This window comes from Mycetohabitans sp. B3 (assembly GCF_021498065.1).
In the GTDB taxonomy this organism is placed as follows: Bacteria; Pseudomonadota; Gammaproteobacteria; order Burkholderiales; family Burkholderiaceae; genus Mycetohabitans.
The window spans coordinates 1-57,671 of the sequence record NZ_JAHLKN010000026.1 but is presented as its reverse complement, the minus strand read 5'-3'; the positions used below and the strand labels follow the sequence as shown (position 1 = coordinate 57,671).

36 protein-coding genes, 1 tRNA gene and 2 pseudogenes (1 of these 39 running past the window's edge) are annotated in these 57,671 nt (G+C 59.6%); 22 read left to right on the top strand and 17 right to left on the bottom strand.

Translation table 11 applies throughout. The annotated features are described in order from the left end of the window. From KQH55_RS07130 to KQH55_RS07075, 12 genes are all read left to right on the top strand, one after another. A protein-coding gene (locus KQH55_RS07130) for an SDR family NAD(P)-dependent oxidoreductase (RefSeq protein WP_235090490.1) crosses the window boundary here: on the top strand, positions 1–663 show its 3' portion. The gene continues 11,763 nt to the left of window position 1, outside the view; 663 of the gene's 12,426 nt are visible here — the last part of the coding sequence; its start codon lies beyond the left edge, outside the window; its stop codon occupies positions 661–663. Positions 664–802: 139 nt separating this feature from the next. Then, entirely contained in the window at positions 803–2,143 is a 1,341-nt protein-coding gene (locus KQH55_RS07125; protein WP_235090489.1) for a cytochrome P450, read from the top strand. A 67-nt stretch (positions 2,144–2,210) separates the two neighbouring features. After that, positions 2,211–14,858 carry an SDR family NAD(P)-dependent oxidoreductase gene (locus KQH55_RS07120; protein ID WP_235090488.1) on the top strand — a complete coding sequence of 4,216 codons (12,648 nt, stop codon included), beginning with the start codon at positions 2,211–2,213 and terminating at the stop codon, positions 14,856–14,858. A gap of 79 nt (positions 14,859–14,937) precedes the next feature. Further along, a complete protein-coding gene (locus KQH55_RS07115; RefSeq protein ID WP_235090487.1) occupies positions 14,938–22,755 on the top strand; it encodes a type I polyketide synthase in 7,818 nt (2,605 codons plus the stop codon). A 267-nt stretch (positions 22,756–23,022) separates the two neighbouring features. Further along, the gene (locus KQH55_RS07110; RefSeq protein WP_235090486.1) at positions 23,023–24,699 is read left to right on the top strand and encodes an OFA family MFS transporter; all 1,677 of its coding nucleotides are present in this window, start codon (positions 23,023–23,025) and stop codon (positions 24,697–24,699) included. A 142-nt stretch (positions 24,700–24,841) separates the two neighbouring features. After that, positions 24,842–25,189, top strand: a complete 348-nt coding sequence (locus KQH55_RS07105) for a hypothetical protein (RefSeq protein WP_235090485.1) — start codon at positions 24,842–24,844, stop codon at positions 25,187–25,189. 311 nt (positions 25,190–25,500) lie between these two features. Then, entirely contained in the window at positions 25,501–26,367 is an 867-nt protein-coding gene (locus KQH55_RS07100) for an STAS domain-containing protein (protein ID WP_076786980.1), read from the top strand. A 9-nt stretch (positions 26,368–26,376) separates the two neighbouring features. Continuing rightward, entirely contained in the window at positions 26,377–26,733 is a 357-nt protein-coding gene (locus tag KQH55_RS07095) for an STAS domain-containing protein (RefSeq protein WP_076786982.1), read from the top strand. 1 nt (position 26,734) lies between these two features. After that, the gene (locus KQH55_RS07090; RefSeq protein ID WP_235090484.1) at positions 26,735–27,178 is read left to right on the top strand and encodes an ATP-binding protein; all 444 of its coding nucleotides are present in this window, start codon (positions 26,735–26,737) and stop codon (positions 27,176–27,178) included. Next, positions 27,163–28,287: an ATP-binding SpoIIE family protein phosphatase gene (locus tag KQH55_RS07085; protein WP_235090483.1), complete on the top strand. Its 1,125-nt coding sequence runs from the start codon at positions 27,163–27,165 to the stop codon at positions 28,285–28,287. Before KQH55_RS07090 ends, KQH55_RS07085 begins: the two co-directional genes overlap by 16 nt. Beyond that, positions 28,250–29,668, top strand: coding sequence for a sensor histidine kinase (locus KQH55_RS07080; RefSeq protein WP_076795364.1), 1,419 nt, complete (start codon positions 28,250–28,252; stop codon positions 29,666–29,668). Before KQH55_RS07085 ends, KQH55_RS07080 begins: the two co-directional genes overlap by 38 nt. Next, the gene (locus tag KQH55_RS07075) at positions 29,665–31,188 is read left to right on the top strand and encodes a response regulator (RefSeq protein ID WP_235090482.1); all 1,524 of its coding nucleotides are present in this window, start codon (positions 29,665–29,667) and stop codon (positions 31,186–31,188) included. The genes KQH55_RS07080 and KQH55_RS07075 overlap by 4 nt, the downstream gene beginning before the upstream one ends. A gap of 2 nt (positions 31,189–31,190) precedes the next feature. On the opposite strand, the gene KQH55_RS07070 is transcribed toward KQH55_RS07075, so the two are convergent. The 9 genes from KQH55_RS07070 to mfd form a co-directional block, all read right to left on the bottom strand. Further along, positions 31,191–31,556, bottom strand: a complete 366-nt coding sequence (locus KQH55_RS07070) for a type II toxin-antitoxin system VapC family toxin (RefSeq protein ID WP_076795359.1) — start codon at positions 31,554–31,556, stop codon at positions 31,191–31,193. Then, positions 31,550–31,768, bottom strand: coding sequence for a ribbon-helix-helix protein, CopG family (locus KQH55_RS07065; RefSeq protein WP_076797202.1), 219 nt, complete (start codon positions 31,766–31,768; stop codon positions 31,550–31,552). The genes KQH55_RS07070 and KQH55_RS07065 overlap by 7 nt, the downstream gene beginning before the upstream one ends. A gap of 197 nt (positions 31,769–31,965) precedes the next feature. Continuing rightward, complete coding sequence (locus KQH55_RS07060; protein ID WP_235090481.1) at positions 31,966–33,468, bottom strand: UdgX family uracil-DNA binding protein; 1,503 nt, start codon at positions 33,466–33,468, stop codon at positions 31,966–31,968. Beyond that, positions 33,465–34,676 (bottom strand): putative DNA modification/repair radical SAM protein, encoded by a 1,212-nt coding sequence (locus KQH55_RS07055; RefSeq protein ID WP_076795354.1) that lies wholly within the window; start codon positions 34,674–34,676, stop codon positions 33,465–33,467. The genes KQH55_RS07060 and KQH55_RS07055 overlap by 4 nt, the downstream gene beginning before the upstream one ends. A 108-nt stretch (positions 34,677–34,784) precedes the next feature. Next, on the bottom strand, positions 34,785–34,994 hold the full coding sequence (locus tag KQH55_RS07050) for a DUF2945 domain-containing protein (protein ID WP_076787001.1): 210 nt from the start codon (positions 34,992–34,994) through the stop codon (positions 34,785–34,787). A 268-nt stretch (positions 34,995–35,262) separates the two neighbouring features. After that, positions 35,263–35,466, bottom strand: a complete 204-nt coding sequence (locus KQH55_RS07045) for a DUF1289 domain-containing protein (protein ID WP_076795352.1) — start codon at positions 35,464–35,466, stop codon at positions 35,263–35,265. A gap of 52 nt (positions 35,467–35,518) precedes the next feature. After that, positions 35,519–36,592: a pyridoxal-phosphate dependent enzyme gene (locus KQH55_RS07040; RefSeq protein WP_235090480.1), complete on the bottom strand. Its 1,074-nt coding sequence runs from the start codon at positions 36,590–36,592 to the stop codon at positions 35,519–35,521. Then, positions 36,579–37,832, bottom strand: coding sequence for an acetylornithine deacetylase (gene argE / locus KQH55_RS07035; protein ID WP_170872407.1), 1,254 nt, complete (start codon positions 37,830–37,832; stop codon positions 36,579–36,581). The genes KQH55_RS07040 and argE overlap by 14 nt, the downstream gene beginning before the upstream one ends. Before the next feature lie 146 nt (positions 37,833–37,978). Then, positions 37,979–41,476 (bottom strand): transcription-repair coupling factor, encoded by a 3,498-nt coding sequence (gene mfd / locus KQH55_RS07030; protein ID WP_076795349.1) that lies wholly within the window; start codon positions 41,474–41,476, stop codon positions 37,979–37,981. A 91-nt stretch (positions 41,477–41,567) separates the two neighbouring features. On the opposite strand from mfd, the gene ispD reads away from it, so the two are divergent. Continuing rightward, on the top strand, positions 41,568–42,305 hold the full coding sequence (gene ispD / locus KQH55_RS07025; protein ID WP_076795347.1) for a 2-C-methyl-D-erythritol 4-phosphate cytidylyltransferase: 738 nt from the start codon (positions 41,568–41,570) through the stop codon (positions 42,303–42,305). A 75-nt stretch (positions 42,306–42,380) separates the two neighbouring features. After that, positions 42,381–42,860 carry a 2-C-methyl-D-erythritol 2,4-cyclodiphosphate synthase gene (gene ispF / locus KQH55_RS07020; protein WP_076787010.1) on the top strand — a complete coding sequence of 160 codons (480 nt, stop codon included), beginning with the start codon at positions 42,381–42,383 and terminating at the stop codon, positions 42,858–42,860. 127 nt (positions 42,861–42,987) lie between these two features. Here the strand turns inward: ispF and KQH55_RS07015 are convergent, their stop codons facing one another. Then, a complete protein-coding gene (locus KQH55_RS07015) occupies positions 42,988–44,352 on the bottom strand; it encodes an ATP-binding protein (RefSeq protein ID WP_235090479.1) in 1,365 nt (454 codons plus the stop codon). A gap of 60 nt (positions 44,353–44,412) precedes the next feature. Then, positions 44,413–45,138: a two-component system response regulator OmpR gene (gene ompR, locus KQH55_RS07010; RefSeq protein WP_076787014.1), complete on the bottom strand. Its 726-nt coding sequence runs from the start codon at positions 45,136–45,138 to the stop codon at positions 44,413–44,415. Between the two features lie 184 nt (positions 45,139–45,322). Here ompR and KQH55_RS07005 point away from each other — a divergent pair, with 184 nt between their 5' ends. Then, a complete protein-coding gene (locus KQH55_RS07005) occupies positions 45,323–45,637 on the top strand; it encodes a hypothetical protein (protein WP_235090478.1) in 315 nt (104 codons plus the stop codon). A gap of 83 nt (positions 45,638–45,720) precedes the next feature. Beyond that, positions 45,721–46,854, top strand: coding sequence for a DUF1501 domain-containing protein (locus KQH55_RS07000; protein WP_076787018.1), 1,134 nt, complete (start codon positions 45,721–45,723; stop codon positions 46,852–46,854). A gap of 58 nt (positions 46,855–46,912) precedes the next feature. Here KQH55_RS07000 and KQH55_RS06995 read toward each other — a convergent pair whose 3' ends face one another. After that, a complete protein-coding gene (locus KQH55_RS06995) occupies positions 46,913–47,734 on the bottom strand; it encodes a squalene/phytoene synthase family protein (protein WP_076787864.1) in 822 nt (273 codons plus the stop codon). Between the two features lie 197 nt (positions 47,735–47,931). Here KQH55_RS06995 and KQH55_RS06990 point away from each other — a divergent pair. Beyond that, a tRNA-Leu gene (locus KQH55_RS06990) sits at positions 47,932–48,018 on the top strand. 151 nt (positions 48,019–48,169) lie between these two features. After that, positions 48,170–48,421 carry a hypothetical protein gene (locus KQH55_RS06985; RefSeq protein ID WP_076787020.1) on the top strand — a complete coding sequence of 84 codons (252 nt, stop codon included), beginning with the start codon at positions 48,170–48,172 and terminating at the stop codon, positions 48,419–48,421. On the opposite strand, the gene KQH55_RS06980 is transcribed toward KQH55_RS06985, so the two are convergent. Together KQH55_RS06980 and KQH55_RS06975 are read right to left on the bottom strand one after the other, a co-directional pair. After that, positions 48,418–48,927 (bottom strand): MarR family winged helix-turn-helix transcriptional regulator, encoded by a 510-nt coding sequence (locus KQH55_RS06980; RefSeq protein ID WP_235090477.1) that lies wholly within the window; start codon positions 48,925–48,927, stop codon positions 48,418–48,420. The two genes, KQH55_RS06985 and KQH55_RS06980, sit on opposite strands and share 4 nt — an antisense overlap. Before the next feature lie 19 nt (positions 48,928–48,946). Continuing rightward, positions 48,947–49,165 carry a hypothetical protein gene (locus tag KQH55_RS06975; RefSeq protein ID WP_235090476.1) on the bottom strand — a complete coding sequence of 73 codons (219 nt, stop codon included), beginning with the start codon at positions 49,163–49,165 and terminating at the stop codon, positions 48,947–48,949. 402 nt (positions 49,166–49,567) lie between these two features. On the opposite strand from KQH55_RS06975, the gene tig reads away from it, so the two are divergent. The 4 genes from tig to lon all read left to right on the top strand — a co-directional run bounded on the left by tig (position 49,568) and on the right by lon (position 55,760). Next, a complete protein-coding gene (gene tig / locus KQH55_RS06970; RefSeq protein WP_076795331.1) occupies positions 49,568–50,923 on the top strand; it encodes a trigger factor in 1,356 nt (451 codons plus the stop codon). Positions 50,924–51,062: 139 nt separating this feature from the next. Continuing rightward, the gene (gene clpP, locus KQH55_RS06965) at positions 51,063–51,716 is read left to right on the top strand and encodes an ATP-dependent Clp endopeptidase proteolytic subunit ClpP (RefSeq protein ID WP_076795328.1); all 654 of its coding nucleotides are present in this window, start codon (positions 51,063–51,065) and stop codon (positions 51,714–51,716) included. A gap of 160 nt (positions 51,717–51,876) precedes the next feature. Continuing rightward, entirely contained in the window at positions 51,877–53,148 is a 1,272-nt protein-coding gene (gene clpX, locus KQH55_RS06960; protein ID WP_076787030.1) for an ATP-dependent Clp protease ATP-binding subunit ClpX, read from the top strand. A gap of 197 nt (positions 53,149–53,345) precedes the next feature. Then, entirely contained in the window at positions 53,346–55,760 is a 2,415-nt protein-coding gene (gene lon / locus KQH55_RS06955; RefSeq protein ID WP_235090475.1) for an endopeptidase La, read from the top strand. A 341-nt stretch (positions 55,761–56,101) separates the two neighbouring features. Here the strand turns inward: lon and KQH55_RS06950 are convergent. The 3 genes and pseudogenes from KQH55_RS06950 to KQH55_RS06940 all read right to left on the bottom strand — a co-directional run. Further along, positions 56,102–56,374: pseudogene (locus KQH55_RS06950) on the bottom strand (integrase core domain-containing protein); the annotation flags it as partial. Positions 56,375–56,414: 40 nt separating this feature from the next. Beyond that, the gene (locus KQH55_RS06945; protein WP_235090474.1) at positions 56,415–57,449 is read right to left on the bottom strand and encodes an IS481 family transposase; all 1,035 of its coding nucleotides are present in this window, start codon (positions 57,447–57,449) and stop codon (positions 56,415–56,417) included. A 2-nt stretch (positions 57,450–57,451) separates the two neighbouring features. Further along, positions 57,452–57,671, bottom strand: a pseudogene (locus KQH55_RS06940) (IS481 family transposase); the annotation flags it as partial.

Sequence of the window (57,671 nt, the reverse complement as noted above, 5' to 3'; positions counted from 1 at the left end):
CCGGTGAGCGCAGACGGAGTGCGTGAGCCGCGCCGTTGCTTGATCAATTCCTTTGGCGCTGGCGGTAGTTATGCCAGCCTGGTGGTCGAAGAGCACCTGGAGCATCGAGTGCCGCGCAAACATCGCCAGGGGCAGACGCAGTTGTTGGTTTTCGCGGCGGCGAGCCGCCACAGCTTGTTAGCCTACTTGAAAACGTTCAAAGCATTTACCATCGCTCATCCCAGTCTCGAACTGCAGGATTTGGCCTACAGCTTAGCGCAGCGTGAGCACCAATTGACGCACCGCGCGGCGGTAGTGGCCGATACCATCGAACAGGTGGTGGCGCGACTGCAGTCATTGCTGACTGACGAGTTGTCAGTGCAAGGCTGCTGCTGGATTTCGCCGCTCGAGGGTATTGAAGAAGGAGAGATAGGGACCGCGTCAGGCACACTCGCGCAGATGGCGGCAGCCTATTGTCGCGGCGCGCAGTTGGACACATGCGCGCTTTACCCGGAAGGCGGCAATCGCGTCGCGTTGCCGGGATACGAGTTCGAACACGCGATGGCGCAGCCGTCGCAGGCCGTCGCAACGCCGCAACCGTTGTTCAATAGCATGCTTTATCGCCGCATTAGCAGCGGCGAGCTGGACGCCGAGCAATTTGAGCAACTGATCACAGCAGTCTAACGAATGCATAACGGGGAATAAAATGAACCATAAACCAGATACGCTCGCCTTGGCGCAGGCAGAGGCGGGCACAGAAGCGCAACATAGCCCGGTGGTGGCAAACGAACTCAACATGGAGCGCAATGATCAGCCGGTCAACGTGGCGCGCCCGGTCGCCGAGAACTTGAAGATGAAAGACGGGTTTCCGGTCATGCCAGGCAAGATTCCATTGCTGGGCCATGTCCATAAGATCGGTCAGGATGCGCTCAGTGAGTTGCGCCAGGCCGAGGCGGTTTGCGGGCCGATGTTCTGGACTTATTTCGGCGCTAAGCTACCCGTGCTGCAGATTATGAGTGAGGACGGCCTGGCGATCCTTCAAAATAAGTACACCGACAACTCCTATCTGCGCGAGCAGATGCCGGTCATCACGGGTGAAGCGATGAACGCCTTTGACGGCCAACGTCATCGCAATGCGCGCCGCGCTAGCATGGATGCTTTTACCCCGAAAGGGCTGACCCGAGCGCGCGTTGGCCAATTCGTGGTGGAAACCGTCGAGCAACGGCTTAAACATTGGACCAGCGAGCGCAAACTGGCGATTTTCCCGCAGACCAAGGATATTGCGCTGGAGGTGGTGTTCCGGATTATGGGTATTGAAACCCACGAGCTTGAGCAGTGGCGTCACCAGTACGAGGAATTTTTTCTCGGCATGATACCGCTGAAAATCAACTTGCCGGGCTTCCCTGCCTGGCGCTGCCGCAAGGCGCGCGGCTGGCTGGAACAGCGGGTGTCACAGATCGTTGCCACGGTACGCGCGAACAACGACCGCGATAGCCTGGTCGGGGCGATGATCTTCGGCCGCGACGATAATGGCAACGGCATGTCTGAGGTCGAGCTGGTGCACAACATCCTGGGCCTGGGTTTTGCCGGCTCAGAAACAACTGCCGCGGTGATGGCGTGGTCGGCGTTAATGCTGTCGCAGCATCCACACGTCTGGCAGCAGTTGTGTCAACAGGTCGCCGGCCTAGACAGCGTGCCTTATACCCATGAGGAGCTGGTCAAGCAAGTGCCGCTGGCTGAAGCGATATTCCGAGAAACTTTGCGGCTCTATCCACCGGCGCCGTTTGAAATGCGCAAGGTGCATACCGAGTTTGAAATGATGGGTCATACGGTCCCTGTCGGCACGATGGTGGGCGTCAGTCTGCTGCATGTTTCTCGTAACCCCGAACGTTACCCGGATCCGGATAGCTGGAAGCCGGAGCGCTGGCTGGGCATGGATCGGGCACCGAACCAGGTGGAAACCTGCCAGTTTGGTGGCGGTCCTCACACCTGCCTGGGCCGCCATGTCGCCGCGTTGGAGATCACGCTGTTTATCGCGATGTTGGCTCGAGAGATGGGGCCAAAGGGGATCTCGCCCCGCCTGGTGGGCAAGTTGCCGCCGCCAACCTACCTGCCGTTTTTGCGGCCTTCAAACAAGGCATTTCTCGACCTGACCGGTCGCTAACCGGACACGGGCGGCAAAGTCGCTTAGACGCCGCCTACCCTATCCGCATTTGAGAGCGAAGAGAACAGTGGACAGTCAAATTAGGGTTCTACACCGGAAAATACAGCGGGAAGAAATCAGTGTCGAAGAAGCAGCCAGAGAGTTTGAAAAGATTCGGGCCAGCTATCGCCGTGACCAGGCGGAGCGGGTGATTCAGGCGCCACCGGCGATCGAGAACCCAATTGCAGCCGCTGTTTACCACTACGATGAGCGCTATCTGAAGGATCACCAGTTCAATCAGCAGCGGATCCTGTTGGGGCTGACCTATGCCAGTCTGGCGCTGGAGTACGGCTTGGGCCAGCTGGCCGACGGTGAGGCGCTGCGGTTGAAAAAGCTGACGTTTGCTGCGCCAGTCGCGCTGGCCGAAGGCGAGCGGCTTGAAGTGGCGATCCGCGCAACCCAGCGTGACGGACGGGTCTTCGAGGCAGTATGCCGACATTCGCCGTCGGCGCCTTGGCAGCCTAGGGCTAGCGGTGAATTGTCGGCCGTGGCTGCCCAGCAGCGGCAGGTGGATCCAGCCGAGCTGATGGCTGGTATGACAGCGGTGGAGCCGCTGGCATCAATTTACCAAATTAGTGAGCAGATCCACATCGGCGATAGCTATCGGACCCTCAAGGCGCTTTACCAGCGGCAGGATGACGGCGAAGCGCTGTCCCAAATTACGCTGACCGTCGCTGAGAACGCGGATTCTCGCCACTACAGCTTGCATCCGTTGTTGATCAACAGTGCCTTTTTGACTGTTATCCCGCTGCTGGCCAGCGAACAACTGGACAGCAATTTTATTCCGTTTGGCGTTAAATCGCTGGTTCTCCATCGCAGCCAAGCACCGACAACGGGCTGGATTCACACCAAGTTAATTAAAAATTCCGGCGAGCTGGTGTTGTTCGACGCACAGTTGTACGACGACGAGGGTGTGCTGGTGGCCGAATTCAGCGGTTGCTCGCTGAAGCGGCTGCGAGGCAGCCACTTGGTCGACGATACAGCGCGGCGCGACAGTGACAGTGGCTGCAGCCGCGAAGCGATCGAAGACTACCTGTTGACCCAGCTGCAAGCCCTCGGGGCAAAGCAAATCGGTAAAAAGCAGCGTCACCGCAACTTGATGGAATTGGGACTGGAGTCGCTGCAGCTAGTCAACTTGGCGAGTCGCCTTGAAAGTGCTGCGGCGATCGAACTGGAGCCCACAATATTTTTTGAATATCCCAGTGTTGCTGAACTGGCGACGTTTTTATGGCAGGAGTACGAAGCAGCTTTTACGCCCTTGTTGACCGAGCGTGGCGAGACGACTGACGTTGCGCCGGTAAAGGCAAATCATGTTGCGCCGATTGTCGAAACTTGTACCGCGCACGAGTGTGTCGCCAATGATTTGCCTAGGGCTGTCGTTGGTAGTGACCGCCAGCAGGATATCGCCATCATTGGTATGCAAGGACAGTTCGGTGAAGCCCGCGACCTGGACCAATTTTGGCAAAATATCTGGCAGGACCGTGAACTGATCAAGGAAGTGCCGGCAGACCACTGGGACGTTGCGCCTTGGTTTGACGCGGATCCTGAAGCGCATGACAAGACCTATTCCAAGTGGGGCAGTTTTATCGACGACGTTGATAAGTTCGACGCCGACTTCTTTCACATGTCCCGCCGCGAAGCCCAATGGATGGACCCTCAGGTGCGGCTGCTACTGCAGAGCACGTACGCTGCCGCCGAGAACGCTGGCGTCATCACGCAGTTACGTAGCAGTCGTACCGGCGTATTCATCGGTTCCTGTTTCAACGAATACGTTGACAAGATCACCGAGTTGGGACTGCCGATGGACCCCTATATCGCCACGGGCAGTGGGGTAATCGCCGCTAACCGAATTTCATTCTGGTTCGACTTCAAAGGGCCGAGCCTGATGTTCAATACGGCGTGCTCGTCGTCGCTGGTGGCGTTGCATGCCGCCTGTGTTTCATTGCGCAACGGCGAATGCGAAATGGCCTTTGTGGGCGGTAGCAACTTACTGCTGTCATCCTGGCACTACCGGTATTTTTCGGCGATCCGCGCGCTGTCGCCGACGGGGCGCTGTCACACCTTTGATGCACAAGCGGATGGTTACGTGCCAGGCGAATGCGTGGCGATGCTGCTGCTTAAACCGCTGTCGAAAGCGTTGGCTGATGGCGATCCGATTCATGGCATCATCAAAGGTTCGGCGGCATTGCACGGCGGCTACACGCCTTCACTGACTGCACCGAGCGTGGCCGGAGAGGAAAACGTGATAGTGCATGCGTGGCAAGATGCCGGCATTGATCCTCGTAGCCTCAGTTATATCGAGGCCCATGGCACCGGCACCAAGCTGGGCGATCCGATCGAGATCAATGCGCTCAAGCGAGCCTTTGCACGTTATACCAACGACCGGGGTTTTTGCCATATTGGCTCGGTGAAGGCCAATATTGGTCATACCGAGGGGGCGGCAGGCATCGCGGGCGTCATTAAGGTGCTGCAGCAGATGAAGCACCATAAGTTGCCGGCGTTGGGCCACTTCAAACAACAGAATCCCCACATCAAGCTCGATGACTCGCCACTGGTCATTGATAGAGAAGGATGCGACTGGCCGGAGCAAAGTGCACCGCGGCGCGCTGGCGTCAGCTCCTTTGGTTTCTCTGGCACAAACGCTCATGTTGTGCTGCAGGAGTATTGTGAGCAGCGTGAGTTCGCCGTGCACCGGGGCGAAATGGTGCTGGTTCCGCTGTCGGCGCGCAATGCACCACGCTTGAAAGAGCAGGCTGTGCGGTTATTGGCACACGTTGCGCAACACACGCCCGATCTTGCCGCGTTGGCTTACACGCTACAAACCGGCCGGGAGGCGATGGCAACACGGGCCATTTTCATCGTCGATAGCTTGGAACAATTACGGCGACAACTGCAAGCGTGGATTGCCGGCGAGCCGGGCGTTGACTTTGGCGTAGCCAGCATGACGGCCGAAGAGGCCGTGGCCGCTGGCGACCTGCGACAGTTGGCGGCGCGATGGCTCGCTGGCGCTGAAGAGGCAGAAGCATTTGACTGGACGTGTCTTTATGGCGACGGGCCGCGTCCCGCCCGAATCGCTCTGCCGGGCTATGCATTCGCCAAGGAACGGTACTGGCTGGATGCGCCGGCGGTAACTGCAGAACAAAGAGAAAGCGCGGCTACCGAAACAATCGTGGCAACCTACACGGAGCAATGGCAGGAGGCCGATGAACCAGGACAGGGTGCGCCGATCAAACGATTGATTTGCTTGCTGGGTGAGCCTGGGCTACGGCAGCAGCTAGCCCGACAGATCAGTGCGCTCAGTGCGCAGACCGAGTTGATATTTATTGCGGCCGATAATAAAAATGGACGCGATGAGGATGGCCATTATCGTGTAGCAGTCGACGATCCGCAGCAGTTACAAGAAGGTCTGCAACACGTGTTGTCGGCTCACGGCGCTAGCCGAGTGCTCTATTTATGGAGTATGGACGATCGTCGCTGGATGATCGACAACAGCGCGATTGTCGCACTGCTCAAGGCGATGGCGGCCACGGCGGCGCCAATCGACCGATTAGTGCTGGCTGGGCGGGCTGGCGACGCGCTCGAGCGCTGTTATCTTGAATCTTGGATCGGCATCGAGCGTTCGCTCGGTGCGGTGATGGTCCATTGTCCAGTCGAGGTGGCGATTGATTTGCCGGACAATACCGGCGACGACGGTCGCTGGTTGCGTCGCCTGTGGCTGCAGCTTAGCGGCGACGCGGCGGGCAGCAGGCTATACCAAAGCGGGCGCACTTTCCAGCTGAGGCTAGCGCCGACCTGCGCAACCGCAGCCGTCGAGCCGCTGGCACTGGAGCAAATCCACACCCTGTTGATCACCGGAGGGTTGGGTGGATTGGGGTCGCTATTAGCTGGCGAGCTTTCGAGCCGAGCGAGGCGTCGCAGCGACGGTCAACTCAATCTAATCCTGAACGGACGTTCATCGCTGTCGGTGGCCCAGCAGGCGCGGCTGGATAGCCTGCGTCATGACAAGTGCAACATTTTCTATTTGCAGGCGGATTGTGCTGATCGTCAGGCGATGGCCGCTGCGCTGGCCGAGGTGCTGCCGCACAGCGGACCGATCGACGGGTTGATTCACGCTGCTGGCCTGAAGGCGCCGGGCAGCCTGTTTGACATCGCCCAAGCAGATTTCGACGCGGTATTACATGCCAAGGTCAAGGCCACACTTGTGTTGGATGAGGTGCTAGCGGCGCAACCGCTGGCGTTGATCTGTTATTTCTCGTCCAGCTCGGCGGTGCTCGGCGATATGGGCGCGTGCAGCTACGCGATGGCTAATCGATTCCAGCAGGCCTATGCGCGTTATGCGCAAGCCGGACGCGCTCGGCGTGTCGTGGCAATTAATTGGCCGCTGTGGCGCAATGGCGGTATGGCAGTGGGCGATCAGGCATCGACCGAGTTTTATTTGAAGTCCAGTGGTCAGCGAATGCTGGAAAGCGCTGAAGGCCTGACGTTGTTGCAGCAGATTATCGCCAGCGATGCCGATCACATGCTGGTGTTGGCGGGTGAGCCGGCGAGGTTGCAGCAATTAGTAGACGGGATCAATTCCCCGGCACGCCAAACAACGGCTCGCCCAATTGTTCAAGCAACGGCGGCCAAACCCATGATTGAGCGGACGCGAAGCCGTCCCGAACTCAAAGGGTTGAGCGTGGAGCAGTCTCTGTTATGGGATTTGCGGGATTTGGCGAGCCGGCCTCTCAATGCCGAACGACATAAGCTTGGCGAAGACACCAACTTGGCGGACTTCGGCTTTGATTCCATTAGCTTGGCGGAGTACGCCGGCCTGTTGAGTCGCCACCTGAGCCTCAAGTTGACACCAGAGCTGTTTTTTAGCCATTCCACCCTGGCGAAAATCGCCGCCTATTTACTAACACACCACCGGCAGGCGGTCGAAGCTTGTTATCGCGGTGAGGTGATCAGCGCAGCGGAGCCGTTGCCGATACCGGCTCCTGTCGTCGCGTCAACGTCGAACGCCGACACGATCGCCATTATCGGGATCAGTGGCCGCTTCCCTGGCGCTCGCAATGCCGATGAACTGTGGCGCGTGCTGGCCGAAGGACGCGACATGGTGGGCGAGATCCCGACTGATCGTTACGACTGGCGTGATTATTACGGCGATCATCGCGAGGATCCCAGCAAGACGCGCTGTATTTGGATGGGCAGCGTGCCAGGAGTCAGTGAATTTGACCCCCTGTTTTTCGAGATTTCGCCCCGCGAGGCGAAAACATTGGACCCCAGGCAGCGGCTGTTGTTGCAGGAGTCCTGGAATGCGCTGGAAGACGCCGGCGTCGGCCCGCGTCACCTTGAAGCGCAACGGGTTGGCATGTTCGTTGGCGTTGAGGAGGGTGACTTCCAGCGATTAGCGAGCGAAGAAAGCCTAACCTCGGGCCATAATGGTATCTTGGCGTCGCGGCTCGCCTATTTTCTCAACTTGACCGGGCCGACGATGGCGATTAACACCGCCTGCTCGTCAGCGTTGGTGGCGCTGCACCAAGCAGCGCTGAGCCTGCGTAACAACGAATGCGAGATCGCGGTTGTCGCCGGAGTTAACCTCATTTTCTCGCCGGACGCTTTTATTGGCATGACTCAGGCAGGGATGCTGTCACCGGACGGTAAATGTTTTGCCTTTGACCGCCGGGCCAATGGCATGGTGCCGGGCGAGGCGGTGTGCTGCGTCGTGCTCAAGCCTTTGAGCCGAGCCGAAGCCGACGGCGACCCGATCTACGGCGTATTGCGAGGCAGTGGCATCAACTACGACGGCAAGACTAACGGTATTACTGCGCCAAGCGGCGCTTCTCAGCAGCGCTTATTGGAAGAGGTTTACCGGCGCGCGGGGATGAATACCGAAGCGGTGGAATATATTGTGACCCACGGTACCGGCACGCAACTGGGGGATCCGGTAGAGATTAACGCGCTCAACGATGCGTTCCGAGGCAACAAGCCAGGCCACTGCGCACTGACCTCCACCAAAACCAATCTCGGCCATACTTTTGCCGCGTCGGGCTTGGTTAGCGTGATTAGTCTGTTGCAGGCGTTCCGCCACGAAACCATTCCGGCCAGCCTACACTGCGAGCAGGAAAACGACTATATCCACTGGCAGCAAAGCCCGTTTTACGTGAACAAAACGAACAAGGCCTGGCCGGCGGCAGGCCGCGACAGTGAGCGGTTGGGCGCGGTCAGCGCATTCGGCATGAGCGGCACGAATGCCCACGTGGTATTGGAAAGCTACAGCCGCGAGCGTGACGCCTCACCGCTGCGCCGGCCCTGTTACTTGCTTGTACTATCAGCCAAAACTACTGAGGCACTAAAAGAAAAAATCGAACAACTGAGCGCGGCCTTGCAGCATGGTGGATACCGAGATCATCAGTTGCCGTCGATCAGCTATACCTTGCTGGAAGGGCGGCACCATTTTCGCCATCGCCTGGCGCTAGTGGCGGCGGATTTGGAAGAAGTGCTTTACACCCTTGAGCAATATCGGGCGGGTGAAAAGCGTCCCAACCTATTTGTCGGTGAAGTAGAGCGCGAATTTTCTGCGCAGAAGACGATTGCGCGCTATATCAATCAGCTGCTGGACGACAGTCGCAATGCCAGCGAAGACGAAACCAGGGAGCTATTGTTTGGCCTCGCGGACTTCTATCGCCAGGGTTACGATATCGATGGCCGGCGACTGTTTGGCGCGGCACAAAGCGGTGCTTATAGCATGCCGCCGCGTTTGCCGCTGCCGGGCTATCCGTTCGCACGCGAGCACTATTGGCCCGAAGTCCGTCGGCGCCAACAACAGCCCACGCTCGTGGTGAACCAGCCTATGGACCGGCTGCACCCGCTGGTGCATCACAACATTTCGACGCTGGCGACGCAGCGGTTTGTCAGCCGCTTTAGCGGTCGTGAGACGTTCCTGGCCGATCACCGTATCGGCGACCAGCTGATCTTCCCTGGTGCCGCGTACCTCGAGCTGGCGCGTGAGGCGATCGTCAGGGCTAGCGAACTGCCGCCGCAGCAAGTCACGCTACAGAACGTGGTATGGCTGCGGCCGCTGGCTTTTGCGGTCGGTGGCAGCGACCGTGAGGTCGAACTGTACTGCGAGCTGGCCGTAAACGGCAACGACAGCGTGTCATTCAAAATTTACAGCGTGGACGGCGGGACGCAGCAACTGCACGCCCAGGGTGACGCACAGTTAGCGGCCGTCGCCGCACCGTTGCCGCAACCGGTCGACCTGGCGCAATGGGCTGCTCAATGCAATGCCAGTGAGCGAAGCCATGACTTGCTGTACCATGATTTCGACACGATGGGAGTCCATTACGGCGTGACATTCCGCGCTGCCGGCCAAATCCGCATCGGCCGTGACCGGGTGATCGGCCAGTTGACCCATGACGCGCTGGATCCCCAATTAGACGGTGTTCTGTTGCCGCCGGGCGTACTCGACAGTGCACTTCATATCGCAGCCTCATTGGAGCGCCGCCAGCAAGGCGCTGCTGAGCCGATGCTGCCCTTTGCGCTGGAGAGCCTGCGACTGTACGGTTCAGTGGAACAGGCGCTGAGAGCCGGGCCACTGACGGTTACCGCTGCTTACAGTGAAGCTCAGGGTGGCGGCGCGGTCGAGAAAATTGATCTGCAAATCTGCAATAACGCAGGCCAATGTCTGGTTCAGCTAGATGGTTTTAGCTCACGCAAGACGGGTGTTGAACCACAACCGGCCCAGGCGCAAGCCATCGTAGACAGCGACGAGGCTCTTGGTCGCTTGATTCGGACGCCGTTTTGGAAGCCCGTCGAAAGCCTCGGTGAATGGCTGCCGGCTGATGCCAAGTCGCAATGGCTGCTGCTTGGACTGCCGGAGGCGACGGTTAGCGAGATACGCCGGCAGTTTGGCAATCAGGTGAGCGTACTGCCGGGTATGCCAGGCGAAAATGACGCCGCGGCCTACCAAGCGGCAGCGCTGGCGCTGCTCGAGTGGTTACAGCGGTTGCTCGACGGTCATGCCGGCGGCTATTTGCAGCTCTTTGTGGGGCAGGGCCAAGACGATCTGCGCTTGACCGCACTGGATGCGATGTTGAAAACGGCGATGATCGAAAACAGCGCGTTGAAAGCTCGCTTGGTCGCGCTCGATCTTGAAATGGGCAACGACGCGATGGTCAAAGTGATCGTCGAGCAGAGCCGTTATCACAGCAACGAACTGGTGCGAGTCTTCGCTAACGGCAGCCTGTATAGCAGGCAGTGGCGTGAGCTAGCACCAGCGCAGCACAATGAGCAGACGCCGTTGCGCGACGGCGGTATTTATGCGATCACCGGTGGCGCGGGTGGGCTGGGCTTAATTTTCGCTGAACATATCGTTAGCAGCTGTCGCAACCCGGTGTTTTACTTGGCAGGACGCTCAATTGTTAGCCAGCCGTTGCAACAAAAAGCCGATCGGTTGCGAGCACTGGGCGCCCAAGTTCACTACCAGGCACTAGACGTCGGCAACGCAGCGGCGGTTAAGCAGTGGATTGACGACATCTATGCCAAAGAAGGTTCGTTACATGGGGTGATACACAGCGCGGGAGTCATCCGCGATAGCATGATCATCAATAAGTCTGCTAGCGAGTTTGAGCAGGTGCTCACGGCAAAGGTGGCCGGTATTGAGGCGCTTGATCAGGCGATCAATGAACGTGCGCTGGACTTCTTTGTAGTCTGTTCGTCTCAGGCGGCGATGGGCAATCTTGGGCAGGTGGACTATGCCGCCGCCAACGCCTATATGGACGCCTTTATGCAGTACCGCCAAAATTTGGCTGGCGACGGCAAGCGCAAGGGGCGTTCACTGAGCATTAACTGGCCGTTGTGGCGCGACGGCGGCATGAAGCTGGCTCCGGTGATCGAGCAGCAGATGCGGCAACGGTTTGGCATTGTGCCGATGCCGGTGGAGGAGGGCGTCAACAGCCTGTGGCAACTGTTGAATAACCCGGTCAGTGCTCAAGGCTGGGTAATTTATGGCGAGTTATCGCGGCTAGCGGGCATTGGTCAGCCGGCGGACGCCAAACCGCAGGCCCTGGCCAAGCCGGCACCGGGACGGGCTGCTGGAACGACGAGTCTCAGCGATCACGAACTGAGAAAAAGAATCGAAGCCTTTGTCACCCGGATTATCGCCGACGTAGTTCAGATCGATACGGCGAAAATCCATCCGTCGGAAAAATTCGAGGTCTATGGCTTCGATTCCATCATGGCAGTGGGCGTAACCAATGAGCTGGAAAAACATCTCGGCTCGCTACCCAAAACTCTGTTGTTCGAGCATGTCAATATTGCCGGCATGGTTGACCATTTCGCGGTGAAGTACCGTGACCATTTTGTCGCGATGTTCAGCGGTAGCGAAGATCAGCTGGAGACGCCGCATGGCGCTCAACTGCCAACCATTGAACCAAGTGCCGCCGAGCCTGCGTCAGCGCAGTCGTTACCAATGAATCGTTTCGCTGCTGCCCATTCCAACGCCAACAGTCCAACAACGCCAAGCGTCACGCCCGTTGCGACCGTCACGCCCGTTGCGCCGGCTGCCTCTGGTGAACGCGTCGAGGACAACGAGTTAGAAAACTATATCGCAGTGATCGGCCTTGGCGGTTATTACCCCGGGGCGGACAGCATCGATGAGCTTTGGCAAAACTTAGCCAATGGCGTTGACTGCATGAGCGACTTCCCTGTAGACCGGTGGGACCACAGCAAAATCTATTACAAGAACCGCAAGGTGCTAGGCAAGACCACCTGCATAAATGGCTCCTTCATCAAGGACGTTGACAAGTTCGACTACAGCTATTTCAAAATGCCCAAGGTCTATGCCGACCATATGTCGCCGGAGGTCAGACTGTTCCTGCAGGTGGCGGTGCATACCTTTGAAGACGCCGGTTACTCGAAAGAAACGCTGTTGAGCCGTTATAACGGCGATGTCGGCGTGCTGTTGGGTACCATGACCAATGATTACCACTACTACGGCTTCGAGAGCAACGTGTTCCGCGGCTCGATGGCTTCCGGGTCGGGCATGGCGACCATTCCGATGACGGTGTCTTATTTCTACGGCCTTACGGGTCCGAGCCTGTTTATCGATACCATGTGCTCGTCGTCCTCGACCTGTATCCACACCGCTTGCCAGATGCTCAAGCATGACGAGACCAAGATGGTGCTGGCGGGTGGCCTCAATTTGATGTATCACCCATACACCACGGTGAATACCTCCCAAGGCAATTTCACATCGATCACCTCGGAGTCGGTCAACAGCTACGGGGTGGGTGCTGATGGTACGGTGATTGGCGAAGGAGTCGGTGCGGTACTCCTGAAGCGTTTGGATCGGGCCATTGCCGATCGGGATCAAATCTATGGCGTAATCAAAGGCTCAGCGATGACTAACGCCGGTGAGCGTAACGGCTTCAACGTGCCTAACCCGGATTTGCAAACCCTGGCAATTCGCCAAGCGATGGAACAGGCCAAAGTGCACCCGTGCTCGATCTCCTATATCGAGGGCCATGGCTCTGGCACTAAGCTAGGGGACCCGATCGAGGTGTTAGGGCTGAATAATGCGTTTCGCTGGGCGACTGACGACAAGCAGTTTTGCTATCTGGGTTCGGTCAAATCAAATATCGGTCACCTGCTGGCGGCGTCGGGCATTGCCGGTTTGACTAAAACCTTGCTGCAACTCAAACATAAGCAGATCGCGCCGTCGATCCATTCGAGCCAGCTCAACCAGGATATCGATTTTGCCGATACGCCGTTTATCGTGCCACAGCAGTTAATCGAATGGCGCCAGCCGGAGCGCATCATCAATGGCCGCAAGCAGGTATTCCCGCGTCGGGCGGGGCTCACCTCGATTGCCGCTGGCGGCATGAATGCTCATATGATCGTCGAGGAATATCCAGAGCCAGCGGATAGCGCTGGACAAATCTCAGAAGATCAGCTGGTGTTTGTCTTCTCGGTGCACAAGCTGGCGTTGTTGGCGGAGAACCTGACAAGCTTTAGAGATTGGCTGGCGAGCAGTGAGGCACCGCTGGCGCAAATCGCCTATACGCTACAGGTGGGCAAAAACAACCTACGCAACCGGTTGGCGATTCGCTGTCGCACCCGCCAGGCGCTGTCCCGTGCGCTTAACGCTTGTATTGACGGGCATTATCAATCCAGTGCGGACAGCAAGATCTTCTATCGCTTCCAGGAAAGCGACGCGGTGCAGCTGCTGGAGCACGACTTAGACGATCCGTTGACACCGCTGTTGACCCAGTGGCTGAACGGCGATAGCCAAGTCGATTGGGCCAGTCTCTATGCCCAACTGCCGGTGCGGATCAGCTTGCCGGCCTACCGTTTCGAGAAAACGCGCTGCTGGTACACCGACGAAGGTTACGAGTCGTCGATCGTCAATCCTCTGATGTTTAAAAACAAGCTGCATCCACTGGTAGCAGAAAACTGCTCGACTCTGCAGCCAGGCGCGATATTCCGCACCGATTTCGTCGAAGACGAACTGCTGGATTACGTCTACAGTGGACGGGGCGGCCGGCGCTTTAGCGCTTTCAACTTTGCCGATGTCGCGCTGGCGATGCCGGCATTGGCATCTCGGTTTGACGGCCGCACGCTGTCGGTGTCTTGTGCTTTTGAACACTATATCGCCGACTGGGCAACGGTAACCGGGCTGGAGTACCGGCTATTCGAGATTGACAGCGAGCAACTGGAGCTGGAGTTCGATTTCCGTCGCAGTGGTGAACAGTCCGCCAACCTAGGCTTTGCCGTGATCAATCCACTGACCGGCGACGAGCCGCCCCTACCGCAACAGTGGTTGGACGATGCCCGCGAGCTGCTCAATCGCCAGGCGCTGCAGGCGGGCCGCCAGTTCAGTGCCGCCGAAGTCAGTCGGCGACTGGCACAAGCTGGTTATGATTTCGCCCCTTATCTGGACCATGACGGCGAATTAGCGATTGGCCGCAGCGGCTTGTTGCTGAAGGGCCGGCCGCCGGTTAACCGTCACAACCATTATGCTGACAATGTTCAGCTATCGCCTTACTTGGCGACGACCATTGACAAAGCATTTTACTTGTTGCTGGATGAGCTAGGGTTGCCGCAAGGCCGGGTCATTGTGCGTAATATCGAACGGCTTTGCTGCTACAACACGCCGGCAGCCGGCTTTTCCGTGGTGCTATCGGGAATCGGGCTGCACGATAACGAACTATCGCTTAGCTTACTTGTACTGGATGAGCGGGAGCAAATTTGCGTCAAGGTAGACAAAGTCAGCCTGTATCTTGGCAAACAAGAATTATCAAGTGTTAATAAAAACCACGACTTACTGACTGGGACAGTCGAAACGGCCAATATGCCGGCCGCTGTTCTCGCCCGGCCACTGCTTGAGCCGGCGGGACAGCTTACCGCAGCTAGGGTGGGAAAGCAGGATGCGAAGCCACAGGCCGATGAGGGCGAAGCGGGCTTGGGTGAAGCAATTCTGGCTTTTATCCAACAGGAGTTACAGGACAAGCTGGGCTTTGCGGCGCAAGACATCGGCGAATCAACCCAAGTGCATGACCTAGGGCTGGATTCGATTATGGTTGTGCAGCTGACCGATAGCGTGAACAAGCGCTTCGGTACAAAACTGATGCCTGATTTATTTTATGAAAAGCAGCAGCTCGGCGAGTTGGTGGCAAGGCTGGAAGCTGCCTAAGTCGATTGACTGCATCTGACGCATCGGCCCGGTAAGCAATGTTGCCGGGCACACCCGAACGGGAAGGGCATTTGGAGCCATGGAAAAGACAATTGCAAACGATCTAAGTGACATCAGCCTGCCCACCCAGCGGCGTGCCGGACAACGGCAAACCGTACAGCAGCAGACCCGACGGCAAATCGGTGCTAGCGTAGACAGCGGTGCCCAATCGGATCCGAACGCTAGCAAAGTGGCGATTGTGGGTTTTGCCGGGCGCTTCCCCGGCGCGGACAATACTGAGGAGTTTTGGCATTTACTGGTGCAGGGGCGCTCGGCAATCGGCGAGTTTCCTTATTGGAACCTGCCAGGCATCGCCGAACGTCGCCACCTGCGGAAAGAATTTGCGTGCCCGGGCGGCTTCATCAAGGACCCGATGGCGTTTGACGCCGATTTCTTTAAGATCTCCGCGCGTGAAGCCGAAGCGATGGATCCTCAGCACCGCATTGTGCTGGAGCAAACCTGGGCGGCTTTCGAAGATGCGGGGATTCCCCCGCAAAGCCTGCGCGGTAGCGATACTGGGGTTTATATCGGCGTATCGTCAGCCGACTATAACGGCTTATTGGCCCGCACGGCGGCAGGCGCCCATGATGCTACCGGTAACGCCCACTCGATCATTGCCAACCGTATCTCTTACTTGTTCGATTTTCACGGCCCCAGCGCGCCGGTCGATACGGCCTGCTCCAGTTCATTGGTGGCGGTGTACAAGGCGGCACAAGCGATTCTTAGCGGTGACTGCATGGTAGCGGTCGCCGGTGGGGTCAACCTCTGTTTTGAGCCCATGGTGTTCATTGGCGCTGCGAAGGCAGGCATGCTAAGCCCTAACGGCCGTTGCAAAACCTTTGCCGCCGATGCCGATGGTTATGTTCGGGGCGAAGGCGTTGGCGTGTTGATTCTCAAGGATTATCAACAAGCACTGGCCGATGGTGACAACATCGTGGCTACTATTATTGGCTCGGCGAGAAACCATGGCGGCCATGCCAATTCGCTGACTGCGCCTAACTCCACGGCGCAGGCCAATCTGATCAAACAAGCCTGTCGAAACGTTGATATTAACAGCATAGGCTATATCGAGGTCCATGGTACAGGCACCCGTCTCGGAGATCCCATTGAGATCAGCGGGCTCAAGCAGGCATTTGCCGAGCTGGGCCGTAGCAGCGCGCGGCGTTGTTACCTCGGATCGGTAAAAACCAATATTGGCCACCTCGAATCTGCTGCTGGTATCGCCGGATTGATCAAGACGTTGCTGGTTCTCAAGCACGGTTACCTACCCAAGAGTTTGCATAGCGAGCAACTCAATCCCTATATCGACTTGGCCGGCAGCCCTTTTGAAGTGTTGCAGCAAGCGCGGGAGTGGCCACAGTCCGACACGCCCCGTCGTGCGGGTGTCAGTTCATTCGGTTTTGGCGGTACCAATGCGCACATCGTACTGGAGGCGGTTGAGTCCCCCGTCGGCGTAACGGCACAAGGCAGTGCGGCGACGATCTTTCCAATATCGGCCAGGACGCCCGAAGCGCTCAAGTCGCGAATCAAGCAGTTGATTGACTTTATAGCGCAACGGCCTCAGCTTGCGTTACCGGATTTGGCCGCCAGTTTGCAGTTGGGCCGTGAGGCGATGGAATGCCGGCTGGCAATAGTGGCAGACAGTCGAGACAGTCTTCTGGACCAACTCGGGCACTATCTTGCCAACGGCTACGACCAGCGTGACGAACCTGCCGGCGACGTTGCGACGGGTGAGGTGCTCCGAGCGCTGCAACAACAGGATCGCGACACGTTGCTCGCGTTATGGTGCCGGGGGGCAACCGTCGACTGGCGTCAGCTTTATCCAGATGGTCGGGCGCGTCGAATCCCGCTGCCGACCTACCCGTTTAACCGTGAAATTTACTGGATCAGCGAGGCTCCGGTGGTTGAGCACTCGGGCGAGCCGATCCTCCATCCTTTAGTGCAGCGTAATACCTCGGATCTGGCGGGGCAGCGTTTTAGTAGCCGATTTAATGGCAACGAATTCTTCTTTGACGAGCATCGGGTCAATGGCGTCAAAATCCTGCCAGGGGTCGCTTACTTAGAAATGGCCAGGGCCGCGGTCGAACTGTCGCTTGCCGACGATGACGCGCTGGTCCAGTTCAAGCATATCGCGTGGCAGCACCCGATGCGCCATGACGGTGGTGAGCTGGCCATCGACATCGAGCTGTCAGAGCAAGACAATGGCGAGATTCTGTTCGAGATTGTCGGCGCTAACGTTGACGGTCCAAGCTACTGCCGCGGCGTGGCATTGGTCGGCGCCACTCAAGCCTTACCGCAGCTGAATTTGCTGGCAATCGCCGCTGCCACCGAGCAGCAGCGACTGGAGCCACAGCAGTGCTATCAAATCTTTGGCGAGATGGGGCTGGACTATGGAGAACACTTCCGCGGGATCAGCGAATTACAGGCGGGCAATGGCCAGGTGCTGGCTAAATTGGCGTTGCCTTGCGAGTTCTCAGAAGCCGGGGAGTGCGACGAGTCGCTACGTTTGCCTCCCGGCCTACTCGATTCCGCGTTGCAGGCAGCGTTAGGACTGGCGTTGGTGGATCCGGCTCAGTCGGACGCTCGCCGTCAGCCACTGGTGCCCTTTGCGCTGGATGGCGTGATTTTGGGTGATCTGAACCTGCTTGGCAATGGTTGCTATGCATGGGTACGTTATGCCGTTAATCACCATCCGGGACGGATTAACAAATTGGACGTGGATCTGTGTGACCCGCAGGGCCGGGTGGCGCTGCGTCTGCTTGGCTTCTCGTCGAAAAGATTAGATAGCGGCCAAGCTAAGCCACTGGTAATGGCGCCGGTCTGGCGGGATAAAGCGCCACGCCAGGACGGTGAACAGCACTATAACCGGCAATTGATTTTATTGGCAGGTAGCCAACCCATTGTATTGGACAAACTGGCAGACTGCTGCCAGGAACGGATATCGGGCCGGCAGATCAACGTTGAGCGATTGCCTGCCGCTGCTGAGGATCCCGCTTGCGCGTTGCAATCGTTGGCTAGCGTTTTGCTTGGTTATTTAAAAGAAAACCGATCGGATAGCTTGGTGCAGTTGGTTCTGCTTGACAGTGATCATGGCCCACGGCTCAGCACCTCAGTCTTCGCTTCATTGCAAGCGCTGCTCAAGACCGCCAAAAACGAAGGACTGATCGCTGCCGCCCAGTCCATCGAGGTGTCTGGAAGGCATTCGCCTGAGTTGCTGGCGCAGTTATTGATTGAGAATAGCTACCAGGAGGACGAGCGGGTCCGTTATCAGCATAGCGTTGAGACTCGGTATCAGCGCCAAGTGGCGTCTTGGCAGGAAACGGCGTTGGCCGCTACCGAAACCGCGCCGTGGCGCGCCGGCGGCGTCTACTTGCTGACCGGCGGCGTAGGTGGATTGGGGCTGTTGCTGGCCGAAGCGATTGCCCGGGAAGCGCATGGCGCCAAGCTGATCCTGGCTAGCCGCTCCGCTGACCAATTGTCGTCTAAAACCGCCGAGCGGATCGCCCATATCAAAAAGTTAGGCGCTCAAGTGCAGCTCGAGGCGCTGGACGTGGCTGATCGGACCGCGGTTGACGAGCTAATCGTGACGTGTGAGCGGGAGTTTGGCGGTATTCATGGCATTTTTCATTGTGCCGGTCTTACCCGAGACAGCTTGCTTAGCAATAAGAGCGAGGCCGATTGGGCGGCGGTGCTGATGCCTAAGGTGGCGGGGGCGCTGAATCTGGACCGGGCTAGTGCTCACCTTGCGCTAGATTGTTTTGTCCTGTTTTCGTCGGTTTCCGCGGTGATTGGTAATGTCGGCCAAGGTGACTATGCGCTGGCCAACGCCTTTTTGGACGAGTTTACCGGTTGGCGTAACCGCCAGACAGCTGCTGGTCACCGCCATGGCCGCACGCTCGCGGTTAACTGGCCGTTATGGCGCAATGGCGGGATGCAGATTGATCCTCAACGCGAGCAACTCATGGTTGAGCACACTGGCATCGAACCGTTGAGTGACCACGGTGGCCTGGAGTTGCTGCGTCGGGCGCTTGCCGATGCCAACGCACCCGAGCGGTTGATGGTTTTGGAAGGCGATACCGCCAAAATTAAAGCATTTATTGCGGCTCAGTGGCATGAGCCGGTGGCGGCTATGTTTGATGAGCCAGGCGCGGCCGAACAGTCTGCTGCGCCGACGACACAAGTTCTAGTTGACGAGCCGTCGCCGACAGCCAACGTCAATGACGAACCAGTGCATCGGGATTTGACCGAGCCGGCGATCCGTTATTTCAAGCAATTGCTCTCGACGACGCTGAAGCGGCCTGTAGAAAAAATTGATAGCGATGGCTCGTTCGAACGCTACGGCGTTGACTCGATCATCCTCACCGAGTTGACCACTAAACTGGAACAAAGTTTTGGCTCGCTACCGAATACTTTGTTATACGAATATCAAACGGTGCGTGAACTGAGCGAGTACTTTATTCACCATCATCGCGATGCGTTGCAGCAGCGGGTGTTGGGCGAGCCGGTTAATCGGCACACGACCGCTAAGCACGGAACAAAGGTAGCGCAGGCAGAGAGGGTAGAGCCAATAGCAATTGCTACGCAGCTGCCCGCGCGCAAGCGCCGTCGCCGAACCGCGCAGCAGGATACACCGTCTATGGCCAATTCAAGCCGTGAACTGGCGATCGTCGGTATAAGTGGACGTTACCCTGGCGCTGAAGATTTGGAGACGTTTTGGCATAAGCTGGCAGGCGGCGAAGATCTCATCAGTGAAGTGCCCACGCAGCGCTGGGACCATCAGGCTTATTTTGCTGAACAGCGCGACCGGTTTGACAAGACCTATTGTAAATGGGGTGGTTTTCTCGATGGGGTTGAAGATTTTGACCCGTTGTTTTTCAACCTGTCGCCTCGCGAGGCGGAAATCATTAACCCCAATGACCGGCTGTTCATCGAAACTTGCTGGAACTTACTGGAAAGCGCCGGGCTGACTCGACAACGGTTAAAACAGCAGTATCAGCAGCAGGTTGGCGTGTTTGTCGGCGTAATGTATCAACAGTACCAAGCGTTTGAAGCGGACTTCGTCAAAGAGTCGTTGGTATCCGTGACTTCATACAGCGCGATTGCGAACCGGGTATCTTATTTCTTTGATTTTCAGGGGCCGAGTTTGGCGATCGACACGATGTGCTCATCGTCGATCTCCGCAATCCATGCCGCTGGTGAGGCCCTGCGCAACGGCGATTGCAGATTGGCAATTGCCGGCGGCGTTAACCTAACGCTGCATCCGAAAAAATACATCGGCCTGAGTATCGGTAAGGTGCTTGGCAGCCACGCCAGCAGCCGTAGTTTCGCCGACGGCGATGGTTACTTGCCGGCGGAAGGGGTCGGCGCAGTCTTGCTTAAGACACTGGCCGACGCCGAACGCGATGGCGATCGGATCCTTGCGGTGATCAAGTCGACCGCCGTCAATCATGGCGGCCATACCCATGGTTTTTCGATGCCAAGCGCCAAGGCGCAGGCGGCGCTGATCGACAGCAACTTCAAGCGAGCAGGGGTTGACCCGCGCACGATCAGTTATGTGGAGTCAGCGGCTAATGGATCGGCAATGGGCGATGCTATCGAGCTCAGTGCGTTAAACCGAGTCTTTGGCCAAGCCGGCGTTGCCAACCAATCCTGTGCAATTGGCTCGGTCAAGTCGAATATCGGCCACGCCGAGGCGGCTTCGGGCATGTCCCAACTCAGCAAGCTAGTCTTACAACTGCAACACCAGCAACTGGTGCCGTCTCTATTGCTCGGCCCGCTTAATCCTAAGCTGGACTTCGAGAATTCGCCTTTTGTATTGCAACGTGAGTTGGGCCATTGGCCTCAGCCCGTGGTCGACATGGACGGGATGAGGCGACAATATCCGCGCCGGGCGGCACTCAGCGCCTTTGGTGCTGGCGGTTCCAATGCCCACCTGGTGCTCGAAGAATATCAAAAGTATCAGGAGAACCAAGGACATCTGGGGGACGATGTAGCGCAGGTCGAGAACGGCGCTCTTTATATCGTGCCGATGTCGGCGAAAAGCGTCCGCTCGTTGCACCAGGGGGTGATGAGGTTAGCACGTCATCTCGATATGCATCCGAATTTACGGCTCAACGACGTTGCCTACACCCTGCAAACTGGCCGTGAGGCGATGCAGTGGCGGTTGGCGTTGCTAGTGAAAAGCATGGGCGAGTTACGTGCGGCACTATGCGAGATTGGGCAAGTGTTGAACCAAAGTGATGGCATAGCCGCGTTAGCAAAGCTCAATTTGCCGTTGTTTTCTGGCAATATTGACGAGGTGCCGGCGACGACGGCTAGCCTGTTGTGCGGTCCTGGCGCAGACGCGTTAAGCCACAGCTTGATTGCCGCCGATGAGCGACAACAGCTGGCGCTATTCTGGACGCAGGGTGGTGAGGTTCCCTGGGACAAGCTGGCGGAAAATACCTCCGCTGGCTATGGCGTAAAAATCGTTCCATTGCCGACTTATGCATTTGATAAAAAACGCTATTGGCTAGAGCAGTCCAACACGCCAACAACGTTGCAGGGCAACGCCATAGCGGCCAGCGTTACGCAGCAGGCCTCAACTAGTACGCCAGTGAACGTAACCGATGATCATGCCAGCCACACGGAGACTGCCGCTGAACGTGGGCTACGCGTGTTGGCTGATTTGCTGGGTATGCAGCCGGAAGAATTGTCGCCGGCCAAGCCTCTCAGTGTCTATGGGGCTGACTCCATCGTCATGGTCCAGCTGGCGATGCAGTTACAAGCGGAAATGGATCCTGAGTTAGCGTTAGCCAAAATCCAGCAGTGCGTTACGATTCAAGACTTGCTAGATTTGCTGGCCGAACGTGATGAGCGGGCAAGCGCAAAAGGGCCAGGGCTGCCAGTCAAGATCAGTGAGCTTTTTACCCGTCCGACGACACGCTTTTTGGAGCTGCAGCGACTCAATACGGTGGACGATGGCCAGCCCATCTTCTGGTTCCACGGTGCGCTGGGCGGCAGTGAGATATACCAAGAACTGGCCCATCACATCGACCGGCCGTTTTTTGGACTTCAAGCCAAAGGATGGATGACCGAGCGCGAACCGCTCCAGGGAATCGAGGCGATGGCGGCCTATTATGTTCAAGCGATTCAATCGGTGCAGCCCCATGGTCCCTACGATCTCGGCGGTTACTCGCTCGGTGGCATGCTGGCTTATGAGGTGACCCGGCAACTGCAGGCATCAGGGGAAACGGTAAAGACCCTGGTGATGCTGGACTCGCCGGATGTCACCGGTGAGCGCACCGCCAAGTTGGCCGATAAGACCAGACTACTACAGGCAGTCAATATGTCTTTGCAGATGACGATCAGTGACACGCCTGAACGTTTTGCTGAAGTGTTAATCCACCGGGACGAGGTTGATCTGTCGTTGTCGCATCCAGCCTATCGGCAGCAATTGATGACGTTGGCGCGGCAGCGAGGGTTGAAGATAAGTGATGACCGTTTGCAGCACATGATGGAGCAAGTGGCGCGGATTCAGCAATCCTACCAAGTGGAGCAGTATCGGATTCTGCCGTTGCCGAAGGCCGAGGAGGTCGCCTGTTATTATTTCCGTAATGCCAGTGGTTTGTGGATGGGAGATTTGGAGCCTTATTTCTCCACTGACAGCCGAGAATTCGCGGCCTTCAATCACACCAACTATTGGCAAGAGTGGCAACGGCAATTGCCAAGCTTTGAGATGATTGACGTGGACTCGTCCAGCCATATGACATTGTTGACCGAACCCAAAGTGTTTGACATGGTCGCAGCATTCTGCGTGTCGCTGTATGCGAAAGAGTGGGCGAAGGGGAAGCCCAGCGTCAAAACTGTCTTGACGTAGACGGTTGCTTTTGACGCTTGCGTGCGGGATAAAATGGTCAGATCGCTGCCATCACTAGGCAGATGGACCACTCTGTATAGGCGCAGATACCGCCGGCGATGTTGTGTACAGCTTGGTCGCCGGCGGTATCGTGACAGTACCGCAAAAAATAGGACTGTCTGGTTTTGTAGTTGATAAATTGTCTGCTTATTCGCTTAACCGACCGGCGGCCTTCATGCCTAAAGACAGAGGTGCGTCTGTGGCCGGTCCATTATTGGGAAAGACAACATGACGTCAAGCCTAAGTGCAGGCGCTGCCGAGCAAGCCGCGGCCGTGCCCTTTCTCTCCAAGGAGCGCATTGTCGCGAAGCCAGGCTTCAACCGCTGGCTGGTGCCCCCGGCCGCCTTGGCGATTCACTTGTGCATAGGCATGGCTTATGGCTTCTCGGTCTTCTGGCTACCGTTGTCGCAGGCCATCGGCATTACCCACCCTATGTCCTGCGGTCCCGAGATTGGCTTTTTGCAAGAGTTATTCGTGACTCACTGCGACTGGAAGATTTCCACGCTGGGATGGATGTACACATTGTTCTTTGTGCTGCTTGGCAGTTCTGCCGCTATTTGGGGCGGCTGGCTGGAACGAGCGGGTCCGCGCAAGGCTGGCGTGGTCAGTGCGCTATGCTGGTGCGGCGGTATGCTGCTTTCCGCACTTGGCATCCACTTACACCAGTTCTGGCTGATGCTGCTGGGCTCCGGCGTGATTGGCGGTATTGGTCTGGGTCTCGGGTACATCTCGCCAGTCAGTACACTAATCAAATGGTTCCCCGATCGACGGGGCATGGCCACCGGCATGGCTATCATGGGATTTGGCGGCGGTGCGATGATTGGTTCGCCGCTAGCCACGGAACTTATGGCGGCCTTTGCTGCATACGAAGGGGGGGGCGTGACGCAAACTTTTGTCGCTATGGCTGTGCTGTACTTCGTTTTTATGATGAGTGGCGCACTGGCCTATCGCATACCGCCGTCTGGGTGGGCACCTGCTGGCTGGAAGTCTGCTAAGGAGCAGGCAGACGATACCATGGTGACTCAGCACCATGTCCATGTGAAGAAAGTGTGGGGTATCCCGCAGTTCTGGCTCGTTTGGATGGTGCTCTGCATGAATGTCTCGGCCGGAATCGGCGTTATCGGCATGGCCAGTCCGATGTTGCAAGAAGTATTCGGCGGACACCTGATTGGCCAAGCTGTACCATTCTCCGAACTTGGCAAAGAACAATTGATGTCAATCGCCTCTGTGGCAGCCGGTTTTACCGCGCTGCTGAGTTTGTTCAATATCGGCGGCCGATTTGTCTGGGCCAGTCTTTCCGATAAGCTCGGGCGCAAACGGACCTACACCATTTTCTTCGTGCTGGGCGGGCTTCTATACGCCAGCATTCCGTCGAGTATTACCGCCGGATATTTAATACTCTTTGTTGCTGCTGTCTGTGTCATCGTCAGTCTGTACGGCGGAGGGTTTTCCACGGCTCCTGCTTATTTGGCCGACTTGTTTGGCACTCAGTTTGTCGGGGCCATTCATGGCCGGCTGCTCACAGCTTGGGCAACTGCCGGCGTCCTTGGGCCTGTCGTAGTGAACTATATGCGTGACTACCAGCTGGCTCGCGGCCTGCCGCGTGAGCAAGTTTACAACCAGTCAATGTATATCTTAGTTGGCATGCTGTTAGTGGGCCTAGTGTGCAATCTTCTGATAAAGCCAGTGCACCCGAAATATTTCATGAGCGAGCAGGAACTTGCGGAGGAAAAACGCGTTGCGCACCCTACGCCACCCGTGTGCGAACTTGCTGCCGAAGCTCCCGCTATGCGGGCGTTCGGCAGTGGTGCGCTGGTCGTGCTTGCTTGGGTCGCGGTTGGGTTGCCACTCATGTGGGGCATCTATCGCACGATGCTCAGCGTTGTAGCATTCTTCCACGGCTAGTGCCCGTCAGGTTCAACCCGTCATGAAGCGCCACTGCTGCAACCGATGCGTGACATTGGCTGTAAGACGTGGCGCCGACACCGTCTTGCTTTAGCATGGCGGCCTTTGTACCGAGATTGCCAAGATGCCAGTGGAGCCACGTTTGGTAGCGAACCGAGTTGTCGCCATAGCGACGCCGAAGGCTGCGTTCGTTACCTGGATCAACAGCGTCGATTCTGCTGCGGGCATGGCATTGACGCTGGCGCAAGCTAGCGAGAATGCAAACGCCTTCCTGGTTCCTGCAGCCGGTAACGATCCCGAGGCCGCTGTCAAGCGTTGGTTGCACAAGCACTGGCAGGTCATCTTCGAACGCATGCTCGAGGATTGGTATGTCGACGAGTGTCTATGGCCGCAAGCTCGTACGCTAAAGATGTTCAAGGAGTGGTGCGAGATCCGTATGCACTCGATTGTCCTGGATTGCGCCGAAGCACCGATCGCGTACGACGACTAAGCCAGGTCCTGTGCCAGGCGCCAGGGCGCAGCTCATCGATCCGGTTGACCGGCTTGTCGCGGATCTCTGCCTTGACCTTGTACAACGCGCCGATGCGTTCCAGCGCTTCGGTGTTCAAGGCATTCGGCCGCGCGGCATGCAATTCCACCAAATTTTGGGGCGGATTACCCGGTGACCGGGCGTACACCCGTCACCCATGATGCAGATCCGGACATTTGTGGCTGCAACGTTTATTGCCGTGACGAACTATAGTAAGGTGCTGCCCTTCTATTTCTAACCGCATCATTGACTATCTGTTAAGCGGAGATCGCATGAATACTGCCAGCGGAGCGGGCCTCGCTGACATACTTCGTCAACATCGCGCTGTGTTGTTATCCGAATGGATCGATCAGCATTTGCCGGTTGCATTGCGTCGAGGGTTGGCCACGGAAGCCGAGGCTCGGGATCAATTCCGTGGATTTCTCGATGTGTTTCTCGATACGCTTGAGTGCACGTCGTCGTTGGACGCAAGCGATGCACAGTGGGAGCCGGTGCGTGCATTCCTTGCCGAAATGTCCGGGCACTGCGCTAAGCTTGGGTTCACGCCGGTCGAGACGGCGACTTTTGTGTTTTCGTTGAAGCGGCCGCTGTACGCGCGACTGAGCGCCCAATTCGCTGACAATCCCGCCATGCTCGCCGATACCGGGTGGGCAGTGAACGAATTGCTTGACGCGTTGGGTCTTTATACGACTGAAATCTATCAGCGCAGCCGCGAGGCGATTATCTCTCGGCAGCAGGAGGAACTGCTGGAGTTGTCGACGCCCGTTGTGCAATTGTGGCATGGAATTCTGGCGTTGCCATTGATCGGTACGCTCGACTCCGGTCGCACCCAAGTGGTAATGGAAAGTTTGCTGCAGAAAATTGTTGAAACCGGCGCGAGCCTAGCAATCATCGACATCACGGGCGTGCCAACCGTCGATACGCTGGTGGCTCAGCATCTGCTCAAGACCGTGGCGGCAGCGCGATTGATGGGTGCAGATTGCATTATCAGTGGCATCCGTCCGCAGATTGCGCAGACGATTGTCCACCTTGGCGTTGATTTGACCAATGTGACGACCAAATCAACGCTCGCGGATGCTTTTGTGGTGGCGTTGCAGCGCACCGATGCGACGGTGATACCGGGTCGTCCCGCCGCGTAAGGTCAGATCATGGACCGGATTCCGATTCTGCGCTTGGGCGATTACCTGATTGTCACTATTCAGGTCGATATGCACGATCGTCTCGCTATGTCGCTGCAGGACGATTTGACCGACCGCATCGTCAAGGACGGTGCTAAAGGTGTGTTAATCGACATCTCTGCCCTTGATGTCGTGGACTCTTTTATTGGCCGGATGATCAGCAATACCGCGGCGATGGCGACCGTGCTCGATGCGCAGACGGTCGTAGTGGGCATGCAGCCGTCAGTCGCGATTACGCTGGTCGAGTTGGGGCTCACACTCAATGGTGTGTGTACGGCGCTGAACATCGAAAAGGGCATGGCGCTGCTCCAGCAGCGTCGGCGTTGACATGCCAGACGTATCGATGATCGGCGCCAACGAGGTGGCACCGCGGCTGGTAGCCGAATTAAGCCTGCGCTCGGACGAGGAAATCGTCCGGCTGCGGCAGGTGGTGCGCGATCAGGCCATCGCGCGCGGTTTCTTGTTGATCGACCAGACCAAGTTCGTGACCGCAGCCAGTGAACTGGCCCGTAACACGCTACAGCATGGCGGCGGCGGTACGGCTCAGCTGCACGTGGTGGTCAATGGCGCACGTGTCGGCCTGCGTTTGACGTTCACCGACGCCGGTCCCGGTATCGCGGACGTCGATCAGGCGCTGGGGGATGGCTTCAGTACCGGGACCGGGCTCGGTCTGGGGCTGGGGGGCTCGCGCCGCCTATGTGACGAATTCACGATCGAATCGCAGCTCGGGAACGGTACGAAGGTGATCATCACAAAATGGAAAACACGTTAGGTGCGGCGTTGCCGAGCGGTGGCGCTCACTGTTCGCTGGAGATCGCGGATGCGAGCGCAGTCGCATTTGCGCGCCGCACATCCGCTGAAGCGGCGCGTAAGGCCGGCTTCGGAGAGGTGGATGTCGGCCGCTTGGCGATCGTGACCACCGAGGCTGCGACGAACATCTTGAAACACGCACGGCACGGCGAAGTGTTGATGCGGCCACTAGACGGGGCGGTTGAGTTAATTGCGATGGACCGCGGCCCTGGAATGCACGACGTGCGTGCCGCACTCACTGATGGTCATTCTACGGCTGGCACGGCCGGCACTGGCCTGGGTGCGATCCGTCGGCTTGCTGATCAATTCGCTTTATACTCGCAACCGGGCGCGGGTACGGTGGTGCGGGCGTTGCTGTGCGAGACCCGCAAGCGACTTGCACATGCCACGCTGTCTGGGCCGCAGCTCGGCGGCATTTGCGTACCCTGTCCCGGACAACAGGTGTGTGGCGACGCCTGGTACGCACAATCCGATCCGCGCGGCATGACGCTCGCGTTGGCCGATGGCCTAGGGCATGGCGCTGACGCGCACATAGCGGCGTACGGGATCGTGGACGTGGTGCAGCGCGGCGCCGGTATTTCGCCGGCCAGGCTGATGGAGCAGGCCGACGCGGCGCTGCGAGGTACACGCGGTGCCGCAATCGCACTCGTACGCCTGGATTGGGTGAAGGCGTGCATGACATTTTGCGGCACGGGAAACATCTCGGCGGTTGCGCACGGCACCGGGCATCCTCGGAGCAATGCTGGCGACCATGCTGGTGCGCCGCGCGACCGTTACCAATTGATATCGCGCAACGGCATCGTTGGGCATACGATGCGTGGCGCGCAGGAGTTCGAAATGGCGTGGAACGCCGACGCAATGCTCGTATTGCATTCGGACGGCGTGGGGACGCGGTGGGATTTGTCCGATTATCCGGGACTCGCCCGGCAACCGGCAGCGATCATTGCCGCGGTGCTTTATCGTGATTTTTCGCGTCGGCGCGACGACGCGACGGTCGTGGTCGTGAAGGCCCGAACGGGAGCCCAGTTGAGTCATGACGATGCGTTTGCTACAGATCCGGCTCGAGTGTGAGCAAGATGCCATCGTCGCACGCCGACGCGCACGCGAACTGGCGGCGGCGCTGGGCATGTCGCCATTGGATCAGGCTCGCATAGCAAGCGCAGTCCTGGAGATCGCCTGCAATGCACTCGAGTATGCGGGCGGTGGGGAAGTCACGTTTGTCATCGACGATACGACGCACCCGCACGCGCTGCGAATTGAGGTGCGCGACTGGGGGCCGGGCATCCGCGACCTGCACGCCGTGCTGGAAGGCGTCGGCGGCGAGCAGGCGGACATGCGCACTGGCGTTGCCGGTGCGCGACGCCTGATCGGCCATTTTTCGATTCAGTCGCGCGACGGCGACGGCACACTCGTGACCATGGCCGATTCGCTGCCCGCTGATCGCGCTGCCGTATCCGTCGATGCCGTGAGCCGGCTCGCGCACGAGCTTGCCCCAGCGGTTGCGCAAACCGAGGCCTTTGATGAACTGCGACAACTGAACCGCGAGCTGGTGTCCACGCTTGCCGAGTTTCGGCAACGCCAGGAGGACCTGCTGCGCTTAACCCAGGAGTTGGAAGCGACCAACCGCGGCGTTGTCGCGCTTTATGGGGAACTGGACGAGCGGGCAGAGGAACTGCGTCGTGCAGACGCGATGAAAACACGGTTTTTGTCGAACATGAGCCATGAGCTTCGCACGCCGCTCAGTTCAATTCGAGCGTTGGCGAAGTTGCTGCTGAACCGGCTTGATGGCGACTTGACGGGCGAACAGGAGCGACAAGTCACCTTGATCCTCAGTGCGGCGGAGCATCTTGCCGAGATGGTCGACGATTTGCTCGATCTAGCCAAGATTGAAGCTGGCAAGACCGATGTCGTACCCGTATGGTTCGACGCCGCTGGCCTGTTTGCGGCGCTTCGCGCGATGTTGGCGCCGCTGCTCAATACACCACACGTGCAGCTCGAGTTTGCGTCGGTGGCGGGTTTACCCAGGCTGTATACCGATGAACCTAAGCTCACGCAAATCCTGCGGAATTTTGTATCGAACGCGCTCAAATATACGGAGCATGGCCGCATCGAGGTCGGCGCGCGAATGGAGCCGGACGGCACCCGCGTTACGTTCTTCGTTTCAGATACCGGCATTGGTATTGCGCCGGAGCATCACCAGATCATCTTTGAAGAGTTTAGCCAGGTGCAGAATCGTCTCCAACAACGTACAAAGGGAACGGGGCTCGGTTTGCCGCTGTGTCGTAAGCTGGCCATGCTGCTGGGTGGCGACGTCCGCGTATGCAGCGAACTGGGGGCGGGCTCCACGTTTTACGTCACCGTGCCAGTATGTCTGGTACAAGCCGGGGAAGCGCCGCATGCGACGGCCGGGACGATACACATGCGTGGATGCAGCGGAGGGCAGGCAGCATGAGCACTGCAGCGACACTGATCGTCAATGTCGATGACAATGAGGGTGCCCGCTATGTGAAGTCGCGCATCCTGAGCCATGCGGGGTTTGCGGTGATCGACGCGTCGACCGGATATGACGCGTTGCAGGTTGTGCGTGAGCGCGAGCCGGCGCTTGTGTTGCTCGATGTGAGACTACCGGACATCAGCGGCATCGAGGTGTGCAAACTGATCAAGCAGGACGCGGCAACGAGTTCGACGCTTGTGCTACAAACGTCAGCGGCTGCTGTGCAATCGCACGACAAGATTCTCGCGCTAGACGGCGGTGCGGACAGCTACTTGACCGAACCGGTCGATGCAGCCGAGCTGGTCGCCAACGTGCGGGCATTGCTGCGGCTGCATGCGGCCGAGAAAGCGCTGCGGGAGGCGGATCGGCGTAAGAACCGGTTCCTCGCGACGCTTGCACACGAATTACGCAATCCTCTCGCACCGCTTCGCAATGCAATTGAATTGCTCGATCCCAAGTACGGAGCAACCGAGGCAATGCGCGCGGATGCCCGACTTATCGCCAGTCGCCAGCTGGCGCATTTGGGACGGCTGGTCGACGATCTGCTGGACGTGTCCCGCATTTCGTACGGAAAGATCGTGCTGCAAATCGCTGCGCTGGACTTGAAGGCAGTCGTCGAGACGGCGGTCGAAACGAGTAAGCCGTTGCTCGACAGCAAGGGACACACGTTGTCGGTGACCGTGCCAACTACAGCTTGCCCGGTCGTCGGTGACAGCATCCGCATCGCACAAATCATCGGCAACCTGCTGTCGAACGCGGCAAAGTATACGCCCGATGGCGGCCGGATCGAGCTTCGGCTTGATATTGGCGACACCGATGTTGCCGTTTGTGTGCAGGACAACGGCATCGGCATATCGTCGGAAGAACTACCGTCTGTGTTCGACCCGTTTATGCAGTCGAGCAAATCGATGGAACAGGCTGGCGGGGGCCTGGGCATCGGACTAGCGTTGGTGCGCGAGCTTGCGGAGTTGCACGGCGGATCGGCGACTGCGTATTCGGACGGGCCCGGACGGGGCTCTAGATTCGTAATTCGATTGCCACTGGCCGACGTGGCGCAGCGTGAGCGCGCCGACAAGGCGTCGCGTGAGCCCGCCGCTTGCGCTGCTGCAAACCAGCGACGGGTGCTGATCGCCGACGACAATACCGATGCGGCGATGTCTTTGCAGGTGTTGCTGGAGTTGTCAGGCCATATTGTGCGTGTCGCGCACGACGGCGTGTCGGCAATCGAAATGGCGCAAACGTTCGAACCCCAAGTGGCGATACTGGATATTGGGTTGCCGCATGCAAACGGCTACCAGGTGGCCAAAGCGCTGCGTGCGCAACCACGGACCGCACGCGCGCTGCTGATCGCATTGACTGGTTATGGGCAGCAGAGCGACAAGCGGGCTGCATCCGATGCCGGGTTCAATCTGCATTTGGTCAAGCCGGCTCGGCTGGATGAACTGTTGCGGGAGATCGAACGCGCAGAGGTGACGTGATCCTAGATTTTGTACGGGACGCGCACGCCTGGTTCGTCCGCAGGGAAATCTTTCGTATTTCGTGAAACAAGCAGCAGCGAGTGCACCTGTGCCGTCGCCCACACAATGGCATCCGGCAACCGAACCCGTTTGGTCTTCCGAATCTCCACTGCCCGGTTCGCAATCGCATTATCGAGGGCGACTACATCGAATGAGCCGAGCCATGCTCGAATTACGGATTCTTCCTCTGTGGCGGCACCAACAAGAATCTCCATCCAGGTAATCGTGCTGATTGCACGATATTCATAGCGCTCCAGCTCCTTCCTTGCAGCGCTGATCCCGCTTAGATAGTCGGTCAGGATGTTCGTGTCGAAGAGTGCCTTTACCATTCGGAGCGAAGCTTCTGCTGGTAGGCAAGACCGTCGAGCTTCTTGTTCTCCCACAACCCGAAGACGTCTGCCCCAAGTGTGCGCTTGCGCTGGGAGATATACGACTCGATCGCGTCACGAATGATGGCAGCGCGTGGACGATGTTCGGTCTCCACGATAACCGCCAACGCCTCGACCTGCGAATCCGGTAAGTCAACGAGGATACGACTCATAACGGCTCCTTTGGATGATACATACATCATATATCGTAAGGGATGTAGTACAAAATTCGTATCGCGTCTTGCGCCGGCAGCGTTCTCGTCAATCGTGCCTGGCGGATATAGGCTTTGAGTAGCCTACTCGATAACAAAAAGTGCGGCATGTGAGCCGGGCTAATGACACGTTCGGCATGCCTCGCGCGCATCCCGCGTCAATGCGCGTCAACAGCTGCCGCGGCCAACTGCCGTCCGCACGCAACGGCTTTTCCCATTGCTGCAACGATTGCTTCCCGCGCCGCAGCGCCGTCTACCCGCAGCGCATAGGACGGGTGCCACGTGGCGATCAACCACGCGTCACCGAGCCGCACAGGAGCGTGCAGATAGTCGTGCAGGTTGACGTTGCGACGCAGGACTGCACCGAGTGCCGTGGCGCCCAGTGTGACGATGACGGCCGGCCGCACACGCGCCAGTTCTTGCTCTAACCAATGAGCACAAGCGTGGACCTCGCGTTGTGCTGGCGTTTTGTGCAAACGCCGCTTGCCGCGCGCAATCCATTTGAAGTGCTTGACCGCATTGGTCAGGAAGACCGCGTCGCGCGGCACACCGGCGCGGCGCAACGCCTCGTCCAGTACTTGACCGGCAGGGCCCACGAATGCGCGGCCAGTCAAGTCCTCATGATCGCCCGGTTGTTCGCCGATCACCATCATCCGAGCGGTTTCTGGACCGTGGCCTGGCACCGCCTGCGTGGCATTGCGCCACAATTCGCAGCGACGGCATTCGTCCAGCGAAGACGGGATCGGCCGTGACGGCTGCGCGCGCTGCGCGTCCACGGCGACTTGCTTGCCTGTCATCGCGCGCACTGCGCTGGCTTGCGCCACACGACGCGCGCCACTTCGCGCGTCGGCGATCATTGCTGGTATCAACGATCCCTCGGGTAAATGCTTCCAAAAGCGCACCGGCATATGCTGGTGCAGCGCCGTTTCGTTCAGCCGTGCCGGATTGAAAGTGCTTTTGTAGTAGGCGAGCCACAGCGACTCGACTTCGTCAACAGCGGCACGGGTCCGTATTGTCGCTGCATCGCCAGATACGGCCGACAACTGCAGCGTCGCGCCATCCCACAGCGCTGCGCCCTGTGGCGTGCCGATCCACCAGGACGACGTTCCCATGCGGTGTGCAAAGTGCTCTGCGGCGTACGCCAACACCTCATGCTCGGGCTCGTACCAGGCCAGGTATTCCGGCATCCCAGCGCCGCCACGTCGATGAAAACGCACATACGCGATCATGTCGTGCTTGGCACGCCGCACGGACCTGGCCATCGCGTGCAATCGCGCGCCGTCTTCGTCGGCCGCCGACGCCACCGCTCGATCGCCATGCCACCATCGCCACAGGATTTGATACAAAAGCGCCCAACGTTGCGGCGAACGATACAGCGCGGCGTCCTGCAGCAGGGACGCCAACGCGCTCGAGACGCTCACGCGCAAGCTGGCGCTGTCGCTGTGCGCACCGGATCCCTGCGTCCGATCATCGTACACGACCGGTGCGGCTGTCGGGTAGTCCAGCGGCATTTGTGCCGTGGTGACGCTTGTTACCGAACCGCGCTCGACCCATGTCACGGCCTCTGGCGGCCAACCCGCCGCGAGCGCGCGCAACGCCTGCGAGCGCCAGCTGGCGTAGCCACCGTCGATCAGCAGCGTGGACGGGCACGCGCCGTTCATAACAACGCCAATTGGACGGGGGCGCGCGACAGTGCATGCCGCAGCTGTTCCGATGGCATATCGACTCGTGCGGGCCTGTAGTCTTGCGCCACAATAAACGATTTGACCTGATCCATCACGCAACGCAGGCGAATCAAATCGTGATAGCGGATAGCGCGCACGCGACGCAGCTGCGCCAGCCGCTTTGCATTGCGTACACCGATGCCCGGTACGCGTGCGATTAGCCATGATGGCGCGCGATTCAAATCGACCGGAAACGATTCACGGTGCGCCAACGCCCATGCCAGCTTAGGGTTGATATCCAGCGGCAGGTCGCCGTCGTTTTGAAACAGTTCTTCGGCACGAAAACCATAACCGCGTAACAGGAAGTCCGCCTGATACAGCCGATGCTCGCGTAGAAGCGGCGGAGCTTGCGAAGGGAGCGCGGACGGGCTATCCGGGATCGGGCTGAAAGCGGAGTAATACACGCGCTTCAATTGGTATGCACCGTACAGCGTTTGCGCGGTGCGTAAAATGGTGCGGTCATCGGCATCATCAGCGCCCACGATCATTTGTGTGCTTTGCCCGGCCGGCGCGTTCAGTGACGCATGCTTCTCGCTTTGCGCTTGTTCCCGAGCCAGACGGATGGTTCCCATGGCACGCTTGATCGTTGACGCGTTTTTCTCGGGCGCCAGCCGTTGCAGGCCGCGGTCGGTCGGCAGTTCGATGTTCACGCTAAGCCGGTCGGCATATCGGCCGGCCTCTGAGATGAGCCGCGGATCGGCGTCCGGGATCGTCTTCAAATGGATATAACCGCGAAATTGGTGCTCTTCACGCAGTGACCGTGCCACGTGGACCAACTGCTCCATCGTGTAGTCGGCGCTGCGGATCACGCCGGAACTGAGGAATAGGCCGTCAATATAATTGCGCCGGTAGAAGTCCATTGTCAGGTTGACGACTTCCTGCGGCAAAAAACGCGCGCGCGGGACATTGCTGGAGCGCCGGTTCACGCAATACTGACAATCGTACTGGCAAAAATTGGTCAGCAAGATCTTTAGCAACGACACACACCGGCCATCTGGCGTATAGCTATGACAAATTCCGGCGCCCACGTTCGCACCAAGCCCGGCACGCGCTCGCGCATCTCGTTCAGGCGCGCCGCTGCTGGCACATGATGCGTCGTATTTCGCCGCATCTGCCAAAATTTCGAGCTTCTTCAGCAATTCCATCGCGCCGGTAATACTGTATGCATATACAGTATTATACGCAATTGCACGTTGACCGCAACTTAGGCGTCACCACACAGTCGGGCTATGCGACACTGTAGCCATGAGCCGCTAGCTCACCTTCTTCAGCGCATCCGCTTTGTGGATTGCAGTTTTGCCGGTACGTGCGCTTTTGACTTCGTACTGAGGGTCGCGCGCAGACGCCTTGACAACGTGGCGGCCCGCCTTAGCGGTACCGGTCACCTTACGGGTGACGACGCCATCCGTGCGTCCCCGCGAAGTTTGCCATTGGACTTTGTCGCCTTTGGATAAAGTAGCCATACCGATCTCCCGAAAACGCGGCGGCCGGATGGGCCCCCGACGATCGGTTGACACGCAACAAGTGTGCCGTTGGTGGCGATTAACCGATTCGATAAATCCGATGCTACGGTGAAGGCTTGCAAACTTTCTTCGTCAACGAGCAAGCGCAGTTTCTGTTGCTCGGCAGCGCTGCTCTGAGCCGTTTGGTTAGTGCGTATGCGGGCCGCCCCCCGTGCGACTGCCAACGAGTCCGCGGCACGCGTTCATCGGCGCCACATCGACCTGCGGTTCAATCGGGAGCGTGCGTAAAACGCATCGCAGTTCCATCGCGCGTGATGCGCTCCCAGACCATGCGCTTTTCATCGTCGGTCATCAATACCCAGTTCGATACCTCCGCCGCTGTCCGACCACAGCCTTTGCAGACTTCGTCAAACAAGGTGGAGCATACGCCGATGCAAGGGCTGTCCGGCTGCGAGTGAAGGGGGGAACTCATCGGTGAAATCGTGAAGGACGGAAAGAGGCAAAAATTGGGGGCGGCGGGCACGCTAGCTCGACAGCTTGCGGGCGTAGGTTAGGTGCTGGTACAGCGTATCGGCGTCAGTGTTAGTGCCGCACAGTAGCACGCCGACGCGCTTGCCTTCGAGCACATCGCGCAGCGGCCCAAGCAGTGCGGCGAGCGCCGCCGCGCACGCAGGCTCGACAGCCAGTTTCAGTTGCTCGAACAAGCGCAGCATAGCCACGCGCAGCTGGTCATCGGACACGGTGACCATCTGGTCGATGTGCCGGCGGCACAACTCGTAGCTGTACGCCTCGGTGTGCGGCGCCATCAGCGAATCGGCGACACTGCGCATCGGGCCCATCTTCACCGTATGGTTTGCCGCAAAGCTTTTGCTCATCGCGTCGGCCCCTTCCGGCTCGACGCCATAGACATGAATGCACGGGTTCACCAGGCGCAACGCGGTGGCGACACCCGCACCGAGCCCGCCGCCGCCGACCGGCACGATCACCGCGTCCAGTGCCGGCGTCTGCGTGGCCCATTCGTAGCCGAGCGTCGCCGTGCCGAGCACGGTGCGATACCCATTGAACGGATGGATGAAGCAGCGCCGCTCGTCTGTCCCGATGCGTCGGACCTTGTCGAACGCCTGCGCGCCGTCGTCGGCGAACACCACTTCGGCGCCGTACTGCCGACACAACTCGATGCGCGTCGGGCTGGCTGTCTTAAGCATCACCACCTTAGCGCTGATACCCAGACGCATCGCGGCGTGCGCGACGGCGGCCGCGTGATTGCCGGCACTCACGCACGTGACGCCAGCGCTACGCTGCGCGTCGTTCAGCGCCAGTAGGTTGGAGAACGCGCCGCGCACTTTGAAGGAGCCTGCGGCCTGGAATAACTCGAACTTGAAGTTGATCGTTGTGCCTTCGAGGGACGGAAAATCGCTGCGATCGAAGGTTGGCGTGCGAATCACCCAAGGGGCGAGCGCTAGGTGCTGCGCGGCGATATCATCCAGCGTCGGTACGCGTTGGCCGTCGATCGACGCGGGCGTTGTCGATAGGTTCGCCGCGGACGCGGGCAACGGCTTTGAAACAGGCGGCGGTGCGGCCCAGTCAGACATGTGCATGAACCTCGAGACTGGTGATCAGTTTGCGAATGAACGACTCGCTCGCGCCAAGTTGCTCGAGCGAAACAAATTCGTTTGGCTTATGGGCTTGCTCGATATTGCCCGGACCGCAGACGACGGTCGGGATCCCGGCACGCTGGAACAGGCCGGCCTCGGTGCCATAGGCGACCTTGCGCTTGTCCTGATCGGCGGTCAGCGCCCGTACCAGTTGCGTGATCGCCGCCTGCTCGCTGGCATCCAGCCCCGGGGCAGCGGCGATCTCTGAGATCTCGATGGCTGCGTCCGGATGCTCGCGGCGCATCTGCGGCAGCAGCGTATCACGCGCATACGTCTCGATTTGCGCCAAGATGGCTTGCGGATCCATCGTCGGCAGGTTGCGGAATTCGAACTGGAATTCGCAGTGCGCTGGGACCGTATTGATCGCATTGCCGCCCATGATCGTACTGGTCTGGGCAGTCGTAAATGGCACGTCGTAGAGCGTGTCGAACGGCCCCTGCGAGCGGTAGCGCTGCGCGACGTCGCGTATGTGGCAAATCAGCCGCGCCGCATACTCGATTGCATTGAGTCCCTGTGGCGTCAGCGATGAGTGGGCTGCGTGCCCGCGCACGCAGCAGCGGTATGCATTGATCCCCTTGTGGGCAATGATCGGGCGCATGCTGGTCGGCTCGCCGACGATGCATCCTTCGGGTCGCAGGCCGCGCTTTTGCAGATCCGCGAGCAGCAGGGGTGCGCCGGCGCAACCCACTTCCTCGTCAAATGACAGCGCGAAATGAATCGGCTTGGCGAGCTTGGTCGACTGCATGTGCGGCAGCAGCGCGAGCGCGGTGCCAATGAACCCTTTCATATCGCAGCTGCCGCGCCCGTAGAGTTTACCGTCGTCGATGCGGGCAACGAAAGGATCGCTGTCCCATTGCTGTCCGTCGACTGGTACCACATCAGTGTGGCCGGATAGCACGATGCCGCCGTGCGTGGTGCCGTCATGAGCCGGCACGGTGGCGAACAGATTGGCCCATTGCCCTGTTTCGTCGTACGTCAGCGTCGCGTCGAGACCGACTGAGCGCAGGTAGTCGCGTACTGTTTCAATCAATCCGAGGTTGGGCAGGCGGCTCGTGGTATCGAAGCTAATTAGCTTCTCGGTCCACGTAATGGCGGCGGCGCTGGCGGGCAGGTCAGACGAGGGCGGAGTACCCGGCGGTGCCGCCGATGGACCGGCCGGTGCCGATGTCGCGGATGCAGACATAGTGTGGCTCCCATTGATCACGAGTCGATCATACCCAAAAACGAATTCGTTCCAAAGCTGCGGGACGTAAATTCCCTAGTGTCGTGCACACGGCATTTGACTCAAACGGTTACACGACATGCGTGAGCGGTACAGCGTGGCGCCACTCACGCGTTGGCTCGCTGCTTGCCCGGTGCGCCCAGCGCCCGCAGCGTTTCCTTGACTGTCGCGACCCGGCTCGCCAGGTCAGGACTGTGCAGCTCGATCCGCAACTTGTCTTGCCCCGCCAGCTTGATGTGCCGGTGTTTTTGCACCATTTCGATGATGCGTATCGCGTCGATCGGCGGATTCGGCACGAATTGCAGCCCGATTGCGCTTTCCGCTGCGTCGATCTTGATGATGCCCAGCGGCTTGGCGGCCAGCCGCAGTCGATGCGTTTCAATCAGCGCCTGCGCCTGTGCTGGCAGCTTGCCGAAGCGGTCGATCAGCTCTTCATGGATGGCGTCGATAGCCTCGTCAGCCTCGCAACTGGCCAGTCGCTTGTACAGTGACAGGCGCTCCTGCACGTCGCTGCAATACTCGGCCGGTAGGATGGCCGGCACATGCAGGTTGATCTCGGTGGTAGCGGCCAGCGGCGCGTTTAAGTCCGGCTCGCGGCCATCCTTCAACGCGCGCACGGCGTCGTTGAGCATATCGGTATAGAGTTGGAAGCCAATTTCCTGGATGTCACCGGACTGCTTGTCGCCCAGCACCTCCCCAGTGCCGCGGATCTCCAGATCATGCATCGCGAGATAGAAGCCGGCCCCCAGTTCCTCCATTTGCTGGATCGCTTCGAGGCGGCGCTGCGCCTGCCGACTCAGCGACTGCGGGTCGTTGACCAGCAAGTAGGCGTACGCTTGGTGATGGGAGCGACCGACACGGCCCCGCAACTGGTGCAGTTGGGCCAAGCCGAATTTGTCGGCGCGATGAATCAGGATTGTGTTGGCGCTCGGCACGTCGATCCCCGTTTCGATGATCGTCGTGCACAGCAGCACATTGGCCCGTTGCGCCACGAAGTCGCGCATCACGCGCTCAAGCTCGCGCTCATGCATCTGGCCATGCGCGACCGCAATGCGGGCTTCGGGCACCAGCGCTTCGAGTGCCGCGCGGCGGCTGTCGATCGACTCAACCTCATTATGCAGAAAGTAGACTTGGCCACCGCGCTTCAGCTCGCGCAACATCGCTTCGCGGATCACACTGTCTTCCTCGCGTCGCACGAAGGTTTTGATGGCCAAGCGTTTTTGCGGCGCGGTGGCAATCACCGAGAAGTCCCGCAACCCTTCCAGCGCCATGCCCAGCGTGCGAGGGATTGGCGTAGCGGTCAATGTCAGCACGTCGACTTCCGCGCGCAGCGCCTTGAGGGCCTCCTTTTGCCGCACGCCGAAGCGGTGCTCCTCGTCGATGATCACGAGCCCCAGGCGCTTGAAGCGCACCTCTGCGGATAGCAGCTTGTGGGTGCCGATCACAATGTCGACGTTGCCGTCGTTGATCGCCTGGATCGAAGCACTGACCTCCTTGGCGGACTTGAACCGCGATAACTCGGCGATGCGCACCGGCCAGTCGGCAAACCGGTCGGTGAAGGTTTGCATGTGCTGCTCGGCCAGCAGCGTCGTTGGCGACAACAACGCCACCTGCTTGCCGCCGAGCACCGCGATGAAGGCCGCACGTAGCGCCACTTCGGTTTTGCCGAACCCGACGTCGCCGCACACCAGCCGGTCCATCGGCTTGCCACTGGTCATATCGCCGATCACTGCGGCGATGGCGGCGGCCTGGTCCGGCGTCTCGTCGAAACCGAAGCTTTCTGCAAAGCGCACGTAATCGCGCGGGTCCAGCTCGAACGCGTGGCCCTGGCGCGCTGCGCGGCGCGCATACAGGTTCAGCAGCTCCGCTGCGGTATCTCGGATCTGCTGGGCGGCGCGCCGCTTGGCTTTCTCCCATTGGCCCGAGCCGAGCGAGTGCAACGGTGCACTGTCCGGATCGGCGCCGCCGTAGCGAGAGATCACGTGCAACTGCGACACCGGCACGTACAGCTTGCTGTCGCCCTGATACGCCAAGTGCAGAAACTCGGTATCGCCTTCGCCCAGATCCATCGTCACCAGGCCCATGTACCGTCCGATTCCGTGCTGGCTATGAACGACAGGGTCGCCGACCTTCAGTTCAGACAGATCGCGCACCATCGAATCGACATCGCTGGCCTGTTCCTGGCGCCGACGGCTGGCGCGGCGCGCGAGCGGCCCGTATAGCTCGGTTTCGGTGACCAGCGCAATATGTTCGGCCGGTAGCACGAAGCCGGATGCAAGAGGCGCAACGGCCAGCCCGAACGGCGCGTCGCCTTGTACGAACGCGTCGAACGAATCGAACAGCGACGCTCGCAGATGGTGCTCGGCGAGCAATTGGGCGATGGTTTCGCGGCGTCCAGCTGACTCCGCGACGAGCAGAACCCGCTGACCCGCCGTGTCGAGATAGCGGCGCAGCGCGTCGAGCGGATCGTGCGCGTGCCGGTCGACTGCCAGCGACGGCAGCGGCATCGACCAGCGCTTGGCGTCGTCCGAGGGCTTCGCACCCAGCGAGAGCCGCGCAAACGGCTTGGCCAATGTGAAGAAGTCCTGCTCGGATAGAAATAGTCGCGCGGGCGCCAGGATCGGGCGCTCGCGATCATGCGACAGAAACGCGTGCCGCTGCTTCGTCTCGTCGCTGAACTGCCGGATCGACGCCTCGATATCGCCGACCAGCACCAAATGCGTGTGCTCGGGCAGGTAGTGGAACAGCGTCGCGGTGTCGTCGAAGAACAGGGGCAGGTAGTATTCGATACCTGCCGACGGCACGCCATTGCCGATGTCCTTGTAGATCGGCGCGCGGGACGGATCGCCTTCGAATTCGGCACGCCATCGACTGCGAAACGCAGTGCGTGCGGCTTCGTCGAATGGGAACTCGCGTCCCGGCAGCAAGCGTACGTCGCGCACCGGGTAAAGACTGCGCTGCGTATCGGGATCGAATGCGCGAATCGAATCAACTTGGTCGTCGAACAGGTCGATCCGGTACGGCAGCGATGAGCCCATCGGGAACAAATCGATCAGCGAGCCGCGCACGCAATATTCGCCCGGACGCACGACCTGACTCACGTGCTCGTAGCCGGCCAGCGTAAGCCGCGACTTGAGCTTGGCTTCGTCTAACCGCTGGCCTTGCTTGAACTCGAAAGTGTACGCGGCCATGAACGTGGCCGGCGGCATCCGATACAACGCGGTCGTGGCCGGCACGACGAGTATGTCGCAGCGTCCTTCGCCCAGGTCGTGCAGCGTGGCGAGCCGTTCCGAAATCAGGTCCTGGTGCGGCGAGAAGGTATCGTATGGCAGGGTTTCCCAGTCTGGTAGAAGCCGCACGCGCACACCGGGCGCAAAGCAACCGATTTCCTGCTGCAGGCGCTGCGCATCGACCGCGCTCGCGCAGATCAGCGTGAGCATCGGCATGCGGTCACGATACGCCAAATAGTAGCGCGCAATCGCCAGCGCATCGGCGGACCCCGATGCGCCATCGAACGCATAGCGATGGCCTTCCTTGATGAATGGAACGGGGCAGGAGAACGGGGCGGACGGTGAGTCGGGCGGGGTAGCGGAATAATCTGGCATGAGCAGGCAATGAGGGCTGCGGGCGGCAACTTGAACCGTCTATTATAAAATCCGTCTTTCATTTTGACTCTGCACAGATTGTGCGACTTTCGTGACCTCCCGCCTGTTTGCCCTGATTCCTTGCGCCGGCACCGGCTCGCGCGCGGGTTCGCCAATCCCAAAGCAGTACCGGACGATTGCCGGACGCAACCTGTTGTACTACTCGCTGGCGGCGTTCGATGCATGCTCGGAGTTTACCCAAACCCTAGTGGTGCTCGCGCCCGACGATGGCTATTTCGATCCGCGGCGCTTCGGCGCGTTGCGCTACGCGGTCAAGCGCTGCGGCGGCGAAACTCGGCACGCATCGGTGCACAACGGGCTGCTCGCGCTGGCCGAATTCGGCGCGCGAGACGATGACTGGGTCCTGGTCCACGATGCGGCCCGACCGGGTATTACGCCGGGGCTGATCCGCGCGCTGGTAACCGCTGTGCGGGACGACCCGGTTGGCGGCATCGTGGCGATGCCGGTGGCCGACACACTCAAGCGGGTCAATCTGTCGCAGTGTGCTGCGGGCAGCGACGACCCGGCGACACCGCGTATCGGCGCCACCGAGCCGCGCGACCATCTGTGGCAGGCGCAGACGCCGCAAATGTTCCGCATCGGCATGCTGCGCGAGGCGCTCGTGCAGGCACAGGCGCGTGGCCATGCAGTGACCGACGAGGCTTGTGCGCTCGAATCGCTCGGTTACGCCCCTCGGGTCGTGCAGGGCAGCCTGCGCAACTTCAAGGTGACGTATCCGGAAGATTTCGCGCTAGCCGAAGCGTTCCTCACGCATGATGCGGCGCGCTGAACACTGCTACGCCCGTCGCGCCACGCTCAGCTTGCCGCGGCGCGCAGTCCACTCAACCCAGCAGGAGAGCGACAAATGAATTTGCGAATTGGCCAGGGCTACGACGTGCATGCGCTCGTGCCGGGGCGGCCGCTGATACTCGGCGGCGTGACGGTGCCCTACGAATGCGGGCTGCTCGGCCATTCGGACGCCGATGCGCTGCTGCACGCGATCACTGATGCGCTGCTCGGCGCTGCGGCGCTGGGTGACATCGGCCGTCATTTCCCCGATACCGATCCGCACTTTGCCGGCGCCGACAGCCGGGTGCTGCTGCGCGAGGCGGCGCAGCGGGTGGCGCAAGCGGGCTATCGCATCGTCAACGTGGATAGCACGGTGATTGCGCAGCAACCCAAGCTGGCCAAACATATTCCGGCGATGCGCGAGAACATTGCGGCGGATCTTAGCCTGGGCGGCGACGCGGTCAACGTCAAGGCGAAGACTAACGAAAAGCTAGGCTATCTCGGTCGCGGCGAGGCCATTGAGGCACAGGCCGTAGTGCTGCTCGCCAGCTACTGAGACGCCGCTGCTGCGGCAAGCAAGGGTGTGGCGTCGGGCGCTGCCGTCCGCCGGCATCCGCCCGAAGGTGCAATCGGCCGCGTGTTGGCGTTGCGCCGAGGGTGGCCTTCATGCGCCGATGCGCGTATCAGACCGACTCTGGACGGCCATTGCGGCTGAGCGGAAAATCGATCGTGACCTCCAGCCCCGGGCCGGGCACGCGATTGCGCAGCCGCAGCGAGCCGCGGTAGCGACTGACGAGTCGCTGCACGATCGCCATGCCCAGCCCGGTGCCATCGGCCTGGCTGCGGGCCGTATCCACACGGTAGAACGGGCGGGTCACCAAGCTGAGTTGGTCATCCGGGATGCCCGGACCCTCGTCCAGCACCGATAACTCGACGCGGGCCTGCACGAGCTGCGTCTCGATCGTGATGTGCGGGATGCCATCCTCCGCGCTGCGTCCGTACTTGCGGGCGTTTTCGAGCAAGTTGCCGACCACGCGGCGCAGATCTGTTGCGTCTGCGTCGACCAGTGCGCCTTGCGACAGCCGCGTGGTGATGCGCACGCCATCTTCCGATGCCATACGCGTGACTGCTTCGCTAGCGATCATGGACAAATCGACGCGCTCTGGCGCTCGCTGCACCGGACGCGCATAGTCGAGGAAACGACCGATAATCCTGTCCATCTGCTCGATATCATCGATCATCGCGGCTTTCGTCGTGTCGTCCGACGGACTCATTTCGGTTTCGAGCCGCAGGCGGGCCAGCGGCGTGCGCAAATCGTGCGAGATGCCGGCAAGCATCAGCGCGCGGTCCGCCTCGAGTTGCTGCAAATCGCGAACCATCTGGTTAAAGCTGCGGTTTGTCTCGGCTGCGACGCCGAGCCCACGTTCGGGCAGCGGCCCCGGCGTCTGTCCCTGGCCGACGCGGCGTGCCGCCATCGCCAGCCGCGAGAACGGCCGGTTCACTAGACTCGTGATAAATGCCGCTCCGAACAGCGACAGTGCCAGCGCAAACGTGCCCCAGCCGAACCATTGTAGGCCGGTGACGGTGTCGAGCTGCTCCCGGTCCAGCGCGACCCAGTAGTCGTCGTCATCGATTTTGAAGCTGATCCACACGCCCGGTATGTCATTGACCGACTGGGCGACGATAGTATCCTCGCCGAGCCGTGCGCGAATATTCTTCTCGATCAGCCGCGTCAATAATTTGTCCGGCTGTAGCGCGTACACATCGGTGGGCTCGCGCGGGTAGACCCGGACGCCCTCGTTGCTTTCCAGGTCCTGCAGCAGCGCGCGCCGCAGATCCGGGTCAGAGTACAGCAGCGCAGTGCGCGTAAGCTTGACGATCGCCACCAGTTGCATCGCGACGCGCTCGGCGCGCGGCTCACGCTCGATCACCCGGAAACTCTGGAACCATGAGGCTAAACTCACTGCGATCAATAAAGCAATCAGCAGGAAGGTGCGCCAGAATAAACCGCCGAACGCGAGCGTTAGTAACCGACGGTCGATGCGCATCGTAGGAGGGCGTTAGTGTAATGAGCCGTCAAGCCGGGACGTGTATCGCGCGGTGCATGTTCAGGCAGCGCCATTGGGAATGAACACGTAGCCCAAGCCCCACACGGTCTGGATGAAGCGCGGGCTGCCCGGATCGGGCTCGATTAGCTTGCGTAGTCGCGAGATCTGCACGTCGAGGCTGCGGTCGAATACCTCATATTCGCGGCCGCGCGCCAGCTCCATCAGCTTTTCTCGCGACAGCGGCTGGCGCGGATGGCGCGCAAACACCTTTAGCACCGAAAACTCGCCGGTGGTCAGCGGGATCTCCTGCCCATTCTTGGTCAGCGTACGGGTGGCCAGGTTCAGCGCGAACTCGCCGAACTCGAACACTTCCGCTGTCTCTGATGGCGCGCCGGGCAACTCCGATGGCGCTTGGCGACGCAATACCGCATGAATGCGCGCAACAAGCTCGCGAGGATTGAACGGTTTCGGGAGATAATCGTCCGCTCCCATTTCGAGGCCAACGATGCGATCCACATCCTCTCCCTTTGCGGTAAGCATGATGATCGGCGTGCGGTCGTTGCTGCCGCGTAAGCGGCGGCAGATCGACAGGCCGTCCTCACCAGGCAGCATCAGGTCGAGCACGAGCAGGTCGAAGCGCTCGCGGACCCACAGCTTGTTCATCGAAGGCGCGTTTTCCGCCACATATACGTTGAAGCCCTGTTCGCCTAGATAGCGACGCAACAGGTCGCGCAAACGAGGATCGTCATCGACCACGAGAATTTTTGATGGGCTTTTGGTTTCCATGGCGGAATCTTAGCGCGTTAGGACCGAACACGAGGTGGGCTTCATTATAGGGTTACACAAGGTTACAAAATTTACCCATGCCGACGCATGTGGTAAACCGGCCACGCGTAGACTTCGTTATAAGCAAGGGTCCTATGGTCGCAACGAAGAGCAAGATATTGTCGCAAGCAACGAAGGGAACGACATGACGGGGTGGGTGCGATACGTCAGGGCAGGCGCGCTCGGGCTTGCCCTGGGCGGTGCCGTAACCGGCCCAATCGTCCACACGAGTCCGGCGTTTGCGCAAGATAACCGCGAGCGGCCGTCGCCTCCCAAGGGGCTACACTGGTACACGCCGCCCAAGCCGGCCCAGCCGCCTACCAGCGAGGCGGCGAATCGCTCCGCCGTGCCCACCGAGTTCGACCAGCAGCGCAGACGCGATGGACGCATGACACCGGAAGAGCGGCGTTTGCTGCGCCAGCATATCGAAGATGCCGTGCGCGAATTGTACAAGCGATAAGCTTGGCCGCCGCGCGATCATGATGCTGCGGCGCTGACGGATTCTCATCAAGCGTTTTGAACGCCAGCTAACCTTGCCAGACCGTGCATCGGAGACAATTTCTTACTGTTGGTGGCGCCGCGCTGTGCGCACTGTGCGTACCCGGCTCGCCGGGGCTACTTGCGGCGCGGGCGCCACATGCAATGGTTGCCGCGCGTGGCCGTGAAGCGCCGGCCCACCGGATGACGTTGATCCTGATCGAGCTTAGTGGCGGCAACGATGCGTTGAATACAGTCATTCCGTATGAGGATCCGCGCTATCGGCAGCTAAGGCCGACGATTGGGATCGCGCGCGAACAAGTGATTCCGCTTAACGGGGGCACCGGCCTGCATCCGTCGTTGGCCGCGCTGAAGCCGTGGTGGGACGACGCGTCGCTCGCCATCGTGCAAGGCGTGGGCTACCCGCGGCCGAACCTGTCTCACTACCGTTCACGGGAAATCTGGGAAACCGCATCGGCATCGCACGAATACTGGCATGACGGCTGGCTGGCCCGAGCCTTCGCACCATCGGCGGGGCAACCGCCGTCGCCAGGGCAGTCGCCATTGTCAGTGCAGCTACCGTTGCCAGGAGAGGAATTGCCTGGGCCCGGACCTTCGCGAGAGCAGGGGCGATTACCCAGGCGGGGGCCATCGCCCGAATATGGGGATCTCGGCGATCAGTTTGCGACCCGCTTTGCCCGTGACGCGTTCGGCACGGCAATCAGTCACGCTATGCAGCGGCTTGCTCTCGCGCGCCACGATCCGACGCATGCCCCACCCGTGATTCGGCTTACGTTGAGCGGTTTCGACACCCACCATAATCAGCCGGCACGGCATGCCGCGTTGCTCGCACAGTTGGCCGATGGCATGGTCGCGCTGCGCGGCGCGTTGACAGAACTCGGCTGTTGGGAGTCAGCGCTGGTCATGACATATGCGGAATTCGGCCGCCGTGCCGACGAAAACGCCGATGGCGGCACCGAACACGGTACCGTTGCCGCACACTTCGTTGCCGGTGGACGCGTGCGGGGCGGATTCTATGGTGTCGCGCCGCAACTGAGCCAGCTCGATGGTGACGGCTATCTGCCTCTCGGTATCGATTTCCGCTCGCTTTATGCGACGGTGCTGCAGCAGGGGTGGGGTATCGAGGCCGCCCCCGTGCTTGGTGCACGGTTTGATAGGTTGCCGGGGTTGTTGCGCTGAGCAGGCGCCCGGAGATGACGGGCGCCCGGGGATGGGTGCCGTTGCGGGCAAAAGTGCGTCAGCGCGTGCACCAGGCAATCCACAACTTGCGCAGCGGCGTTAGCGCGATGCGCTGATGCAGCACGCGATAGTCTTCTGCCTCGAGTTCGTGCAGCAGCGCCAGCGACATGGCGGCTTGCGCGCGGAGCACGCGCTGCGTCCGGTGCTCGGCGGCCGGCATCGCGCCGAGCGCCTCGGTGAGCGCGCGACGCGCACGCTCGACCTGGAACGACATCAATTGCGTGAAGCCTTCGCCGTAGCGACGATGCAGGATGTCGGCGGCTGTCACGCCGAATCGCTGCATTTCATCAATCGGGATGTAGATACGGCCGCGTCGCGCGTCCTCGCCGGTGCGCTCGACGATATCGGCAAGCAGCAACGCCCGCCCGAGCGCCGGGGCCCATGACGCTAGGCTGGCCGGCTCGCGCGCGGTGACCCCGGCCACAGTATTTGCCAATGCAGCGCCCACCTGCTCCACGTAACGGTGCAGTCCCGCGAAATCGAGATAGCGTGCCTGGTCCAAGTCCATTTGGTAACCGGACAGCCACGTCATGAACGTTCCGACCGGCGCCGTGCTAGCGTACTGGCGGGCGATCGCCTGCGTCACCGGATGGGTCGGCGCATCCTGTGCGAGGGCGCCGAATTCGCTCTGCCACCAGGCGAGTTTGGCGCGCCCGACGGCGGGGTCACTCACCTCGCTGACGCTTTCAGCCAGCTCCCGATGCAATGCGTACAGCGCGGTCAACAACGGCTGCGCGGTCAGCGGCGCCCGCCGCAGCGCATAATACGTGCTGGATCCGGCCGGGGCCGCCTTTTGCTGGCAATAATCGTCGATATTCACGCGAAGCGAAACGTGCAAGAGCGCGCGCGGCGTGTACCACGCGCAAAGCACCAAAGTTTAACATTGCCCGTACACGCGGTGCAGACAACGCGCGGCGAATCGGTTAGAATCTTGTCCTTGCAGCGCTCGGGTCAGGCTGATCGACCTTCGGCGACGCAGAACAGCACAACCGGGTGGCGTGCAATGCGCCCCTGGATGCGAGGATGGCGAAATTGGTAGACGCACCAGGTTTAGGTCCTGACGCCCGCAAGGGTGTAGGGGTTCGAGTCCCCTTCCTCGCACCACAGATCTATCGCCGGCGTACCTCACGGCCGCTATCAGGGCGCCGGCGAGGGCCGTGCGCGAGCAGCGGGCCGTGTGCCGGGCTGAGCTACGCCCGCGTGCCGATCGTGCCGTCATCGTCGGCAACCCGCTACCCCTTTGCAGGATAATCAGATGGCCGAAAGGATCGTCGGCAATTTTATCGTTCGCACGATGCAGAGTTCGACGCGGCCAGGCGAATGGACGTCCACTTACTTCATTTCTCGGCTTGACGCGAAGCTGCGCGAGGGGTGGGTCATGCGGCAGATGATCGACGCGATATTCGACAATCAGAATGCCGCCGCTGAGTATGCGCTTGATGCCGGCGTCAAGGCGGCCGCCCGGCTTGCGCCCGATGCGCGCGGCGCCGGCCGCGAGCGCGGCTAGCGTGACGACGCGCTCGCGCGTTTGACGCGCGGTTTAATCGTTTTCTGTGCCGTCAATACCTTCGCGTGGCGCGCTGCGGCAATCACCTTATCGAGCAGCCGGCTCAGTTGGGCATGCTCGCGCTCGCCAAGCACAGCGAACATGTCGTCGTTCCAGCGCCGCGCGATCGGCATGATTTTGCGATACAGCGCACGCCCGGTCGGGGTCAGCGACACGACGACGATACGTCCATCGTCGCGGCTTGCTTGGCGCTGCAGTAGCGCGCGCCGCATCAAGGCTTCCGCGGCGCGGCTTGCCTGGCTCTTGTCGAGATTGGCGTGCCGGGCCAGTTCCATGACCGAGAACGGCCCGAATGCGCCGACGGCTGCGATCACGCGCGCCTCGGCGATCGATATGCCGATTTTGCGCTGATAAAGCTCGCTGATGCCGCGCTCGGACAGCTTGTTGAGCACGTGTATGCGGTAGGTGAGGAACTGGGTCAGGCCGGATTGGTCGGCAGAAGTCATGGCGCTCCTGTTGAAGAGTCTAGCGTAGAGAGGGGAATTTGACGCACCGACGCTGCTCCGCGGTATCGTTGAGCAGCGTCGGTGCGTTGCGAATGGCCGAATCCAGCGACATGGGGCCCGGCACTGGCGAAAAGCAGCGGGCGAAATGCTCGCTTAGCCGCGCCAGCGCGTCGGAATCGAGTGCGCCGGACAGCAACGTGGTCGGCATGTCCGCGTGCAGCCTCCAGCAGCGTGGCATAACGGGTGCGCCATGCCGGGTCCCGGCATGGGGTGGCTGCACAGCCGTGGCGGCAGCCGGGCGAGCATCGGTGCGATGAGATGAAGAAGCAGGCATCGGAACAACCTGTCTCCTAGTGTCTTGGGGTTGACCGCTCGACAACGGGGTGAACCGAAGCTTACCAAACGCGGCGCGCGCTGCCATCCGTAGCGTAGGCACGACGCCGCGCGGTGCATGGGCAAAATCGTGCGCCAGACGGAGTAAAACCGCGATTTCCGACGTCACGAGTCAATAGTTTGCTAAACTATCTGGCTTTCCAGACCCGACTGGCTGTGCCACCGCGCGCGTTCCCTGGTATCGGGCCGCCGGTCGCCTGGCGCACGGAGAACCAGACGCTCGAACACTTTAGGACGGATTGAATTCATGGCTAACGTTGTAGAAAACCTCGGCAAACTCGAACGGCGCGTGACAATTTCGCTGCCGAAGGAGGTCGTTCAAAAGGAAATCGACGCGCGTATCCGCAAGCTGGCGAAGAATGTCCGCATGCCTGGTTTCCGTCCCGGCAAAGTGCCGCTGAAGATGGTCACGCAGCAGTACGCCGGCCAGGTTGAGGCGGAAGTGCTCAGCGACAAGATTGGCAAGGAGTTCTTCGACATTAGCCGCGCGGAGAACCTGCGCGTGGCGGGACAACCGAGCTTCGCGGCGAAGCAGGAACCGGCGCAGGACGACGCGTATGCGTTTGATGCGACGTTCGAGGTCTATCCGGAAGTGAAGCTTGGCGACATCTCGAGCGCGGAAATCGAGCGCAAGACGACGACGATCAGCGACGCAGAGATCGACCGTACCCTCGACATTCTGCGCAAGCAGCGGGTGCATTTCCACCCCCGCGGCGAGGCGGGCGAGCATGGCACAGGCGGCGACGAGGTCAGCGCGCAGAATGGCGATCGCGTGACAGTCGACTTCGTAGGCAAGATCGATGGCGAGGCGTTTGCCGGCGGCAGTGCCGAGGACTTCGCGTTCGTGCTCGGCGAAGGCCGGATGTTGCCGGAGTTCGAGCAGGCGGCGCTGGGCATGAAGGCGGGCGAGTCGCGAGAATTCGACCTGAAGTTCCCCGACGATTATCATGGCAAGGAAGTGGCGGGTAAGACCGCGCGTTTTACGATCACCGCCAAGAAGGTCGAATGGCCCCATCAGCCCGAAATCGACACGGAATTTGCGAAGTCGCTCGGTATCGCGGATGGCGATTTGACGAAGATGCGGGCGGAGATCAAAGATAATTTGGAACGCGAGGCGAAGCGCCGCACGCAGGCCATCCTGAAGAATCAGGTAATGGATGCGCTGTTGAAGCTCGCTGAGTTGGATGCGCCGAATGCGCTGATTGAGCAGGACCAGCAGCGCCTGGTCGAAATGGCCCGTCAGGATTTGGCGCAACGCGGCGTGCCCGATGCGGCGAAAGCCCCGATCCCGGCCGAGATGTTTAAGGAGCAGGCCGAGCGCCGCGTAAAGCTCGGGTTGATCCTGGCCGAGTTGGTCAAGGAGCATAAGCTGGAGGCGAAACCCGAGCAGATCCGGGCCGAGGTGGACGAATTCGCGAAGAGCTACGAGGACCCAAAGGAAGTCGTGCGCTGGTATTATTCGAACCAGCAGCGCCTTGCCGAGATGGAAGCGTACGTGGTCGAGAGCAACGTCGTTGACTTTGTGCTGAGCAAGGCGAAGGTGACCGATAAGGAAGTCGACTTCGAGGAACTGGCGAACGCCTCGCAGGCGGCTCAGGCGTAACGGCGGCGCAACAGGGCGGCGGGCGAAACGGTCGAATAGACGGTTTCGTACGCCGCTTACCATTTGTGCGCAGTTTTGGCATTCCGGTTATCGTTGTATCACCGAAGCATCGAACCACTCCAAACAGAAGGACAGACGCATGACGTTCCGCGCAGATTTGCTGAATCAACTCGCCACGCACGCGCCTCGGGATTTTGAGGCCCAGGCCCTGGGCCTTGTGCCGATGGTCGTCGAGACGAGCGGCCGGGGTGAGCGTGCCTACGATATCTATTCGCGCCTGCTCAAGGAGCGGCTGGTCTTTCTGGTGGGCGAAGTGAACGACCAGAGCGCGAATTTGGTCGTTGCTCAATTGCTGTTTCTCGAAAGCGAAAATCCGGACAAGGACATCAGCCTGTACATTAACAGCCCGGGCGGCTCGGTGTCGGCCGGCATGGCGATCTACGATACGATGCAGTTCATCAAGCCGGATGTGACCACGCTGTGCATGGGTCTGGCGGCCAGCATGGGCGCGTTCCTGCTCGCCGCTGGCGGGAAAGGCAAGCGCATTGCGCTGCCTAATGCGCGCGTGATGATTCACCAGCCGCTGGGCGGCGCGCGCGGCCAGGCGTCCGATATCGAAATCCAGGCGCGCGAGATCCTGTTTTTGAAGGAGCGCCTGAACAACCTACTCGCGCAGCATACTGGGCAACCGATCGAGCGGATCCAGCGGGATACCGATCGCGACAATTTCATGTCAGCCGAGGACGCGCAGGCCTATGGGTTAATCGACCAGGTGTTGCATAAGCGTCCGTGATGCGGCACTTGTTACAGGGGCCCGCTGTTGTGTTGGGCGGGATTTCACCGATAGGTGCCGCCAGAAAACCGCCGACAATGGACTGATGACCGGTTTCGCACTGCTGGGGGTGGTCAATCGGCGTATGATATGAAAGAAGTGTCCGGAGGCTTATATATTTATGGCGGACAAGAAAGGTTCGAATAGCGAGAAGCTGCTGTACTGCTCGTTTTGCGGAAAGAGTCAGCACGAGGTCAAGAAACTCATTGCGGGACCGTCGGTCTTTATTTGTGATGAATGCATTGACTTGTGCAACGAAATCATCCGTGACGAGGCAGCCGGCGCGTCCGGCGATGCGGGGATCACCCGGTCGGATCTGCCCAGCCCGCTGGAAATACGGGAGATTCTCGATCAATACGTGATCGGGCAGGAGCGCGCGAAGAAGATTCTCGCGGTGGCGGTGTACAACCACTACAAGCGTCTGAAGCATCTCGACAAGAAGGACGACGTCGAGTTGTCCAAGAGCAATATTCTGTTGATTGGGCCGACTGGGTCAGGCAAGACGCTGCTCGCACAAACGCTTGCAAGACTGCTGAACGTGCCGTTCGTGATCGCGGACGCGACCACGCTAACGGAGGCGGGGTACGTCGGCGAGGACGTCGAGAACATTATTCAGAAGCTGCTGCAAAATTGTAACTACGAGGTCGAAAAGGCGCAGCGCGGCATCGTTTACATCGATGAGATCGACAAGATCAGCCGCAAATCGGATAACCCGTCGATTACCCGTGACGTATCGGGTGAAGGTGTGCAGCAGGCGCTGCTCAAGCTGATCGAGGGCACGATGGCGTCGGTGCCACCGCAAGGTGGCCGCAAGCATCCGAACCAGGACTTTATCCAGGTCGATACGACCAACATCCTGTTCATTTGCGGGGGAGCGTTCGATGGCCTCGAAAAAGTGATCACGAACCGTACCGAGAAGACCGGTATTGGTTTTGGGGCCAGTGTGAAGAGTAAGCAGGACCGCGACGCAGGCGAGGTGCTGCGGGATGTCGAGCCGGAAGATTTGATTAAATTCGGCTTGATTCCCGAACTCATCGGCCGCCTGCCGGTTGTCGCGACGCTGGGCAAGCTCGACGAGGCCGCGCTGATGAAAATCCTAGTTGAGCCGAAGAACGCGTTGGTCAAGCAGTATCATAAGCTGTTCAACATGGAGCGGGTGGAGCTCGAGATTCGGCCCACGGCGCTGCAGGCGGTCGCGAAAAAGGCGATTCGCCGCAAGACCGGCGCGCGCGGCTTGCGCTCGATCTTGGAACAGGCATTGCTAGATGTAATGTACGAGCTGCCAACGCTTAAAGGGGTCAGCAAGATTATTATCGATGAGAACGTCATCGACGGTGATGGCAAGCCATTGCTGATCTATGAAGACACGCCAAAGGTAGCTGGGAGCAATTGATCGGCGACGCGCCTGCGTGGCGAGGGCCGTTCATGGCGACGTGGACGGCTTTTTTCGTTTAAAGTGGAGCGGTCCCAAACTTTTGCGCATCCTGCGACTCGGATTGGAAGTTTCTGCATCTGTCCGCGCCCCGAAGCTTGCAATACGGCGTTATTGCCTCAACTTTCGAACGAACTGATTCCACACTGGGGATAGAAATGTCAGGAAGCCAACTTCTCCCGACTGAACGCACCACTTTGCCGCTGCTTCCGCTGCGAGATGTGGTCGTGTTCCCGCACATGGTGATACCGCTGTTTGTTGGCCGCCCGAAATCGATTAAGGCCCTCGAAGCAGCAATGGAAGGCGGCAAGCATATTATGCTGGTCGCGCAAAAGGCTGCTGCGAAGGACGAACCAACTGAAAAGGACCTCTATGAGGTCGGATGCGTCGCCAATATCCTGCAAATGCTGAAGCTGCCGGACGGCACTGTGAAGGTGCTGGTCGAGGGGCTGCAGCGAGCCAAGACATTGTCGATCGAAGAGCAGGAGACGATGTTCTCGTGCGAATTGATGCCGCTGGAGCCGGACCGTGCCGACAGCGCGGAGACCGAGGCGCTGCGACGCGCAATCGTGTCGCAATTCGACCAGTATGTGAAGCTTAACAAGAAGATCCCCCCCGAGATTCTGACGTCACTGTCCGGCATCGACGAGGCTGGGCGCTTGGCCGATACGATCGCCGCGCATCTGCCGCTGAAGCTGGACCAGAAGCAAAACATCCTGGAGATGTTTCCTGTTGTTGAGCGCCTGGAGCACTTGCTTGCGCAACTCGAAGCCGAAATCGACATCCTGCAGGTCGAGAAGCGCATCCGTGGGCGCGTGAAGCGTCAGATGGAAAAGAGCCAGCGCGAGTATTATCTGAACGAGCAGGTCAAGGCGATCCAGAAGGAGCTCGGCGAGGGCGAGGATGGCGCCGACATTGAGGAACTCGAGAAGCGGATCACGGCTGCGCGTATGCCGAAGGAGGCGAAGAAAAAGGCGGATGCTGAACTCAAGAAGCTGAAGCTGATGTCGCCGATGTCCGCCGAAGCCACGGTGGTGCGCAACTACATCGAGACGTTAATCGGCCTACCGTGGCGCAAGAAGAGCAAGGTCAACAACGACTTGGCGAATGCCGAACGTGTGTTGGACGAAGACCATTTCGGTCTCGAAAAGGTGAAGGAGCGCATCCTCGAGTATTTGGCGGTTCAGCAACGCGTGGACAAAGTGAAGGCACCGATCCTGTGCCTGGTCGGGCCTCCCGGCGTGGGTAAGACCTCGCTTGGGCAGTCGATTGCGCGCGCAACGAACCGCAAGTTCGTGCGCATGGCGCTCGGTGGCGTGCATGACGAGAGCGAGATTCGCGGTCACCGTCGCACTTACATCGGATCGATGCCGGGCAAAATCCTGCAGAGTCTGACGAAGGTGGGCGTACGCAATCCGCTGTTTCTGCTCGACGAAGTTGATAAGATGGGGATGGATTATCGCGGCGACCCATCGTCCGCGTTGCTCGAGGTGCTGGATCCGGAACAGAACCACACGTTCGCAGATCACTACGTCGAGGTCGATTTCGATCTGTCGGACGTGATGTTCGTGGCGACGTCGAATTCGCTGAATATTCCGGCGCCATTGCTGGACCGGATGGAAGTGATCCGGCTGTCCGGCTACACCGAAGACGAAAAGGTCAACATCGCGCAGCGCTACCTGCTGCCTAAACAAAAGCGCAACAATGGGCTGAAGGAAGGCGAGATCGATGTGACCGAAGCGGCGATTCGCGACATTATCCGTTACTACACACGCGAGGCGGGGGTGCGCTCGCTTGAGCGCGAAGTATCGAAGATCTGCCGCAAGGTCGTGAAGATGCTGCTGCTGAAGAAGGCGGATGGCGCGATCACGGTCGATGGCGGCAACCTAGATACGTTCCTGGGCGTGCGCAAGTTCGACTTCGGGCTGGCGGCGAAGGAAAACCAGATTGGCCAGGTCACTGGGCTCGCATGGACGGAAGTCGGCGGCGACTTGCTGACGATTGAGGCGGCGCTGATGCCCGGCAAGGGCAACGTGATACGTACCGGCTCGCTCGGCGATGTGATGAAGGAGTCCGTCGAGGCCGCCCGCTCGGTCGTGCGTTCGCGCTCGCGTCGGCTGGGCATCACGGATGAGGGGTTCGAGAAGAGGGACATCCACATCCACGTGCCGGAAGGCGCGACGCCGAAGGACGGTCCTTCCGCGGGCATTGCGATGACGACCGCGCTGGTGTCGGTGTTGACCGGCATCCCGGTGCGCGCTGACGTCGCGATGACCGGCGAGATCACGCTGCGTGGTGAAGTACTGCCGATCGGTGGACTGAAGGAGAAATTGCTGGCTGCGCACCGCGGCGGCATCAAACTCGTGCTGGTTCCGGAAGAGAACGTGAAGGATCTCGCCGAGATTCCGGATACGGTGAAGAACAGCATCGAAATCGTGCCGGTGCGTTGGATCGACAAGGTGTTGGAACTGGCGCTCGAGCGGATGCCGGATGCGCTGCCGGAAGAGGACACCAAGCCTGCACCGGTTGCGGAGACAAAGAAGGAAGCGAGTAGCGAAGTCGTCAAGCACTGAAACCCGGGTAGCGCCGTGCGCTGGGCGCACTGGAGTGCGACACAGCGCAAAGAACTTGCAGCGAGCCGCTTGCCGTGGCTCAGTCGTGCTACCGAACACCCCGCATGCATAAGCCGCGGGGTGTTTTCTTTGGATTCAGGAATGCTCCGGGTACGCCTGTGAATCGCCTTGACACGACAGTTTGGGATGCTTTTAATGGCTCCGCGCGGCTTGCGGCCGGCGCATCGGGCGTACACCCAATGCACCTGCAACCCATGCTCAACTCATGCCAATTTTCTATCGCAAGGCATACCCAGGCGAATTTTTTGACTGGAGTTGACCCAGTAGCCCCGGACACGACCTCACGCTACGGTTGATGAATCCACGGTGCGTCGAAACTCGCGCGGTGAGCGATATTTCAGCGCGCTATGGGGATGCTTTTCGTTGTAATGCTCAAACGCAATGGCGAGATTGGGCACGGCCGTCGCCGCATCCGATTTTGGCATAAAGGCCACGTAATCGCGCTTCATCGTCTTCACGAAGCTCTCAGCCATGCCGTTACTCTGTGGACTGCACACCGGCGTCGTCTGCGACTTCAGGCCGATTTCAGTTGCGAAGCGGCGCGTTTCGTCGGCCGCCAGCATCACATCACGTGTGCGATTCACAGACATCGTTTCACTTTTTAGAGGGCCGTTTTCGTGACGTGTTGGAACTTGTATCTCCTATCTGAGCCACGAGTTCCAACACGCTCCGGTGATGTTTAGCAAGGGTCTTGTCGAGCCGCCATTCGCGGTGTTGAACGCGCTCTTTCAGTTCGTCGTAGGCACCAACTACCTCTTCCGAGAGGGGTGTCAGTTCGCCCAGTTCTGCTATGCAATCGACAGGCGTCTTGCCACCGAGTGATCCGTGCGGGCGGCGCCAGTTATAGTCGAACTGCCACTGTTCAATTTGCTCTTCGATCGTGCCTTCGGTCAGGCCATGACGGGGCCAGAATTCGTTCAAGTCAGTGAGTTGCGAACGCTCGACCTTGCCATTGAGGTGTGGCGAACGTGGTGGGATCGGTCGGAATTTGATGCACTCGCTCATCAGGCACCGCTGCACTGATTCGGCGAAGAACTCGCTGCCCCGATCCGTCTGGATACGTTGAATCGGAAACGGCATTTCCTCGATGACGCGATCAAGAAAAAGCAACGTATTACGTGCATTTCTGCGCGAATAGACGGCTAGTACACGCAAGCGAGAACAATCGTCGACGGCGGTGTACTGATAGACGCCCCGTGCGATCTTCATCGTGTCCATCTGGACGCAATCGCCCGGAACTGGACGGCTATAACGTTTGGGCTGCGCTGCTCGCCTGGGTCGAATCAATGGCGTCACACGCGCCTGGCACAAGATCTTGTGAATGGTCGCGAGGGATAGTTCTCTTTGCTCATGCAATCGCAGCTCATTTTGGATCCGCCGCGCGCCTTTGTGCTCGGCACGCAGTCGGAGGATCGTTGCTCGATCGCTCTCAGAAACCTTCTGGTTTGGACTTCGGTGTGGACGGCGGCTTTGGGATTGGAGACCGGCTTCGCCGGCTTGCTGATAGCGGCGTAGCCATTTGCGAAGTGTCGGTCGAGAGATGCCACACCGCGCACACACGAGGCCGGCAACGCCGGCCTCGTGATACATGTGCACCCAACGTAATCGCGCGGCAATCTCTCGGTCCATCGCCTCATTTTAGTTGAAACGATGTCTGTGAATCGCACATATTCGTGATGCTCGGGGTTGCCACAGTATTCGGTGCCACGATCCGTGAGCACGCGCAGCAGCGGGATGCCGAAACTGTCGAAGAATGGGACAACGCGATCATTGAGTAAGTCAGCCGCCGGCAGCGGTGTCTTGCGATCATAGAGCTTGGCCAATGCCACCTTCGAATAGGTGTCGACAAAG

Coding starts and splice junctions, on each gene's coding strand:
- KQH55_RS07115 (WP_235090487.1), top strand. CDS start 14,938: ATGGAAAAGACAATTGCAAACGATCTAAGTGACATCAGCCTGCCCACC.
- KQH55_RS07110 (WP_235090486.1), top strand. CDS start 23,023: ATGACGTCAAGCCTAAGTGCAGGCGCTGCCGAGCAAGCCGCGGCCGTG.
- KQH55_RS07100 (WP_076786980.1), top strand. CDS start 25,501: ATGAATACTGCCAGCGGAGCGGGCCTCGCTGACATACTTCGTCAACAT.
- KQH55_RS07095 (WP_076786982.1), top strand. CDS start 26,377: ATGGACCGGATTCCGATTCTGCGCTTGGGCGATTACCTGATTGTCACT.
- KQH55_RS07090 (WP_235090484.1), top strand. CDS start 26,735: ATGCCAGACGTATCGATGATCGGCGCCAACGAGGTGGCACCGCGGCTG.
- KQH55_RS07085 (WP_235090483.1), top strand. CDS start 27,163: ATGGAAAACACGTTAGGTGCGGCGTTGCCGAGCGGTGGCGCTCACTGT.
- KQH55_RS07080 (WP_076795364.1), top strand. CDS start 28,250: ATGACGATGCGTTTGCTACAGATCCGGCTCGAGTGTGAGCAAGATGCC.
- KQH55_RS07075 (WP_235090482.1), top strand. CDS start 29,665: ATGAGCACTGCAGCGACACTGATCGTCAATGTCGATGACAATGAGGGT.
- KQH55_RS07070 (WP_076795359.1), bottom strand. CDS start 31,556: ATGGTAAAGGCACTCTTCGACACGAACATCCTGACCGACTATCTAAGC.
- KQH55_RS07065 (WP_076797202.1), bottom strand. CDS start 31,768: ATGAGTCGTATCCTCGTTGACTTACCGGATTCGCAGGTCGAGGCGTTG.
- KQH55_RS07060 (WP_235090481.1), bottom strand. CDS start 33,468: ATGAACGGCGCGTGCCCGTCCACGCTGCTGATCGACGGTGGCTACGCC.
- KQH55_RS07055 (WP_076795354.1), bottom strand. CDS start 34,676: ATGGAATTGCTGAAGAAGCTCGAAATTTTGGCAGATGCGGCGAAATAC.
- KQH55_RS07050 (WP_076787001.1), bottom strand. CDS start 34,994: ATGGCTACTTTATCCAAAGGCGACAAAGTCCAATGGCAAACTTCGCGG.
- KQH55_RS07045 (WP_076795352.1), bottom strand. CDS start 35,466: ATGAGTTCCCCCCTTCACTCGCAGCCGGACAGCCCTTGCATCGGCGTA.
- KQH55_RS07040 (WP_235090480.1), bottom strand. CDS start 36,592: ATGCACATGTCTGACTGGGCCGCACCGCCGCCTGTTTCAAAGCCGTTG.
- argE (WP_170872407.1), bottom strand. CDS start 37,832: ATGTCTGCATCCGCGACATCGGCACCGGCCGGTCCATCGGCGGCACCG.
- mfd (WP_076795349.1), bottom strand. CDS start 41,476: ATGCCAGATTATTCCGCTACCCCGCCCGACTCACCGTCCGCCCCGTTC.
- ispF (WP_076787010.1), top strand. CDS start 42,381: ATGAATTTGCGAATTGGCCAGGGCTACGACGTGCATGCGCTCGTGCCG.
- KQH55_RS07015 (WP_235090479.1), bottom strand. CDS start 44,352: ATGCGCATCGACCGTCGGTTACTAACGCTCGCGTTCGGCGGTTTATTC.
- ompR (WP_076787014.1), bottom strand. CDS start 45,138: ATGGAAACCAAAAGCCCATCAAAAATTCTCGTGGTCGATGACGATCCT.
- KQH55_RS07005 (WP_235090478.1), top strand. CDS start 45,323: ATGACGGGGTGGGTGCGATACGTCAGGGCAGGCGCGCTCGGGCTTGCC.
- KQH55_RS06985 (WP_076787020.1), top strand. CDS start 48,170: ATGGCCGAAAGGATCGTCGGCAATTTTATCGTTCGCACGATGCAGAGT.
- KQH55_RS06980 (WP_235090477.1), bottom strand. CDS start 48,927: ATGACTTCTGCCGACCAATCCGGCCTGACCCAGTTCCTCACCTACCGC.
- KQH55_RS06975 (WP_235090476.1), bottom strand. CDS start 49,165: ATGCCACGCTGCTGGAGGCTGCACGCGGACATGCCGACCACGTTGCTG.
- tig (WP_076795331.1), top strand. CDS start 49,568: ATGGCTAACGTTGTAGAAAACCTCGGCAAACTCGAACGGCGCGTGACA.
- clpP (WP_076795328.1), top strand. CDS start 51,063: ATGACGTTCCGCGCAGATTTGCTGAATCAACTCGCCACGCACGCGCCT.
- clpX (WP_076787030.1), top strand. CDS start 51,877: ATGGCGGACAAGAAAGGTTCGAATAGCGAGAAGCTGCTGTACTGCTCG.
- lon (WP_235090475.1), top strand. CDS start 53,346: ATGTCAGGAAGCCAACTTCTCCCGACTGAACGCACCACTTTGCCGCTG.
- KQH55_RS06945 (WP_235090474.1), bottom strand. CDS start 57,449: ATGGACCGAGAGATTGCCGCGCGATTACGTTGGGTGCACATGTATCAC.